Here is a 47,891-nt window from a genome sequence, read left to right as displayed (position 1 = left end):
TGTGGGGGGGGGGGGGGGGGGGCCCCCCCCCCCCCCCCCCCCGCGGGCCCCCCCGCGGGGGGGGGGGCCCCCCCCCCGGGGCCCCCCCCCCCCCCGCCGCTGTCGTGCTCGGAGTTGCTGCGTTCGGAGTTGCCGCGTCAGAGAATCAGGCGCAGGGTCCAGTCGGATGCGCCGTTGACGTCCAACTCGCGCATGCCGATGTTGATCGAGGGGTCGCTGGCGGTGTCCGGGCACCAGTCGAAGACCGACTCGGGCACATTCTCGGGGTACGGCCCCGACCATTGCGTGTTGTCCACGGCGAAGGCGTACCAGTACCAGTACCGGTTGACGGCGGCGAGATTCCCGCCGTAGGCGACCGCGGAGGCGCCGGGTGCGATGACCCACCAGCCGGTCCTGCGCCAGGGCCTCGGCTGACAGTTCTGGTCGAGCCGCTCGATCATGACGTTGATGGTCTGGGAATAGCCGTTCTCGAAACGCAGCATCTGCCCCGCCCCTCAGGTCCCGGATCCGGTCGGCTGCCGCCGGACAGCCGGGCCGGTGCCCGTCTGCTCCGCCGCCGTCGGTTCCTCGACGACGGCGATGGTGCCGGAGCGTTCTTCGCGGACGGATCCTTGAACGGAGCCGACCTCCTGGGGCGTGAAGACTGCGGAAGTCTGCGCCGCCGCAGCCGTCAGCTGCTGCAGATCGACGCCTGAGGTGGGAGCGACTGGAATGTCGGGAGATTCGTTGGCCATGGGGAAAGCCCCTTCCATGCCGATCGGGCGCCGCACGCGAGTGCGGTTGGCCTGATCTCAGATTAGCGAGGGAAAAGGCGTCGAGCTAGAGGGAAAAGGCGATCCGAAGAAGTAGCAAATTATGATGATAGATTACATCGCAACTGCTTTCCGGGAGTTCATCGTCCCCGATTCTCGGGGCACACGCCCTAGCGCGCCGGGTCAGCCGAAGAGCTGATACGAGGCGCGGTAGACCGGATCCGTGCGCGCGGCGATGTCCTGGCGCACCGCGTGCAGGCGTTGGTAGAGGCGGTGGTTGTCGGGGTCGGGCGCGAAGGCGGCGCCCGGGCGGACCATGGCGGCGACGGCGTCGTCGAAGCTCGGACGCAGGCCGAGGCCGACCGCCGCGCAGATCGCGGCGCCGAGTCCGGCGGCGTTGTTGACCGCGGAGCGCAGCGCCGGGATGCCGAAGACGTCGGCGAAGATCTGCATGATCAGGTCGGAGTTGGCGCCGCCCCCGGAGACGATGGTCTGCCGGTACCGGGTGCCGAGTTCGGCGGCCATCGTCGTGCCGTGGCCGTAGACGGTCAGGGCGAGCGCCTCGAGGATCGAGCGGTAGATGTGGAACCGGCCCTGGCGGCCGTCGAAGCCGAGGATCGAGCCCTTGCGGTAGGGCGCGTCCGTGGGGGCGAGCCAGTCCAGGACGGTCATCAGCCCGTCCGAGCCGGCCGGGACGGCGGCGGCGCCGCGGTTGAGGACGTCCTCGACGGTGAGCCCCTCGCGGGCGGCGGCCTGCGCGGCCTCCTCGCCGAGCAGGTCGCGGAACCAGCTGACGGTCCACATGCCGCGCCGCACGCCGAGGCTCTCGTAGAGGTACGCGTGGGGGCGGCTGGCGTAGTTGGTCCAGAAGCCGGTCGCGTCCTTGACGTTGCGCGCCCCGGTGGTCATCCCGGCCACGTAGGTGCCGAGCGAGACCAGCAGCGTGTCGGGCCTGCTCAGGCCGCAGCCGAGCGCCTCGACGGCCTTGTCGTTGGCGGTGGCGACCACCGGCAGGCCGACCGGAAGGCCGGTGTGCGCGGCGGCCTCGGCAGTGAGGTGGCCGAGGATCTCGCCGGGCTGCACGGTCTCGAACAGCAGCTCGCGCGGGATGCCGTACTCGGCGAACTCCGCTTCGTCCGTCGTCCATCGGCCGGTGTCGGAGTCGATGGGCCACATGCCGGCGTAGTTGGCGGCGGTGTCCGTGCACCGGCCCGTCATCCGGCGGGTGAGGTAGCCGGAGGAGGTGGTGACGTGGCGCACGCGCGGGTCGGTGTGCTCGTAGGGGCGCGAGACGCGCTCGTCCATCCAGCTCAGCACCGGACCCGCCAAGGTGCCGTCGGCGAGCAACAGGGCGCGGCAGAACCGGATCGTGCAGAGACCGACGCCGACGATCTCGGCCGGGTCGCCGGGGAAGGCGGCCATGGCGCGGCGGCTGGCCTCGCCGATGGAGTCCCAGAGGTCGTCCTGCGGGTGCTCGACGACGCCGGGGCGGGGGGTGTCGTAGGGGCGCAGCGCCTGCCGTCCTTCGCAGACCACGTTCCCGAGCTCGTCGAAGACGGTGACCTTCGAGCTCTGGGAGCCGTTGTCGATGCCGATCAGGTAGCGCGTCATGCCTGCTCCGAGGTGTGCTGTTCGCGGCCGGTCCGGATCGCCGGGGCCGATGGGGAGGCGGCGCACCGCGCGGGCGTGGTGCGCCGCCTCCGGAGGCGGAGGCCCTGCGGTCAGGAGCCGAGCGGGAAGATCGTGCCCTTGTTCATGATCCCGTTGGGGTCGAACGCGGACTTGAGCTTGGCCAGCAGGTGGTAGGCCGTGCCGTGCTCCTGCTCGGTCCACGCGGTGCGGTACTTGCCGATGCCGTGGTGGTGGACCATCGAGCCGCCGACCTTGAGGGCTTCTTCGACGATGATCGCGTTGAGCGGGAGGTGGTACTTCTCGATCTCCTCGCGGGGCTCGCAGTCGATCCGGTAGTCGTAGACGAAGTAGAGGTTCGTCCCGGTCTGGTAGCTGTGCGAGGAGTGGGCGCCGAGCATCGTCAGGTCCCCGGCGTGGGGGTACTCGGTGCGGATGCGGTGCATCACGTTGTCGTAGAGCTCGACGGTGCGCGACCAGTCGGCGGAGACCTCGGTGGTGTAGCCGAGGTGCCGGTCGGCCAGCATGGTCGCCTTCTCGGCCTCGATCTTGTCGGTGCCCCAGTTGAGGTGGTCGAACCAGGCGCGGATCAGGTCCGGGTCGACCCTCGCGTGCGGGTACTGGGCGATCACGCGCCCGATCTCGTCGCTGGTGGCGCGGACGATGCCCTTGGGGCCCTCGGCGACGAAGACCACCACGCACTTGCCCTGGTAGAAGTGGGCGAAGTGCTGGCGGGCGTCCTCGGGCGAGTAGAGCCGGACCACCGACGGCTTGAAGCCATTGGTGACGACCTCGCGGATCACCGCGAGGCCGGTGGCCATGTCGTCGACCAGGAAGCCGTGGAACTCGTTGTTCTCCGGCAGGAACTTGAAGATCTTGACGGTGACTTCGGTGATGTAGCACAGCGCGCCCTCGTTGCCGATGACGATGTGCCGGATGTCCGGTCCGGTGGAGCGGCGCGGGACGTTCTTGATCCGGCTGACCGTGCCGTCCGGGAAGACCGCCTCCAGGCCGACGACCATGTCCTCGATCGCGCCGTAGAGGGTGGAGAACTGGCCGATGGAACGGGTCGAGACCAGGCCGCCCAGCTGGGCCAGCGGCTTGGACTGCGGGGAGTGCCCGGTGGTGAAGCCCTGGGCGCGCAGCGTGTCCTCCAGCAGTTGGAGCGGCACCCCGCACTCGGCGGTCACCTGCATGTTCTCCGTGTCGATGGACAGGATGCGGTCGAGGCCGGAGCCGTCCAGGACGATGGTGTCCTCGACGATCGTCTCCAGGCCGCCCTCGGTGCCGGTGCGGCCGGTGCGCGCCACCACGTTGATGCGGTTCTCGTTGGCGAACGCCAGGACGGCGGCGACGTCCGCGGTGCTGGTCGCGTTGACGATCGCGGCCGGCACCGGCCCGTCGAAGATGCCGTGCACCGACTGGTACTTCTTGAACCGGTCGACGCTCGCCAGCCGCAACTGCTCTTCGTCGGTGACCACTTGAGCGGCGTCTACCAGCTCGGTGAGGCGCGCGACGATCTCCGCGCGGCTCAGCTTCGATACGGACTGGAGCATCTGGATCTACCTCGTTCTTGCGGGGGAACTCTGGGGGAAGGTCGGTGGGAACGGCAGGGTCGCTCAGCGGACCAGGTATCCGCCGTCGACGGCCAGCACATGGCCGTTCACGTAGTCGGAGGCGCGGCTTGCCAGGAAGACGGTCGCGCCCATCAGGTCGGCGACGTCCCCCCAGCGGCCGGCCGGGATGTGGTCCAGCACGCGCTGGTCGGCCTCGGGGTCGGCCCGGGTGGCCTCGGTGATCTTCGTGGCGAAGTAGCCCGGGGCGATCGCGTTGACCTGGATGTTGTGCTGGGCCAACTCGTCGCAGTACGCCTTGGTGAAGCCGACGATGCCGTGCTTGGTCGCGGCGTAGGCGGGTGACCACTGGCCGCCGAGGAAGGAGAACATCGACGCGATGTTGATGATCTTCCCGGAGCGCTGCGGGATCATCCGGGCGACGGCCTGGTGGGACAGCTCGAACGCGGCGGTGAGGTTGACCGCGACCATCGGGTCCCACTCGGCACGGCCGAACTCCTCGACCGTGGCGAGCTTGCAGATCCCGGCGGAGTTCACCAGGATGTCGAGCGATCCGAAGGCGTCCACGCAGCCCTGGACGATCTGCTCGGCGGCGCCGGGCGCGGTGATGTCGGCCTCGAGGAACGCCATCCGGCGCCCCTCGGCCTCGATCAGCCGGCGGGTCTCGCCGTCGTCCTCGACCAGCGCCGGCACGAAGACGTTCGCGCCGGCCTTGGCGAGCGCGAGCGAGAACGCCTGGCCGAGGCCGGTGTTGCCCCCGGTGACGATCGCGTTCCTGCCGTCCAGGGAGAAGAAGTCGCGGGAGAATTCGGTGATGTCCATGAGTGCTGCACCTTGGTTGGCTACGTGACGGTCCGTTGGTGGTGGATGAGTTGGGGGCGTGGGTCAGCCCGCGGGCCACTCCACGGCCAGGTACTGCGTCTCCAGGAACGCCTCGATCCCGGCCTGCGCGCCCTCGCGGCCCAGGCCCGACTGCTTGACGCCGCCGAACGGGGCGGCGGGGTCGGACAGCAGGCCCCGGTTCACGCCGACCATGCCGGACTCGATCCGCTCGGCCAGCCGCAGCGCGCGGCCGAGGTCACCTGAGAACACGTAGGCGGCCAGGCCGAAGGGGGTGTTGTTGGCGGCGGCCAGCACCTCCTCCTCGTCGCGGAACACCGCGATCGGGGCGACCGGCCCGAAGACCTCCTCGTGCATGATCCGGGCGTCCGGCGTGACACCGGTCAGCACGGTGGCCGGGTGGAAGTAGCCCGGCCCCTCCGGAGTCGGGCCCTGGGCCGCGATGGACGCACCACGCTCGACGGCGTCGGCCACCAGCGCGCCGATCCTGTCGATCGCGGCCTGGTTCACCATCGCGCCCAGCTCCACACCCTCCGCCAGGCCCGGACCGATCCGGACCGCCGCCATCGCCTCGCCGAACTTGCGGGTGAACTCCTCGGCCACGTCCTCGTGCACGTAGAAGCGGTTGGCCGCGATGCAGACCTCGCCGCCGCCGCGCATCTTGGCGTCCATCGCGCCGCGCACCGCCGCGTCGACGTCGGCGTCGGCCAGCACGATGAAGGGCGCGTTGCCGCCCAGCTCCATCGTGGTGTTCTTGACCGTCCTCGCGGCCTGCTCCAGCAGCAGCCTGCCGGTGCCGGTCGAGCCGGTGAAGGAGAACTTGCGCACCCGCTCGTCGTCCATCCAGACGCCGACCACCTCCGGCGCGCGGTCGGTGGGCACCACGTTGAGCGCGCCGGCCGGCAGCCCGGCCTCGGCCAGGATCTCGGCGATCGCGAGCGCGGTCAGCGGAGTCTCCGGGGCCGGCTTGAGCACGACCGTGCAGCCGGCGGCCAGCGCCGGCGCGACCTTGCGGGCGACCATGGCGGCGGGCAGGTTCCACGGGGTCACATGGGCGGTGACGCCGACCGGTTGCCGGCGGATCACGTGCCGGAAACCGCCGGCCGGGGAGTCGCCGAAGCCCGAGCCGATCCGCACGGCCTCCTCGGAGTACCAGCGGAAGAACTCGGCGGCGTAGCCGATCTCGCCCTTGGCGTCGCGCAGGGACTTGCCGTTCTCGGAGACCATCAGCCGCGCCAGCGGGTCGGACCGGCTCAGCATCAGGTCGTAGGCACGGCGCAGGATCTCCGCCCGCTGCCGGGGCGCCACCGTGCGCCAGCGGGGGAACGCCGCAGCGGCGGCGTCCACCGCTGCCGCGGCGTCGGCGGCTCCACCGGAGGAGACGTCACACAGCACCTTCGCGGTGGCCGGGTCGACGACCGGGTAGCTGCGGCCGTCGACCGCTGCCGTCCTCGCCCCGTCGATGTACAGATCGCGGACACCGGTGGGCGCTGTGACGACGTTGGTGGATTCCATGGCGGTGTTCCTCGTCTGGTTGCTTGGGCCGGGTGTTCGCTTGGGCCGGGTGTTCGCTTGGGCCCGGTGTTTGCTTGGGCCCGGTGTTTGCTTGGGCCCGGTGTTTGCTTGGGCCGAGCGGACGCGGCGGCGGTGCCGCGTCCGGGCTCGCGGCCGCGGCGCCGTCGCCGCGTCCCGGGCGGCCCAGTCGCCGCGTCCGCTCGGCCCAGGGGCTGGTCGGCGCGGTGCGGCGGGCTCGCGTGTCAGGCCGAATCTACGAGGGGCGCGACGAAGCGGACAAGGCAACATCCAAGATCGCAACAATGGTTGCTTCTCCGACAACCACCCATGCGACGACTGCCCGGTGAGGCGGGCCCGCCTCACCGGGTGTAGGTCGTCCGCCGGTCGTCCGGGAGCCAGCCCAACTGGGTCGAGAGCTCGGCGGCGGTCCGGGCGGTGGCCTGGCCCGCCTCGGTCAGCCGAGGGCCCAGCCGCTCGCTGGGCCCCGAGACGTTGACCGCGGCGATGACCCTGCCGCGGAAGTCCCGCACCGGCGCGGAGACTCCGACCAGCCCGGGCTCGAACTCCTCGTGCTCCTCGGCCCAACCGCGCCGGCGCACCACCTGGAGCTCCGCCCACAGTTGCGGCAGGGTGTGCACGGGCGAGGCGGGTCGCCCCGGGGAGAGGTCCGGCTCGGTACCGAAGCGCACGAACAGCTCGTCCGGGGTGGCGTCCACCAGCAGCGCGCGCCCCGAGGAGGTGCAGGCGGCCGGCACCCACTGCCCCTCCCAGTCGTGGGCGCGATAGGAGTGCCCCGAGAGCGAGAGCAGGGTGAGCACCTGCCGGTCGCGCAGCACGCACAGGTGCGCGGTCTCCTCCAGGTCCACCGCCAGGCCCTGCACCAGCGGTTGGGCCACCCTGAACAGGCGCTGCTCGTAGGTCCGCCCGGCCAGCGAGAACAGCCGCCAGCCCACCCGGTACTCCAAGGTGAGGGGGTCACGCTCCACGATGCCGTCCTCCGCCAGGGACCGCAGTGCCCGCGACACCTGGCCCTTGTCCCGGCCGACCAGCTGGGCGATCTTGACGACGCCCAGACCGCCGCCGTTCGCGCGGGCCTCGTCGGAGGCCAGCGCCTCCAGTAGTTCGACGTCACGGCGAAGACCGCGCCCATGCCCGGCGCTCGCCGGCCCGCGCGAATCGGGGGCGGCCGACGGCGGGGGCGAGGCTGCGGGCGAGGGTGACGGCGCGGCTGAGGGCGCGGACGGTCGGGGCGCGGGCGGTCGGGGCGCGGGCAGGCTCTCGAGGTCGCCGCCCTCGCTCGCGTCGCTGGGGGTGGGAGATGGCTGCACAGGCCAAGGGTAGGCGGCTCCGTCGGTCACCGTCCCTGGGCGACCGTGACGGTTCCGGTTGTCGCCAGCACAACCGTGGTTGCGATTGCCCGCGCAGCCTTGCCGGTCGATTCCGGGCGGACCTAGATTCCAGAGCACGTCCGAACCACGGTTGCGCGGCCGGCGCCGACCGGTCCTGCGGGGTGCCCTCGGCCGACACCGGCCGACGTGGGCCGACGTGGGCCGACCTCGGCTGAACTGGGCCGACCCTCGGCCGACTTCGGCTGCCCGTCCCGCGACCGGGTCGGGTACGCCCCGTGCGGGCCTGACCGCGCCACGCGGATGCCGTCTGTACCGCCCGTACTGCCCGTACCGCCCGTCTGTCTAGGAGCTCCGGCATGACCTTCGCCCGTACCGCCCTCATCGGCGAGTCCTTCGTCGGCCAGGGAAACAACGCGGCCCACACCAACATCGTGCTCGGCCGTCGCGGCGGTCCCGTCGAGGGCGCCTGGGCCACCGCGCTGGCCTCGCCCAGCGCCGGCTACGCGCCGTTCGTCACCGTGGTCCGCCCCTCCGTCCCGGTCAAGCCCTTCACCCTGTTCGTGAACAAGGCGGAGGCCGCCGGCGAACTGCACCAGCGCGCCACCTGGGGCTCCGCCCAGGCCGGGCTGGCCGCCGGCGTCAGCGACGCCGTCGCGCAGGGGCTGATCCCCGCGGCCGAGGTCGAGGAGCTGCTGATCATCGCGGCGATCTGGGTCAACCCGCAGGTCGACGACCTGGACGAGTCCTTCCGCAACCAGCGGACCGCCGCCTACCAGGCGGTCGCCGCCGCGGTGCGGTCGCTGCCGAGCGTCGACGAGGTGCTCGCGGCCGCCAAGTCGGGCCCCGCCAACCCGTTCTACACCCCGAGCGCCGAGCAGCTGGCGGCCTCGGCCCCTGACGGGGCAGGCCGCTGAGCCAGCCGTCACGCAGTACCACCCGTCACGCAGCACCAGCCATTCACACAGCAGCGAGGAAACACCATGCGGATCGGATTCATCGGACTCGGGAACATGGGCGGTCACATGGCCCGCAACCTCATCGAGGCCGGCTATCCGGTCGTCGTGCACGACTCCCGCGAGGAGAGCGCCGCCCAGCACGTCGGCCTCGGCGCCACCTGGGCGGCGAGCCCGGCCGCCTGCGCCGCCGAGGCCGATGTGCTGATCACCATGCTGCCCAACCCGCGCATCGTGGAGGACGTGCTGCTGCGCGGTGGCGCCGCCGCCGCGCTGCCCGACGGCGCGCTGTGGATCGACATGTCGACCTCCACGCCGGCCGCAGCCCGGCGGGTCATCGAGGAGGTTCTCGCCCCTCGCGGTCTGCGGATGCTCGACGCCCCCGTCAGCGGGATGGCCAAGGGCGCCCGCACCGGCACCCTGCAGATATTCGTCGGCGGCGAGGAGGCGGACTTCGCCCGCGCGCTGCCGCTCTTCGAGGTGCTGGGCGACCCGCCGAAGGTCATGCTCGTGGGCGGCCAAGGAGCTGGCTACACCGTTAAGTTGATGATCAATCAGCTGTGGTTCTCCCACCTGGTCGCCACCTCCGAGGTGCTGGCCATGGGCGTCAAGGCCGGCGTCGACCTCGGCGTGCTGCGCTCCGCCTTGCTGGCCAGCCCCGCCGCGTCCAACTTCCTCGAGAACGACATGATGGGCATCGTCGAGTCGGGCGACTACGACGAGTCGTTCGCGATGGTGCTGGCCTGCAAGGACCTGGGCCTGGCCGTCGACCTGGGCCGTGACATCGGCGTCTCCACCGAGCTGTCCGCGCTGGTCGAGCAGATCTACCGGCGCGCCAAGGCCCGCTACGGCGACCTGTCCGGGGAGATGATCCCGGTCAAGCTCTATGAGGAACTCGCCGGCCAGGACTTCCGGCTGGCCAAGGAGACCGAGGTCTCTTGACCTCCCCCAGCCGCGTGGCGAGGATGCCACCCGGATTCCCGACCGGCGAGAGCCCGGACGCTGTTGGCTTCTCGCTCCGCCCCGCTGGTCAGCCAGTCGGGCGGAGTGTCGCGGCGGCCGCTGTCCTTCGCTGTCCACGCAGCGGCCGGCGCGGAGGTCTGATCGGCGGCCAGGTGGGCGGTGATCCCCTCGTGCACCTGCCGCATGTCGGCGAGCAGCGGATCGAGCACGGTGGCGCCGGCTGTCTGCCACCTCGCCGGATGTTTGATGCCATGGTCGACGCAGGCGAGCGAATCGTCTGAGGAGAGGAGATCACGTGCCGATCGAGGCCGAACTGAAGGCCGTCGTCCGCGACCCCGAAGCGGTGATGGATCAGCTGGAACGCGACTGGGGGCACGGGCGCGCGCAGGTCTACCGGGACACCTACTACGACGCGCCGGACGGCTCGTTGATGCGAGCAGACCGGGAGTTGCGGATTCGCACGGTGCACAGCGACAGTGACACGCACACTGTCCTCACCTACAAGGGCGCCCGGGTGGATGACGCGTCCGGATCAAAGCCTGAGCACGAGACTCGTGTCGACGACGAGGCCGCCGCCCACGCGATCGTCCGCGGCCTGGGGTTCGTATCACGCATCGCGTTCGAGAAGCGTTGCAGGAACTACACGAGCACGCGGCACGGCCGCGAGCTGCTGGCGACCCTGGTGCGGGTGCCCGAAATCGACGGGACCTTCTTGGAGTTGGAGACCATGGCAGGGGATGAGCGTGATCTGGTGCCAGCGCTCACCGTCGTGCGCGCGGCGCTCCAGGACCTGGGGATTGGTGACGACGACCTCACGACCGAGTTGTACACCGACGCGGTGGCAGCGGCCCGGTAGACACAGGAGCGTGACGGTCACGGGGTGAGCAGTACGCGGCGCCGGAGGAGTTCGAAGCCAGCATCACAGCACCACGGTCATCGTCGCTCCCCTGTTCGTCGTCGCCAACTGATCATGCCGCACCCGCCACGGCGCACCGGAACCAGGGCACCTCGCTGGTCAGGGCGTCAGGGCGGCCCGGCATACTGACGCGGTGCCGATAGCTGAAGACCCTGACCCGCGCCCCTCCGAGGAGCCGGAGCCGACAGTCGCGGACCCGTTCGACGGGCTCGTCCTGGACGAGGACTTCGTTCGCGGCGCCGACGTCAAGGAACCGGCGGCACGCACCCGGATACTCGCGGCGCGCTGGCGGCTGGAGCCGCCGGTGGATCCGGGCGGCCGCCGCTGGTCACTCGATGCCCCCGGCCCGACCCGCCCGCGTACGAAGCGGGCCGGGTTCGCGTCAAAGCTCGGTTCAGGGGTGCTGATCGCGGTCGCCGTCGCCGCCACGGTCGTGGCCATCGGCATCGGGCCGGGCAGCGGCCTGCTCTCCCTCGGCGACTCCCCGCAGGACGTCCTGCCCTCGCACGCGCCGGGCTCACCGCGTCCGTTGACGGATGTCGCGCTGAGCGGCGGCGGGACCTCCGATGGCAGCAAGTGCGGCATGCGGGGATTCCACCACTTCGCCCAGACGGCTACCTCCGCGCCCGTCGGCCCCGCCGCCATCGCCTTCGCCGACGGGCGGTCCGACACCCCGCCGGCGGGACCGCAACTCGCCCTCGGCTCCTACGGGTTCTCCCAGGACTCGCCCGGGGATCCCGGGCACTTCACCATCGATCTCCTGCTCGGACCAGGCGCGAGTCGGTCGCTGGAGCTGTCCCCGCCGTTGGGTCCGCAGGGCGTGGCCGTGGAGATCGAGGGCCCCGAGGGGCTGGTCGGCGGCGCGTACGACCTGCCGGTCAAGCTCGGCGACGGCACGGCGCACACCCCGCAGGGCAAGATCAACATCGGGTCGCCGGACGGCGCAACCGCCGAGGTGACGCTCCCCGCCCAGGCGCTCTGCCCGGGCATCGACGCTCTCGCCGTCCAGCAGCGCCTCAGCCCGCCGATCGACTCGACGAACACCATCACCGGCCCGGCGCCCTACACGCTCACCGTCTCCCTCGCCGACCCGGCGGTCGGGGCGCTCCGACGCGCGACGCGGTCACCATTCCAGGGCGACGTACTGAGCGCCACCAACCAGCTCCCCCAGTAGCGGAGTTGGACGGACCGGACTTCCTTCCACGGCGCCTGCGATCTATCGGAGCTGCTCGGCTGACAGCCGCTTGGCGGCAGCCCGGGTCTTGCAGTTTGTGCTCTTGGTCGGCGAGGTGTCCTGTGTGCGTCGGCAGGGGATTCATGTCGGTCGACACCGGCGGACGACCTGGCTAGGGTCGCGGGCGTGACGACCAAGTTGAATGATGCCGCCCGCAGGCTTCTTGACGATGTGAATCCCGCGGTGCTGGCCACCGTGAACCCCGACGGCAGCCCGCAGACCTCGGTGGTCTGGGTCGGCCGGGACGGCGACGACCTGCTGCTCTCGTCGGCAGCCGGCCGCCGCAAGGTCACCAACGTGGAGCGTGACGCGCGGGTCAGCCTGACGGTCTACGACCGGGCCGACCCGCTGCGATACCTGGAGGTGCGCGGTACCGCGACGGTGGCCGAGGACCTGAGCCGGAAGCTGGCCGTCGCACTGGCCGAGCAGTACGAGGGCCCCGGCGCGGGCGAGGAGTACCTGGAACTGCCGCCGGAGGTGGTGCGGGTGGTCGTCAGGATCACCCCGCAGCGGCTGGTCGGCACCTTCGCCGACTGACTGATCGGTTCAAGGCGAGAGAGCCCGCAGTCTTGTGCCTGGCGATGGACCGGTCCGTCCCCGCCTGAGCGGTGCCGGCCGGGCCTGGCCCGGCGCCTCTCGGGCGTTCACCGCCCCAGGAGTTCGGCGAAGCGGTCCAGCGCACGATCGGTGCGGTGGCGGTCGCCGGTGGCCGTGAGATCGAACAGCAGGCCCCGGATGACGGCCATGACCAACGTGGGCGTGACGGTGTCGTCAGGACCGGTGGAGACGTCCCGGAACGTGGCACCGAGAGTGTCGAACCAGTCGGTGATCGCCTGGCCTTGGTCGGGGTAGTTCTCGGGGTGGACCAGGCCGTCCGCGTGCACCTCGAAGAACAGCCGGACGAACGGTGCACGTTCGTCCGCGCTGATCCACGCCCAGATGCCGCGCAGCCGCTCCTGCACGGAGCCCGTCGCCGCCGGAAGGTGCTCGGCCAGGCGTGTCGCACCTCGGCGGCGGGCCTCGGCGAGGACCGCGGCGACCAACTCCTGTTTGCTGCCGAAGTCGTAGAGCAGCATCCGTGGGCTGGTGTCGAGGGCTGTGGCCAGCGGACGCAGGCTCAGCCCGGCCAGCCCGTGGGTCAGCACGTAGTCGGTCGCCCGTGCCAGCGTGCGCTCGCGCCGGGCGGGATCTGCGGGTCGCCCCACGGTGGATCTCCTCTCAGCGGCTCGGAATTGAAACAGCGTCAGCGAGTATATGGTACGACTGTTTCAATAACGAGGGGAGACCACTGTGCACACCTTCGACCGAGCACTCGTGCTGGGCCCCGGAAGTCACGTCGGCACGGCCTGGACGGCCGGGCTGGCTTACGGGTTGCGCCGCGACGGCGTGGATCTGGGCGAGGCCGACCTGATCGTCGGCACGTCGGCCGGCGCGATCGTCGGCGCGTTGCTCGCCACCGGCCAGGACCCGGGGCGGCTCGCGGCCTCGCATCGCCAGCCCGCTCACCGGCTCAAGGCGGACCCCGCACGGATGGGTGCGGTGTTCGCCGTGCTGGGCGACCGCAGTCTGGATCCCGGCGAGGCCAGGCGCCGTGTCGGCCGGCTCGCGCTCGACGGCACCGACCCCCAGGCCGATGAGGCGCTGATCGCGGGGCGCGCCGCCTTGATCGGTGCGGACGCGTGGCCGGAGCGGCGACTGCTGATCACCGCCGTGGACGCGACCACCGGTGAGCCCGCGGTGTGGGACCGCGCCAGTGGCGTGCCGTTGGTGCACGCGGTGGCGGCGAGCAGCGCCTTCCCCGGGGCCGCGCCGCCCGTCGCCATCGACGGCCGGCGGTACATGGACGGTGCGCTGCGGTCGGGCACCAACGCCGACCTCGCGGCCGGCGCCCGCACGCTGGTCGTGGTCGAGCCGATGGCGCACCTGTTTCCCCGCGAGGCACTCGACCAGCAGCTGGCGGCCGTGGGGGCGGACACCGTGGTGACCATCGGCCCCGATCCGGCCTCGGTCCGCGCTTTCGGCTCGGACCCGGGCGACCTGGCGGCTTGGGAACCGGCCTACCGGGCGGGGCTCCGCCAGGCCGGCGATCTCGGCGGGCAGCTCCGCTCCATGTGGAGGGCGGAGGCCGACGCGGGCTGACTGCCGATCAGGTCGGTGATGCGTGGGCGGTGGTGAGTCGCCACGTGGGCCGACCCCTCCGACGGGACAGCGGCGAACTGGCCCCAAGGCGCTGCAGGCTGGGCCGGTGCGAGCCGGAGCCTGTTGCCGTAGGACCTGTTTGACATGCCGTCATGGTCTGACTGTCGGAGACGGGCTGGAGTCCGCCGCCTCCGGTTGGAAGACTGTTCGGATGGACAATCCAACGAGCCTGCCGCAGAACACGACGCATGATTGGGCGATCGCTGTGGACGGCGACCATCTCGCACGCATCCGCCGGGATCCGGCTAGCTTCGCCCCTGGCGGCTTGCGGCACCTGGTTCTTGAGGTCATCGCCTACGCGGCCGACGAGGCGGAGGCCAACAACGGCGGCCGGTGCGTGGTCACCTTCCACCGCGATGGCTCAGTGTCCGTGTCCGACGGCGGCCGCGGCACCGCCACCCGTGTCGATGACCGTGGCCGCGTGGTGAGGAAGCCGGTCATGGCGACGAAGGACCTGCGGTTCTTCGACTCTCCTGACGCGCAGCTACTTCCCGACGGGCATCCACGCCGCGGCATCTCCGTCGTCGCAGCATTGAGTGAATGGCTCGTCCATACCAACCGCCGCCGCGACGGCGCCTGGACGCAACGATACGAACACGGCGTGCCGGTCACCAGCCTGGTGCCCATCCCCGGCAGCGACGCGACCGGGACGACGGTTCACTTCCGTCCGGACGGGACTGTCCGGGCCGACGGTGCGCCCGCAGTCATCGATCCGGTGCAGCTGACTGCTTCGTGGCGAGAACTTTCGGTCGAGGTCTGTCACGAAGCCGATTGAGCATCCCGCGCGCAAACGACGCCCGCCGTCGCGACAAGGCTTGTCGCGACGGCGGGCGTCCCGGTCCGTGCCGACCCGGTTCGGTGCGTGCGTCAGCTGTGCGAGCGCGCGGTGCGGGCGGCCTGGGCGAGGTCCAGGTGGGTGGTCTCCGGGGCCAGGAAGTGCGAGATCAGGCCGCCGAGGGCCAGGACGCCGGCGCCCGTCCACATCACGAACTGGACGCCGAAGTGGTTGAGGCCGATCGGCAGCAGGAAGGTGCCGATGGCGGCGCCGACGCGGCTCATGGCGGCGGCGAAGCCCACGCCGGTGGTCCGGATGGAGGTCGGGAAGACCTCCAGTGGGTAAACCGCCGTCAGCGCACTGGACATGGCGTTCAGGAAGATGAAGAAGAGGAAGCCGATGACGACGACCGGGGTGGAGCTCGGCCACAGCGCGACCACGGCCAGGCTCGCGGCGGTGATCCAGAACGGCGGGATCAGCAGCTTGCGGCGGCCGATCCGGTCGACGACCGCGGTCCCGAGGGCGACGCCCAGCACGGCGGTGACCGAGTAGACCAGCAGCGCCATGGTGGCGTCGCTGCCCAGACCGAGGGCGTCGAAGACCTTCGACCAGAACGTGCCGATCGCGAAGTAGGGCAGCACCAGGAAGGCCCAGAAGGCGCTGGAGAAGACGGTGCTGCGGATGTGCTCGCGACTGAACAGGGCGCGGAAGCTGTCCTTGGTCTCGCCGTCGGCGACCTCGGCCTCGACGTCGATCTCCATGCCGTACCTGGCGATCAGCTCCTCGGCCTCCGCGCGGCGGCCCTTGCTGAGCAGCCAGCGCGCCGACTCCGGGACGCCGCCGCGCAGCGCCAGACAGGCCACGGCGATGATCGCGCTGCTGCCGAGCGTCCAGCGCCAGCCGCCGTTCACGTCGGCCAGGGCCGCGCCGACGATGGTGGCGACCATGTAGCCGACGTACCAGCTGACTTCCAGACTGGCCAGCAGGCGGCCGCGGTTGCGGCTGGGGGCGTACTCGGAGAGCAGCGGGGCGCCGATCGCGTACTCGCCGCCGATGGCGATGCCCATGATCAGCCGGATCACGAACAGTTGCACGCCGTCCACGACGAAGAACTGGGCGATCGATCCGATGAGGAAGACCACCATGTCGATGAGGAAGATCGGGCGCCGCCCGAGCTTGTCGGCCAGCCAGCCGAAGACCGGGCCGCCGACGAAGATGCCGATCAGCGGGGAGGCGCCGATCAGGCCCTGCCACAGCGTGGAGACGTGCAGGGCGGTGGTCAGCGCGGCGAGGGCCATGCCGATGCCGCCGATGATGTAGCCGTCGAGGCCCTCACCGATCTGGGTGGCGAGCTTCAGCTTGAGCAGTAGCCGCTTGCGGTCGCGATCGGCAACGGAGAGCTGGGGCGGGGTCGTTCGTTCGCCGACGGGCGTCGTTGCCATGTCAGTTCCTTGTCATCAGATGTTCAGTGGCCCGCGGTAGCTCTGGGCGGACGGTGGCGCGAGGCGCGGGCTGGCCATCCGGGGCAGGCATGAACCTACGGTCGGGCGTTGCGGAGAACAAGGAAGGTCTGCAGATCGCAACCATGGTTGTGCCAGCGACAACCCGCCTGCGCGGCACGCTGTAGCGGACGCGGACGCGGACAAGAACGGCGCCCCTCAAGAACGGCGCCCCTCAAGAACAGGGGCGCCTGAAGAACGGGGGCGTCAGCGCATGCCGCCGGAAGCGAGGATGACGTCCCCGGTGATCCAGCGCGCGTCGTCGGAGGCCAGGAAGGCCACCAGCGGGCCGTAGTCGTCGGGGGTGCCCGTGCGGCCCAGGGGAGTGGCGGCGATCGCCTGCGCTTCTTGATCCGACCCGGCGTATCCCATGGCCCTGCTGCCCTCGGTGTCCGACGGGCCGGGCATGATCGCGTTGACACGGATGCCGCGCGGGCCCAGTTCCTTGGCCGCAACGATGGTGAAGGCGTTGACGGCGCTCTTGGACGCGACGTAGAGCGAGGCGTACGGAGGGTGGGTGACCGTGCCGGCCGTCGAGACGTTGATGATCGACGCGGCCGCGATGTCGTCCTGCGCGGCCAAGGCCTGGGTGGTGAGGATGGTGCCCAGGAGGTTCGTGGTCATCTCACGCTGGAACTCGTCCTCGGTGATGTCCGACAGCGGTGCGAAGTTGACGACGGCCGCATTGTTCACCAGCACGTCGACCGGGCCGTACGCCTCGCGCGCCCGGTCGAACAGACGGCGCACGTCGTCGCTGCTGGCCACGTCCGCCTGGACCGCCATCGCCCGGCCGCCGTTGGCGGTGATGCCCGTGACGACTCGCTCGGCGCCCTGCGCATCCGTCCGGTAGTTCACCACGACGGCTGTGCCGGTCTCGGCCAGGGCCTGGGCGATCCCCGCGCCCAGGCCCTTCGATGCACCTGTGACGATCGCCGTACGTGCGTTGTTGCTGCTCACAGTGACTCCTTGGAACGTTGGTGCGTGCAGAAGTCACCGTAGGAAAGCTGATTACTATTGGGAAGTACATACTTTTTTGTAAGCTGCTGGCATGTTGGAAACAGAGCAGGTCGCGACGGCCGCCAGGCTCCTGGCCCATGACACCTTCGACAACAAGTGCCCGCTCAGGCCGATCATCGATCAGACGACGAGCCGCTGGGCGACGCTGATCGTGTCGGCCCTCATCGCCGGCCCGCACCGCTTCGCGCAGCTGCACGCGCGAGTCGGTGGCATCAGCCAGAAGATGCTGTCGCAGAACCTCAAAGCGCTGGCCCGGGCCGGACTTGTCGCCCGCCAGGTCGCGCCCACCAACCCGCCCCAGGTCACCTACAGCCTGACGGAACTCGGCACCAGCCTGGCCGGACCGCTGACCGATCTCATCCGCTGGTTCGGCCGGCACGGAGACGAGCTCCTCGCCGCTCAGGAGCACTACGACAGCCATCTTGCCTGACCTGACCCTGGCCAACGCGACAGCGGAAGAGGCCATCGACGCCATGATCCGCGAACCGGCCGAGGCCGAGTCGCACAATCGGCTTGCCTTCGCCGCCGTCTGGCGCGTGCTGGCCGGGACCACCGTCCCGAAGCGAACACGAGCTGACCGAACGTCAGGAAGAAGCAGGCATGAGCAACACCACACCCACCAGCGGCTCGCCGAGCACGGCACGGTCGTGCTCGGCGGCCGCGACCCGGACAAGCTCCGCGCGGTTGAGGCGGAGATCGCCGCACGGCCCGGCGGCCGCACGGTCTCCGTCGTGGCGGACCTGTCGGACCCCGCGGACCTATCGGACACCGTATGCAGGCGTTGCCGGTCAGCCGATCGGTGCCCAGCGCGACAGTTCCCGATACCCCCTGGGAGCGGTCAGATGGTCCAGTCGATCGGGTAGTTGACGATGGGGATGAAGGTGACGCCGGCCTTCTCGGTTATCGCCCGGGCATCCACGGTCATCTCCTTGAGCCGGCTCATCTGCTCCGCGTGCTCCTCGGACTCCCAGACGCTGACGTTGACCAGGGAACCGTCGGGCGAGGTCGCCCAGTGGTAGCTGATCAGGCCGGGCAGTGCCTTGATGGCCGGAATCAGGAAGCCGCTGATCGCCGCGGTCGCCGCCTGAACTTCCGGGAACCGGGCGGGATCGAAGTTGCCGCGTGAGACGCGGACGACTGCGGTCGAGGGGATCGAGTCGGCGGTCATGGAAGTCCCTGGGGTTGTTTACCTTCTGATGGACCGTCAGAATATGATGCCCGCCAGGAGGGTACGGAGTGAGATCTGTCACAGCGCGTCCTGTAGGGCGGCCGAGAAACCCGGAGCTGGACCGGGCGATCCTGGCAGCGGCCGAGCAGCAACGCTCCGAAGACCGAGCCCTCGAAGCGACGGCCGCCTACGTTCGGACTGAGGTGTTCTTCGCGAGCGGGATACTCCCGGTCGGCTTGCGGGCGCTGCAGGGAGCCGTAGACGCGGCTCCGGCTGCCACCGAACCACTGCAGGCGGCCATCGGGGCTCTCCACATGCGTGCTGCGGTCGTCGCGGGCCGGATGCGCGATGCCAGTGTCGCGCACATGCACCTCGCCGAGGCTGCGGGCCTTACCGCCAGCCTTCGTGAGACCCCCTACGAGGGAGCTGCGATCGGCCCGGACTCTCGGCGCATCCATCAGCTCTCCAGCTGATCCATCACCGCTTCGGGGTCGCGGACGACGGCTTTCAGTTCGGCCTCGATCGGCACGTGATCTCCTCCCGGCAGACGATTCACTCGCCTGCCTCGACCATGGCATCAGATGATCGCATCACGAACCGCGGCCAGTGCCGCGTTCCATGGATACGCGCGCGGGTTGCCCTGGCCAGGCGTGTTCGGCACGAACCCGTCGTCGCCCAGCAGGACGCGCACGCCTGCGGACCGGAGCACGGCGATGCTCTGTTCGAACTGCGGATGCGCGAGGAGCGCAGAGTTCACGCACGGCATGGTCACCAGCGGGATCCTCTTCCCGATGGCCTCGGCTGCGAAGCCGACGACGAACGAGGAGGTGAGGCCAAGCGCCCACGAGTTCAGGGTGTTGAAGGTGGCCGGTGCCAGCAGCGCGGCCGTAGCCGGAGGCCAGACATCGGGCTCGCCCGGGCGTCGGTGGCGGCTGCGTACAGGGTGGCCGGTGAGGCGCTCCAGCCCGGCGAGGTCACCAGCCAGCCAGTCGGCCGCTGTTGGCGTCAACCCCAGGCACACACTCCACCCATCGGCCTGGGCCTGCTCGACAACTGGTGCGAGGTCGAGCACGGGCGGTGCTGCGGACCCCAACAGATAGAGCACTCGATCAGTCGGCATGCTGTTGACAGTACGAGATTTGGATCACGGCGACCACGTTCAGGGGTATCGTCAGAGCGCTCGGTAGTCAGACCAGGGGATCCGCCATGGCCAATCCAGATCCTGACAGCGTCGGCGCCCGTATCGCCGCGTTCCGCAAAGTTCGCCACTTCACCCAGCGAGGCCTCGCCGACAGAGCGAACATCAGCTACAGCCTCATGTTCAAGATCGAGCAGGGCGACAAGCCGGCGAGCCCTCCAGTTCTCGCCACGCTTGCACGGGCGCTGTCGGTGTCGGTCGCTGATCTCACCGGTCAGCCATACTTGGACGCGCTCTGCCAAGACCAGCTGGACGGGTTGATCCAGCCGATTCGCGAGGCCCTGGACCTGTTTGACCTCGGTGCCGACGCTGACCTGCCGATTCGCTCGATCCAGCAGCTGACGGCGGATGCGGATCGTATGTGCGGCCTGATCCGTGGTGGCGACCTGCGGACTGTCGCTGCAGAGCTCGCTGGCCTGATCGCCGAAATTACGAGCGCCGCCTATACGGCCCCAGACGATCGCCTGTGGCAGGCCCTAGCCAGCACCTACCGCTCCGCGTATGACATCGCCCATAAGCTCGGATTCCATGACCTCTCGGCCCTCGCCCTGGACCGCATGGCTTGGGCATCCGAACGGGCATCCGATGCTGTCAGTGCCAGCACTCGCCAATACTTGCGCTCCCTGGCCTACCTGCGGGCCGGCCAGTACCGCACTGGGATGCGCATCGCGGAGGCCGGCAGACAGCTCGCCACTCAGGCCGCCGACGGGCTTGAGAGGGAAGCCGTGACCGGGCAACTGCACCTCGGATCAGCGGTCCTGGCCGCCCGCGCTGGGCAACGGGACGAGGCAGAGCAGCAATTGGCCGCCGCAGACCGCATTGCCAACAAGGTAGGCGAGATCCACCGTGTCAGGTGGCTGACCTTCGGGCCCACCAATGTGTCCGTCCACCGGACCAGCGCCTTGATCGACCAATGCCTCTACCTAGAGGCTCTCCAGGTCGCCTCTACCATCACCGTCCCAACCGACTGGCCTGCCAGCAGGACTGCTCGACATCATGCGGAGATCGCCCGGGCACTGCTGTGGACCAACAAGCACGACGCGGCATTCCAGAACCTTCTACGGGCGCGCGAGCTCGCTCCCCAGCAGTCACGGCACAGCCCGACGGTACGGGAGACGATGTTCGCCATCGTGCGTGCCCGCCGGACCGTGCCCGACAGCATCACCGGATTCGCTGCCTGGCTAGGGATCTGACCCACTATCACCAAGTCGTGATAGTTGGCTTCCTTGCAGCCCGGCACGCTTCTACTGGCAGACCACCAGTCAGGAGCAGCAGTGCACGTGATGGAGCGCGCCACCGCGCGATGGATTCCTCCGGAGGGCACGGTTGAGGCCGTTGCGGCCGGCCAGTTCTGGGACGCGGTCGCCGTCCCTCAGTACATCGGCCTTGCAGCCTTGGAAATCCTCGACCAGCCTTCAAGACCGCGCCTCGGCCCGGTTATCTGGGACAGCTCCGGCCGGCCCCGGATGTACTTCCTCATCCCACTTTCCTCGCCGCTGTCATGGACCCATGAGCGCCTGCTGGCGGCTGGTTCGTTCGTCACGGTGCCGGGCCGAACGGCGCTGGGGCTGCCCGGGCCATTCTGGATCGTCCCGCCCGATCCGGACGATCCGGGCGCTCTGGTGGATGCGTGCCTGCTACGGCGTGCCCGGGACCTGATGCGCACCGCTGCTGTGGCGGAGTCACCGACCACCTGGCCGCCGAGCTCGGCCTGCCGCTCCGCTGGTCGTACGCCGGTTGACCCGGGTGGCCTGACCGCCGATCAGACTTCCGCGTCCGTCCTCAGCACGACTCGCTGTGCGGTGCGGCTCTCGCGACCGCCCTGGACGGGCAACATCGTTACGCTACACCTGGGATGACTGTACGTCAGCCACGCGCCCAAAGGGCAGACTTCGCTGTTCGCAGAGGACACGCCGGCTGCCCCGCGCGGGCAGTCCCACGTCACCGGGCCACGTATCGGCAGGCCTTCGGTGTAAGGGTGAGGGCGAAGGGGCAGTGGTGATTGCGCGGATGAACCGACCGCCCGCCGAAGGGGGCCGGGCGACTCCCCAGGAGCGCCCGGGACGTGCGGACCAGCTGCCCGCTGCTCGCCGATCGCTGCCCGTTTGCCCGGAGGGGGGAGGGATGCCCTGGACGCCGATTCGGATCAGCCCTTGGTATCGATCAGTTCTCCGCTGACGTTGAGCAGTTCGTGGCATCCGGACGCCTGCTTCCCCGAGGCAGGCGTGCCCGGCTGCTGGCAGGTCACGCTCGCCGTCACCGTCTGGTCCTCGGAGACCTCGATGGGAGTCACCCAGTGGTAGTCCTGGTTGCGGAAGGTTTCCAAGGCGATGGTCGTGATCGTCTGATCGCCGAACTTGATGGTGATCAGACCCTGGTCGCCCTGGAAGTTGGCGACAACGATGTCGGTGATGCCGAAGACCTTGCCCTTCGGCACCTGGTAGCTGCCCACCGCGGCGGCGCCGCCGGCGGTCTGCACGTCGATCGTGGCGGAGCTCTGCTGGCCGGCTCCACCTCCGGCTGCCGCCGGGCCGCCGCCGGTGCCGCCGCTCGGCTGTCCGGATCCCGGCTTGCCGCCCGTGTTCCCGCCGGCCGAGCCCGTCGGGGCTGTGCCGGCGGGAGGACTCGGCCAGGCCGAGGCCTTCTGATCGACGGCCTGCTGGGCGGCCTGCTTCGCGGAGCTCTGCACCGTGGGCCGCACCAGGGCGAACCAGGCCAGCAGCAGCGCGATCAGCGCCGCGAGCAGCACGAGCAGCCACCTGGGGAAGATCGAGAGCTGGACGAACTCACCGTTCAGCGACTGCTGCAGGTCGGCCGACGAGAGGCCGCCCTGCTCGTCGGCAGTGGCAGTGGCAGTGGCAGTGGCAGTGGCCTCGCCCGCCGGGGCGGCCGCGGCCCGGCCGACGGCGATCTCGAAGGCCCGGGTGACCGGCTTGCCGAACCAGATCAACCTGCGGGTGCGGACCCGGACTCCGGCCTCAGCCGACTCGCCGGGTTCGAGTCGCACGCGGTCCGGGGTGACCCGGAAGCGCAGCTCCTCGCCGGCCTGGCCGGGGGTGAACGTCACCGTGGTGACCGCGTTCCCCAGGTTCCGCACCGAGGCGCGGTAGCGCGCGCGGAGCCAGCCGCGGCGGCGGCGGGGTGCGAGCGCGGCGCGCAGTTCGTGGAAGGGCGTGACGGTCACCGTGGTCTCGGGAACCGTCACGAGCTCGGGGCGCTCGGCGGGCAACACCCGGATGCCGAGCGGGAATTCGCCGGCCCGCACGTCGGGGGAGCGGGGCGGCGCGAGGCGCACCGTCACCGTCTCGGAGGTGCCCGGGTAGAGGGAGACGCGGGCCGGCTCGACCGTCGTCCACGGGGCGCAGGCTCCGACCACTTCCAGCGCGTACGCCTCCACGATGTCGGTCTCGTTGCGTACCGTCAGAGTCGTCGTCACCACGCCTCCGGGCGACACCGTCAGCGCGGGCAGGCCGAGTTCGGCGGATGTGGTCATACCGCGACGGTAGGACCGCCGGACACCCCGCGCAGAGGGACGCGCGGGCAAGCCGTGGGCACGCGCCTTGCCCGCGAGAGCAGACCCGGTGCTGCCCGGCGACGCCGTCGCCACGCGCTCAGGCACGCTTCAGGCCCGACCCCGTGACGTGGCGGTCCAGTCGTCCGCACCACAAGTCCACCGGCGGCGCACAGGTAGAACGGAACAGTTGATGACGTCGATCGAGACAACCCATGAGGCGGCCGTGGCGACGCGGATCGGCCATGCCCGAATCCCCGCGGTCGCCGCGGCCGCCGAGGTGCGCGTCAAGCCGAGCCGGGTGCCGGTGGCGCTGTACGCGGAGGACATCATCCTGCAGACCGGTGTCGTGCATCAGCTGCGGCAGCGCCCTGAGGTGGAGCTGCTCAGCGACGGCGAGGCCGGGCGGGCCCAGGTCTCCCTGATGGTGGTCGACACGCTGAACGAGGCGGTGACCGAACGCCTGCGCCGGCTGCGCCTCAGCACGTCGAGCCGGACCGGGCTGGTGGTGGGCCACTTCGAGGCGGGCGGGCTGCAGACCATCATCGAGTGCGGCGTCACCGCCGTCCTGCGCAGGTCGGAGGCCGACCAGGACCGGCTGGTGCATCTGATCACCGCGCTGGCCAACGGTGAGGGCGTGATGCCCGGCGACCTGCTCGGCACGCTGCTCGACCGGGTCGGGAGCCTCCAGCGCAGCATGCTCGACCCGAGGGGCCTGTCCCTGTCGACCCTGACGACCCGCGAGGCGGAGATGCTCCGGCTGGTCGCCGACGGTCTCGACACGGCCGAGATCGCCGCGCAGACCGCCTACTCCGAACGCACGGTCAAGAACGTGCTGCACGAGATCATCACCCGGCTGGGACTGCGCAACCGCGCCCACGCGGTGGGGTACGCCATGCGCCACGGCCTGATCTGAGCCCGCAGCGCAGCCGTATCCGAGCCGGTGGCGCAGCGGCGGATTGCCCTCAGGGACACCGCCCGTTACCCCCGGCTCGGGTATCCGGGGCCTGTCCCCGCCCACCCGGGCCGGGGAGACTGCCGGGAGCAACGCCCTTCTCGGTCTGTGAGGTTGAGCGTGATCGGCGCCCCCGGTACTCCCGCCCCCGGTACTCCGGCCCCCGGTACTCCGGCCCCCGGTACTCCGGCCCCCGGTACTCCCCGCTCCATCCGGCGCTCGGCACGAGCAGCCGTCGCGGTCCTGCTGTCCGTGGCGGCGGCCGTGCTGACGCTGGGCACTGCGAACCCCGGCGGGCCGGGCAACGGCCGGGCCCCGGTGGCCGCCGGGGCCGCGCCGGCCGCCGGGCGGACCGTCTTCGCCGGCACGGACCACCGCAGCCTGGCGCGCGTGACGGGTGCGACGTCGAGCACACCACTGTTCGGGCTCGGTCCCGTCCACTTCGACGTGGACCCCTCGGCCCGCGGCAGCCTGCTGGTCTTCACCAGCCTGCGGGACAGCCCACTGCCCCAGGTGTACCTGCGCGACGCGTCCGGCGGGGTGCACGAGCTCACCACCGGCATGGACACCGCCGACCCGACGCTGACCCCGGACGGCAAGGCCGTCGTGTTCGACGCGCTGGAGCCCGGCGGAAGCGGCGGGAATCCCCAGCGGGACCTGTGGGTGGTCAACGCCGACGGCACCGGGCTGCGCAGGCTGACCGACACCTCGTCCAATGAGACGCATCCGACGGTCTCGCCCGACGGCCAGTGGGTCGCCTACGACTGCGACGCCGACCCGGCGCACATCCAGGTCTTCGTCATGCCGCTGGCCGGTGGTGCGGCGAGGCAGATCACCGACGTGACCACCGGCAGCGCCATCGACCCGGCGTGGAATCCGGTGAACAGCGACGCGCTCCGCAACCAGATCGTCTACACCTGGGACCAGGGCGGCCAGACCGGTCCCCAGCTGCACCTCACCTCGCCCACCGGCGGCGACCGGGCGTTCTTTCCCGGCACCGGCTCCACCTGGCAGAGCGGATCGGCTGCCTGGCTGCCCGACGGCAGCGGGGTGCTCTTCGTGAGCCCCAACCTGTCCGACGGCACGCTGACGGCGATCCAGCACGTGTACCGCGCCCCGACCTGTTCCTGCACCCCGCCCCAACCGCTCTACAGCGACGACCGGTTGATCGAGACGCCGACCTGGCTGGGCACCCAGACCGGCGGCGGGCCCGTGGTGGGACAGACGACCGCGGCCACCGCCCACGTGGCCGATGTGGAGGACGTCCTTCCCGACGGGACGGACCCGCGCGACCTGGGCATCAGCGTGCTCAGCGAGGACCCGGCCGCCGACACCAACACCAACCCCGACCCTGCGGCCGACCCGCTGTTCAATCCCCATGCCGGGTACGACCCGTGGTTCGAGCGGCAGAGCTACACGCCGGACGGTCGGCAGATCGTGGTGACCCGCTTCGAGGATTCGCCGGCCGGCCGCATCGAACGCATCTGGCTGGCGGGCGCCGACGGTTCGAATCCGCAGCCGATGAACCTCGCCGGGCGCGGGCCGAACGACTGGGACACCGACCCGGCCTTCTCACCGGACGGCAAACTGATCGCCTTCACCCGGACCTCTCCCGGCGGTGTCGGAGCGGCGTCCGGGCCGGGGCGGATCGTGATCGCGCAGGTGTCGACGGGAGCGATCGTCGGCACCGTCGAACCGCCGGCCGACCAGCCGCAGGCGTCCGAGGCCGAGCCCTCGTGGTCCCCGGACGGCAAGCTGATCGCCTTCACCAGGACCGAGGTGATCAACGGCAACGCCGGCAACAAGCACATCTGGACCGTGCCCGCCGCCGCGCTCGACCAGCAGACCGACCTGAGCCTGACGGCGTGTCCGGGCGCCTGCGACGTCATCGACGACAGCCCCGTGGTCTCGCCGGACGGCCAGCACATCGCGTTCAACCGCAAGGGCGGTGACGGCGGGTTCAACCAGCAGGACGGCATCGTGGTCACCTCGTCGACCGGCACCGGCTGCACGGTGATCCTGCCCGCCGGGCTCAGCCAGGACCCGGGCGCCTGCGGCCGCCCGCTGCCGGACACCTCCGAGACCGGCCCGTTCCAGCCCCGCGACGCGGCCTGGACGGCGGACGGCTCGCACCTGGTGGTCACCTCCCGCCGGGCGCTGGCGCCGAACTCGCCGGAGGGACTGTCGGTCTACGACTTCGCCACCGGCAAGCTCACCCCCGTCGACTGGCGGCTGCCGGGGCGGCAGAAGGAGCCGAGCGTCCAGCAGTCGGTGGACCTGAAGTTGAGCGCGCCGGCCACCACGCCCCCGGTGTCTCCCGGTGGCGGCACGACCGTGGCGATCACCGTGACCGACAAGGGACCCGCTCCCTCGCCGGGCACCGTCCTGACGGCGACGGCGCCGACCGGCGCCCGGCTCGGCGGGCTGACCGCCTCGGTCGGGCAGTGCGATGCCGGGGCCCTGCGCTGCGACCTGGGCACCCTGACGCCGGGTCAGAGCGTCCAGGTGACCGCCACGGTCATCGGCACGCAGGTCGGCGATCAACCGTTCGGCTGGTCGGTCGCCGGGACGGTCGTCAACCCGAACCCCGGCGACGAGGCGGCGCAGACCGTCGTCCCCGTCGTGGCCGCACCGCCGCCCACGTCGCCGCCGCCCACATCGCCACCGCCCTCCTCCCCGCCACCGCAGCCCTCGCCGTCCCCGCAGCCCGCGCCACCCCTGCCGCACGCCGGCCCGGGAGTGTCGATCGGCGCCCAGCCGAACCCGGGATACGTCGGCGGCCACGTGACCCTGACCTACACGGTGCGCAACAGCGGCCAGGCGCCCGCGACCGGGCTGCGCCTGTCGCTCGGCCTGCCCGCGGGTGTCCCCAACGAGCCGCTGCCTGCCGGCTGTTCGGGCGGTGCCTGCGTGCTGGGCGACCTGTCCCCGGGCGGCAGCGAAGTCGTGCAGGTGGTGCTGTCACCCGTCGCGGCCCTGCAGACCACGATCACCGCGGTCCTGACCACCACCGGCACGGACGCCCACCCGGGCGACCACGTGGCGCGGACCCCGCTGCGCATCCTGCAGCCCCGCATCGTCGCGGTGCCGCCGATCGGCAGGCCCGGGTTCGTGACCTCGGTGCGCGGCGTGGACTTCCCACCGGGCGCGCCGGTGACGTTCACCTGGCAACCCGGCATCACCGCCGCAGCGGCGCCCACCCACCCAGCCGCCGACGGCACCTTCGCGGGCCAACTGCTCATCCTGCCCAAGGACGAGACGGGTCCACGGACCATCACCGCGAGCGGTCCCGGGTTCTCGCCGGTGACCTGCCCCTTCCTCGTGGTGGCCGGCAGCATCGGCCCGCCGGGGGAGGTGGAGCGGCGGTGATCCACGAGGTCGACGAGGCACTGCGGCTGCTGCTCGCCGAGAGCGGCCTGGAGGAGGGCGGGGTCGAGCTGGTCTTCGACTCGCCCAGCCGGGACTGGGCCGCGCGGCGCAACGCTCCGACGGTCAGTGTCTTCCTCTACGCGATCCGCGAGCAGGTGGCCCGCCGGCAGTCCGGTGCCGCCGCCGAGTACGACGCGGACGGCCTGGTCGCGGCTTGGCGCACCGCGCCCCGCTGGTTCGAGCTGGCCTACCTGGTGACGGCGTGGACCAACCGACCGCAGGACGAGCACCGGTTGCTCTCGGAGGTGCTGCGCTGCCTGACCGCCGCGCCCGAGCTGCCCGCCCGGCTGCTCACCGGCACCCTTGCCCAACTCGGGCTCGGCGTCCGGCTCGAGACCTCCGGGCGCGGCGAGGGCCTGCCGTCGGTGTCCGACGTCTGGTCAGGCCTGGGCGGGGAGTTGAGGCCTTCGATCGACCTCAGGGTGCTCGCCCCGCTGGCCGGCGAGCGCAGCCCGGCGGGGCCCGCGGTCACCGAGGGGCTCGCACTGCGCGCCACCGACACGAGCGGGGCGAGCGGCGGGCCCGGTGAGGACCACGCAGACGGCCAGTCAGAGGGCGACGCAGCCGGCGACAGCCGTCGGTTGCGCTTTCGCGGCGGCGGGACGGATCCCGGCCCGGAGGGCTTCGCGGCGCCCCGGGACCGTCCGCTGCCGCCCGGTCGCCGGCGGCGCGGCGGTCCGCAGCGGTGACCCCGCACGTCGGGGTGGTCGAGAGCGCGCCGGCGCTCGACCTCGATCACCTGTGGGACCGGCTGCGCCGCGTCGAGCAGCGGGTGCGGGCCGCCGTCCGCGAGCGCAGGGCCGACGATCCGGACCCGGACGACCCGTACCGCGGCCAGTACCTCACCCCGGAGGCGGTGGAGCGGATCCTGGCGGCCCCTGCCGCGACGGGCTACGCCGGCGCAGGTCTCGGGGACCCGCCGGAACCGCCGCCCGGGTCGCGGACCGAGCGGCTCGCCGGCGCCTTCGGCCTGCTCCCGGTGGACCTCGAACTCCTGCTGGTGTCGATCGCCCCCGACCTCGACAGCCGGTTCGAACGGCTCTACGGCTACCTCAACGACGACCTGACGCTGCGCCGGCCGACCATCGGGCTGGCGCTCGAACTGTGCGGCCTGCCGGGGGCGGGCGCCGGCCGCTTCCGGTTCTCCGCGCAGGCTCCGCTGATCGCCGGCGGACTCCTGGAGATCACCGAGCCGGAGCGCCCGCTGCTCTCCCGGGGCCTGCGGGTGCCCGACCGGGTGACGGCCCACCTGCTCGGCGACGACGAACTCGACAGCGCGTTGCGCGGGTTGGTCCGGGTCAGCCGGGCCGGCGCCGGCCTGCCCGAAGAGCCGGCCCGCCGCATCGGCGCCGCCGCGTCGAACGGCGGCGGACTGGTGCACCTGCTGGACCAGGGCGGCAACGCCGGCCGGCTGGCGGTCGACGCCCTCGCGGGCACCGGTTGCCGCCCGCTGGTCCTCGACGTCGCCGCGCTCGCCACCCGCCCCCCGGAGGCCACCGTGCGCGCGCTGGCCCGGGAGGCGCGGCTGAGCGGCAGCGGCGTGGTGCTGGGCCCGCTGGACCGGATCGAACCCGAACGCCCCGAGCGCGCACGGCTGTTGCGCGAGCTGTGCGTGGAGCTCGCCGGCGTTCCGCTGATCACGTACGGCAGCCACGCGTGGGATCCGGCCTGGGCACCGGAGAGCCCGGTCGTGATCGCGGTCCCGCCGCCGGACCCGGGGCAGCGCGCCGAGCAGTGGGCGCGCGCGTTGAGCGGCTCGCGAGAAGGGACCGGCGAGGGCGCGCACGCCGCGCTGAGCGGCGAGCTGGTTGAGGCCCTCGCGCCGTACCAGCTGGACGCGGACCAGGTGGCCAGAGCCGCCGATGTGGCGGCCAGGACGGCGGCGGCCGAGCGCCGTTCGGTGAGCGCGGACGACCTGCGGGCCGCGGTGCGGGCGCAGAACGGGGCCGGACTCGCGCGCCTGGCCCGGCGGATCGAGCCGGCGGTCGGGTGGGACGACCTGGTGCTGCCCGAACCCACCGCGCGCCAGCTGCGCGAACTCGCCCTGCGCGCGAAGCACCGCGACCGGGTGCTCGGCCAGTGGCGGATGCGGCCGGGCGGCGGTCGGGGGCGCGGGGTGATCGCCCTGTTCGCCGGGGCGTCGGGCACCGGCAAGACGATGTCGGCCGAGGTGGTCGCCGCCGACCTCGGCATGGAGCTGTACGTCGTGGACCTCTCCACCGTCGTGGACAAGTACATCGGTGAGACGGAGAAGAACCTCGAGCGCGTCTTCACCGAGGCGTCGCAGGTGAACGGCGTCCTGCTGTTCGACGAGGCCGACGCGATCTTCGGGAAGCGGTCGCAGGTCAAGGACGCCCACGACCGCCACGCGAACGTGGAGTCGGCCTACCTGCTGCAGCGCATGGAGTCCTTCGACGGGATCGCGGTGCTGACGACGAATCTGCGCGCCAACCTGGACGAGGCGTTCACCCGGCGACTGGACGTCATCGCGGAGTTCCCCGTGCCGGACGAGGAACGGCGACGCGCCCTGTGGGAGCGCTGCCTGGGCCCCCGGATCCCGCGCGCGGACGACCTCGACCTGGAGTTCTGCGCGCGGCGCTTCGAGCTCGCCGGCGGCTCCATCCGCGCGTGCGCGGTGACCGCGGCCTACCTGGCCGCCGAGACCGGGCGGCCGCTGAGCATGGCACAGGTGGTCTCCGCGGTGGTGCGGGAGTACCGCAAACTCGGCCGCCTGGTGCTGGAGAGCGAGTTCGGGCCGTGGCTGGGAGGCAACTGACCGGAGGGCACCGCCGCCGGACGCCGGGTACGCGCCGTACTGCCCGCCGGGGCAGCGTTCTTGCCCCTGGTCCGGGACCACGGGACATGTCGGCGGCGGCGGCTCGGCCGCAGACTCGGTGGCGGATGATCGGGCGACCGAAGGAGCGAGTATGCCGTCGTACCTCACCCCGGGCGTGTACGTGGAGGAGGTCCAGTCCGGTGCCCGGCCGATCGAGGGAGTCGGCACGGCCGTCGCCGCGCTGGTCGGCTTCGCCGAGACCGGTCCCTTCCACGAGCCCACCCTGGTGACCAGCTGGGACCAGTACGTGCAGACGTTCGGCGGCTTCACCGAAGGCACGTACCTGCCCCATGCCGTGTACGGCTTCTTCGCCAACGGCGGCGGCTCCGCCTACGTCGTCCGGGTCGGCGGGGCGGCGGTCGGCGGCGGGCCGGCCCCCGTCGGCAGGGCACCCGAGCCCACCGCGGTCGCGGGATTCCTCTTCTCGGCGCTGCCCGGTGCGGGCGGCGACGTGTCCGTCGAGATCGCCGACGCCGAGGGCGAGAACGTCCCGGAGGACCGGTTCCGGCTGCTGGTCCGCAAGGGCACCGAGGTGGCCGAGACGTACGACGTGTCGACCCGCCGGAACAACAAGGGCTATCTGGTCACCCAGCTGCGCGAGTCGAAGCTCGTCGCGGTCACCGAGCAGCCCGGCACCGCGCCGAGCCGCCCGGAGCGCCAGACCGTCGCCCTCGCCGAGACGCCCGCGGCCGCGCCGGCGCCGGTGCCCCCCGGCACCCGGCTCGACCCGGCCGAGTACGTGGGCGATGCCGCGGCCCGCACCGGATTCGCGGGGTTGGAGGCGATCGACGAGATCACCATGGTCGCGGCGCCCGACCTGATGAGCGCCTTCCAGCGCGGCGACCTCGACGCGGAAGGGGTGCGGACCGTCCAACTGGCGGTGATGTCGCACTGCGAGCAGATGGGCGACCGGATCGCCGTCCTGGACACCCCGCCGAGCATGAACGCCCAACGGGTGCGCGGCTGGCGGATGGACGAGGCGGGTTTCGACTCCCGCTACGCCACCCTCTACTACCCGTGGATCAAGGTGTTCGACCCGGCGAGCGGCCGGAACGTGCTGGTCCCGCCGAGCGGGCACGTCGCCGGGGTGTGGGCGCGCAGCGATGCCGAGCGCGGCGTGCACAAGGCGCCGGCCAACGAGGTCATCCGCGGCGCGGTGGACCTGGAGATCCGGATCAGCAAGGGCGAGCAGGACCTGCTGAACCCGATCGGCGTCAACTGCGTGCGTACGTTCCCCGGGCGCGGCATCCGGATCTGGGGCGCCCGGACCCTCTCCTCGGACCCCGCCTGGCGCTACCTCAACGTGCGCCGGCTCTTCAACTACCTGGAGGAGTCCATCCTGTTGGGCACCCAGTGGGTGGTGTTCGAGCCCAACGACGACCGGCTCTGGTCCAGCATCCGCCGCAACATCACCGCGTTCCTGACCGAGGAGTGGCGGCGCGGTGCGCTCTTCGGCCAGACCGCCGACCAGGCCTTCTACGTCAAGTGCGACGGCGACAACAACCCGCAGGAGTCCATCGACCTCGGGCAGGTGGTGTGCGAGATCGGGGTCGCTCCGGTGAAGCCCGCGGAGTTCGTGGTGTTCCGGCTGGCCCAGTTCTCCGACAGCACGAGCCTCGTCAACGAGTGACCGGCGGCTGACCCGCGACTGACCAGCCAGTGACCAGCCAGTGACCAGCCAGTGACCAGCAGAGTCGGCACACACACGGGAAGGTGACAGGAAGTCATGGCACAAGGCGATCCGCTCGTCACACATACGTTCGGCGTCCAACTCGGCGGCTACAACGTCGAGTACCTCCAGGAGGTCAGCAACCTCGTCGTCGAACAGGACGTGATCGAGTACCGGCAGGTGAGCCAGCAGGGCAAGCTGATCGTCCGCAAGCAGCCGGGAGCGCGGCGGCCGGGCGAGGTGACCATCAAGCGCGGTCTCGACTCGAGTTCGGCCTTCACGAAGTGGATCAAGGAGACCCTCAACAAGGGTGCGATCAACAGCGCGCGGCAGAACCTCACCATCGAGGTCAAGAACACCGAGACCCGCACCGCGCGCCGCATCCAGCTGACGAACGCCTGGGTCAGCCGCTGGGAGGGCCCGACCTTCAGCGCGGGCGACTCGGGGCCCGCGACCGAGACGGTGACCATCGTGTTCGAAGAGATCACGGTCGAATGAGGCGTCGGATCGGCCTTGACGAAGTCCTGGCGCAGGTACCGGGTGCGGAGCAGTCGACCGCCGCACCCGGCCAGCAGCGGGAGCCGCACACGGAGTTCGAGTTCGAGCTGCCGCGGGGGTACGTGGACGACGACGGCACGGTGCACCGGTACGGCGCCATGCGCCTGGCCACCGCGCGGGACGAGCTGATGCCCCAGATCGACCTGCGGGTCAAGGAGAACCCGGCCTACCTGAGCGTGGTGCTGCTCAGCCACGTGATCACCAGGCTCGGCACCGTGACCGACGTGCACGCCGGTGTGGTCGAGCAGATGTACGCGACCGACGTGGCGTTCCTCCAGGACTTCTACGAGCGGATCAACAGCGAAGGCCACACCCGCGCGGCGGTCACCTGCCCGCACTGCGACGGCACGTTCGAGGTGGACCTCGCCGGTGGGCGCCTGGGGGAATCGTGACGTACGCGCCTGCTCGGCTGTACGAGGAGATCGCGTACGTCGCCTACCACTTCCACTGGCAGCGTGAGTCGATCCTCGACCTGACCCACCGCGAACGCCGGGAGTGGGTACGGGAGATCGCGCGGATCAACACGCGCGTCAACGAGGGCGGGTGAGCGGCATGGGCTTCTGGGACCGGCTCACCCGCCGGGGGACCGACGGCGCGGCGGGCGAGGTTCGCGACACGCCGGGCGAGGTGCGGGCTCCGCAGGCCGAGGAGCGGGCACCGGAGCGTCGCGGCGCGGGGTGGGACGGGGGCTGGCGTGCGGTCGCGCCGTTGACGCCGACCATCGCGCGGGCGGTGACCGGGGTCAGCGACGGCCTGCGGTTCCGGTCCCGGCTCGCGGCCTGGCAGGACCCGTGCCGGTGCGGCGCCATCGGGCATGCGCTGCTCCCGTCGGCTCCGGCAGGGATCCTGCGGGTGGTGGGACGGCCGCTGGGCCCGGCGACGGTGGCCGGTGCGTCCGGGCCCGCGCTGCCGTACGTGGTGCCGCTGCCGGACGTCGCGCCGGCGTACGTTGCGCCGGCGGCGGACGCGGCGCTGGAGCAGGCCGCGCAGGTCGCCCAGCCCGCGCGGCTCGGCGGGACGCGGAGCGGGGCGGGGCGGCAGGTGCGGCGGTCCGGAGCCGTCCAGCGACGGCTGCCCGTCAGGTCGGTGACGCCGGTGACGCCGGTGGTTCCCGGGGACCGCCTCGCCGGAGCGCGTGCTGGCAGGGCTCCTGACGGCGGGGGTGCGCCGGCGGCGGGACGGGAGGATCGGCCGCGCGCGGTTGCTTCGCGCCCGGTTCTCCCGCGTTCGGTCGGCGAGCCGCTGACCGTGGCGCCGCGGCCCCGGTCGCTGCCCGTGCGGACGGTGGCCGTGGTCCCGCCCGCCGGTGCGGCACGCGTGGCGGGGGCGACGTCGACGCCCGGGCGAGTTGCCGGGGCGCAACCCGGGCCGGGCGAGGCGCCGCCCGCCGGCACCCGCTCGCCCGTGACTCCCGGTACTCCCGTGACTCCCGCGATTCCCGAGTCGCCCACGCCGACCGCCTCGGCCCGACCGACCGACCCGACCGTGCAGCGAAGTGCCGTAGCAGGCCGGCCACTTCTCGGCGCGCCGCTGACGTCGCTGCCCGCGAGCGCCTCGCCACGGCCCGCCGCCGACGGTCGCAGCGGCACCGAGGGCAGGTCGGGTCCGGTGTCCGCGCCGATGCCGATCGTCCCCTCCTCCGCCCGGCCGGTCGGCCCTGCCGACCCGGTGACGGGCGCGCCCGGCGGGCCGGGACCGTCGGCCGTCCCCCAAGTGGGCGGTCAGGTACGGTCGCGCCCCGCCAACGCACAGCCCGAGCCCGACCGGGGTGGCGGGTCCACCGTCGTTCCGCCGACGGCAGCGCCCGCCGCACGCACGCGCGGGGGACTGGGCGCACCCCTCGATGCGCTGCCGCCGACCGCAGGGTCGCCGACCGGCACTGCCGCGTCTTCCGGCAGGCGCGCCCCGGTGCGGCGCGGCACGGGGGACGGGAGTGGATCCGCGCGCGGGAACGGCGCGCCGACCACCGGTCCCAGGCCACCGCAGCCGGCCGCTGCCCCGGAACAGACCCGGCACCCCCGCAGCGCCGGCGCCGCCCCGAGCGTGCAGACGGCCGTTGCGCCGGGCGAGTACGGGCCGACGGTACCGGTGCGCCCGCCGATCGGAGGTGGCCCGGGGGGAGGTGGCCCGGCGCGTGCGGCCGAGCCCGGCCACCGCACTCGGGGACTGCTCGGCGAGCGCCGGATGGGGCTCGCTCTCGCCGCCACACCCGTGGCGGCGGCGCCCGCGGCCGGTACCGGCCCCGCACCGGCGTCCGCCGCGTCCGCCGCGCCCGTCGTCAAGGCCGCCTGGCGGCAGGACCCGCCCGACCCTCCCGCGCGCACCGACACCCGGCCGGGCGCGGAGCCGGCGGCGCCTGGGACTTGGCGGCGCCGTGTCACCGCCGCCCTACGGCTCCAACGGCGCGAAGCTGCCCGCCGACCCGACGCCCGGCACCCGGCGCCACCGGCGGAACTCGGCGCCGACGGTGGTGAGGTGAGGGCCCGGCAGTCCCGGGCCGCGCCCGCTGCCGCGCCCGCCTCGCCTCCGTCGACACCGGTCAGCCCGTCGGGCGCGGCGGCCCGGCGCTCGCAGTCTCCGGAGCGCGGCGCTGTCCCTTCGGGAACTCGTGCGGGAGCTCGTGCGGGGCGTCCGAGCGTGCAGCGCTCGGTGTCCGGCGGTTCGCGCCGGACCGAGGCGGATGCGCGGCCGGTGCCGCCGACCGGCTCTCGCCCCACCGAGCCGACTGCCCGGCCACCGCTGCCCGGACCCGCCCCCGGGCCCGCAGCGGTCCCTGCGCAGCGCGTGCGACGCGGGCGCCGGACCGCGCCGTCCGTCGCCACCCCGACAACTGCCATGCCCCTCAGCGCTACCGCGCCCGCGCGCGCCGCACGGGGTGGACCGGGACCGAGCGTGCCCCGGGTACGCCTCGCACCACCGCAAGGAGCGGCGGCAGTCCAGCGGCTGCCCGTCGGCGCCCGGTCCGCGCGGCCGTCCCCGGGGCAGCCGGCGAGCGACGGTACCTGGACGGCGCCCACCACGGCGGCTCCCCTCTCTCCGGCGCCGCTCTCGTGGTCGCGGCCGTCTGCCGCCACGGCGCGGGTACTGCAGCGGGTGGCCGAGGAAGAGGGGCTCTCCGGGGTGCCGTTGACCGCAGTGCCCGCGCAAGCGAGCACCGCCACGACTGCGAGCACCGCCACGACCAGCACCGCCACAACCGCGAGCACCGCCACAACCGCGAGCACCACAACGACGAGCACCGGCACCCAGACCGAGGCCCCCGCCGCCCCCGACCTCGACGAACTGGCCCGCAGCCTGGTCGAACCCGTCGGGCGGCTGCTGCGCACCGAACTGCGCAGGGGAAGGGAGCGCGCCGGACGGCCGTACGACGGCCGCCGCTGAGTGAGCGACGCAGCGGCAGTACAGGTACAGGCAGCGGTGGACCGGCGACGGAGGCAGCGATGACCGACAACACTTTCGCGACGAGCGTCTTCTTCAGGCTCACGATCGGCGGCAACGACCTGGGGCAGTTCTCGACCTGCTCGGGACTCGGCGCCCAGGTCGAGATCCAGCAGTACGCGGAGGGCGGGAACAACGGCTTCGCCTGGCAACTCCCGGGCCGCATCACCTGGTCGAACATCACGTTGACCCGCGCGGTCACCGCGGACACCACCAAGATCGCGCGCTGGCTGGACGAGATCATCCGCCGGGTGGAGCCCAAGAACGGTGAAATCGTCGTGCTGCGGCCTGACTTGAGCACCATCGTCAGCTGGCAGGTGCTCGGCATCGTGCCGGTGCGGTGGCAGGGCCCGTCGTTCGACCCCTCGAACTCCCAAGTCGCCCTGGAGACGCTGGAAATCGCCCACATGGGCCTGCGCCCGTCATGACCCACCGCCGCGCACGACCCGCCACCATGGCACACCCCACCCGACAGAGCCTCCAGGAAGGAGGTGAGGAATGTCCACGGCTGTCCCCAAGAGTGTCACCCGCGCCCAACTGACCATCATGGAGCCACCTTCGACGGTCGGCGCCGAGCCGGGCGGGGAGCTTGCCAAGCTGCCGCTCCAGTTCAACCCGGCAAGTCTCGTGCTGCGCAAGACCACGGAGTGGCGCCGCACCCCGTCCCGGATGGCCGGCCAGTCCGCGCTGCCCGAGTTCGTCGGCAGCGGACCGCGCTCGCTCAGCCTCGACGTGTTCCTCGACGCGACGGCGACCCATGACAACTCGGTGGAGCGGGCGGTGAAGCAGCTGATGACGGCGTGCGTCCCCACGCCCAGCAGCCTGGCGCGCAAGACCCCGGCGAGCCCGTGGATCCGGCTGGACTGGGGCTCCTCCACGACGACGTCGTTCAACGGGGTGCTGACCGCTCTCCAGGTCACCTACACGCTCTTCGACGTGGACGGCAAGCCGCTGCGGGCCACCTGCTCGCTCGCCATCCAGGAGGCCAGTGTCGATCCGCCGGGCCAGAACCCGACCTCAGGATCGCTGGAGGCGCGCAGCACCCACCGGGTGATCGCCGGTGACAGCCTGCCCATGCTCGCCTGGCGCGAGTACGGCGACGCGACGGTCTGGCGCACCATCGCCGAGGCCAACGGCATCGACGACCCCATGGCGTTGGCTCCCGGAACCGAGTTGATCGTGCCGAGAATTGACGAACAGTCAGAAAGGGGGCGGCCATGACGACTCCCGAGTCCCGAGGCGGCCGGGCGTTCGCCGCGGACCCCGTCGTCGAGGCGCCGGGCCCGCTGCCGCCGGTCTGGGTCTCGGAGTTGGTCTCCTGCGACGTCGAGCAGAGCGTCGGCCTGCCCGACACCGCCGTGCTGATGTACCGCGACCCGAACCACACCTTCCTCGCCGCCACCGGGATCACCATCGGCACCCGGTTGCGGGTCTCCGCCGTCACCGTGCAGGGGCACGCGCAGGTGCGGCTGTTCATCGGCGAGGTGGTCGCGCTGGAGCTGGAGGTGGACACCACGGGCTCGTTCACCGTGGTCCGGGCCTCGGCGGTGACCCATCGGCTGATGCGCGGGCGCCGGGTGAAGGCGTTCCACAACATGACGACCTCGGACATCGTCCGCAAGGTCGCCGCGGGCGCGAGGCTGCAGATCGGTCGCGTCGACCCGTTCCCCGTCGTGCACCAGCAGCTCTCGCAGGCCAACGTCTCGGACTGGGAGTTCCTCCAGTACCTGGCGCGGGAGAGCGGCGCGCTGGTGCGCCTGGACCAGGACGCGATGCTGGAGTTCGTCAAGCCCGAGCCGGCAGCCTCGGCCCCGGCCCCCAGCACCCCCGCGCCGCAGAACCCGATGGTGCTGGAGTACGGGCGCAACCTGCTGGAGCTGCGCGGTGTCCTGACGGGCGCCGCCGGGGCGGACACGGTCGAGGTGCGCGGCTGGAACGTCACCACCAGGACGGCGCTGGTCGCCACCGAACCGTCGGTGGCCAGTCAGACCGTGCGACCGGGGCTGAGTCCCTCGGCGGTGGCCGATGCCTTCAACCGCGGCACCCGGCTGACCGTCGCCGACACCCCGTACCGCACCCAGGCGGAGACCACCGCCGCCGCCCAGTCGATCGCCGCCGAGATCGCCGCCGGACTGGGCGAGTTGGAGGCGGTCGTGGAGGGCGACCCGCGGCTGCGAGCGGGCACACCCATCGCCCTGGGCAACGTCGGTGCCGCCTTCTCCGGCCGCTACACCGCCACCGCGGTGCGCCACCTCCTGGAGCCGTACCGCGGCTACCGGACCACGGTGGTGGTGAGTGCGGCGGCGGACCGCTCGCTGGCCGGGCTCGTCACCGGCGGCAACGCGCCGCCGCGCGGGCCGCGGATGCCGGGGCTGGCCGTCGCCGTGGTCACCGATGTGCGGGAACCGGAGAACGGGAAGCGCGGCTGGGTGCGGCTGAAGTTCCCGTGGCTGGACGACACTTATGTCTCCGACTGGGTGCGCACGGTGCAGTGGGGCGGGCAGGGCGGCGGCGGCGTGTTCAGCCCCGAGGTCAATGACGAGGTACTGGTGGGCTTCGAGCAGGGCTGCCTGGACAGCCCCTACGTGCTGGGCGGCCTCTACAACGGTGTCGACCAACCCTCGCCGCACGATGTGCCACTGATCGACGCGGCCGCCGGCAAGGTCAACCGCCGTTCGCTGGTCTCCCGTTCGGGGAACCGGCTGGAGCTGCTGGACGTGCCGGGCGGCCCGTCCGGCGTCCGGCTGGCCAGCGGCAACCGGAAGTTGGAGGTTCGGCTGGACGAGCGGGAGGGCGGTGAGATCGTGCTGACCGTCTTCGACGCCGACGGTGCGGCGGCGAGTTCGGTACGCCTCACCTCGTCCGGCATCACCATCGACGCCGGTACGGGAGAGGTGAAGTTGCAAGGGGGATCGGTGACCGTCCACGGCGAGACGGCGGTGACCGTCGAGAGCCCGGCGGCGGTCACCGTGGACGGCGGGGCGACGGCGGTGCTCAAGGCCGACCTCGTCCGGATCAACTGAACGACCGGAGTTCGAACCACCCGATTGGAGACCGCAGATGCCCCCCGCAGCCCGGACCGGCGATGCCACCGACCACGGCGGCGTGATCACCACCCCGCCGCCAGGCGCCGTCGCGGTGGAGACCGTGCTGATCGGTGGCCGGCCGGCCGCGGTCGCCGGCAGCCTGCACGCCTGCGTCCCCCACGTGGAACTCGGGCCCGCCAACCTCGTGCTGCCCAACCTCGGGGCGGCCGCCGGGGGAGAGGTCCTGATCGGCGGGTTGCCCGCGGCGCGGATGGGGGACGACACGGCCTGCGGCGCCACCATCTCGACCGGTGCGTTCAACGTGCTGATCGGAGGCTCTGTATGAGCGGCGGATTCATCGGCCGGGGCTGGGCCTTCCCGCTGCGGGTGAACGCCACCGGCGGCATCGGCATGGTCGACCGGGACCGGGAGATCGCGGAGGCCATCCGGCTCGTCCTCGGCACCGCGCCCGGAGAGCGGCCGATGCGCCCGGAGTTCGGCTGCGGCATCCACGAGTACGTCTTCGCGCCGGGCGACAACACCACCGCCGGCCGCATCGAGCGCGAGGTGCGCACCGCGCTGGAACGCTGGGAGCCCCGCATCGAGGTCGACGACGTGGTGATCGCCTTCGACACCGTGGACGCGGGCACCCTCTACATCGACGTGCACTACACGGTGCGGTCCACCAACGACCGCCGCAACCTCGTCTTCCCCTTCTACACGATCCCGGACTCCCCGGACGCCCCGCCGGCCTCGGACGGGGGCGCGAGCTGATGGCGCTGCCCTCCCCGAACCTGGACGACCGCCGGTTCCAGCAACTCGTCGACGAGGCGAAGCGGTACGTGCAGCAGCGCGCACCGGAGTGGACCGACCACAACGTGTCCGATCCGGGAGTCACCCTCATCGAGACCTTCGCGTACCTGGTGGACCAGCTGCTCTACCGGCTGAACCGGGTGCCGGAGAAGAACTACTCCGCCTTCCTCGACCTGCTGGGCATCCGGCTCTTCCCGCCGGCCGCGGCGCGGGCGGCGGTCGACTTCTGGCTGTCGGCTCCCCAGCCCGAGACCGTCGTCCTGCGGGCGGGCACCGAGGTCTCCACGCTGCGGACCGAGACCGAGGAGGCGGTGGTGTTCTCCACCGTCGAGGACCTCCCCGTCGTCCCCAGCTCGCTCGAACTCCTGGTCACGGTCTCCGTCTCGGGGGAGCAGACCGACCGCACGGCACGACTGGCCGACGGCGTGGACGTGCCGTGCTTCCAACCGCGGCCCGCGGTCGGGGACGCCATGCTGTTCGCGCTGCCGGCCGTCGTCCCGCGCTGCATCCTGGTCGTCCGGCTGGACAGCCGGGTGGAGGGCGTCGGCGTCGACCCGCGGCAGCCGCCCCTGGTGTGGGAGGTGTGGGACGGGGCGCGGTGGATCGCCTGCGAGACCGGCTCCGACACCACCGGTGGCCTCAACCGGCCGGGCGAGGTGGTGGTGTTCGTCCCCGCCGGGCACGTCGCCTCGGTGGTCGCCGGACGGCGGGCGGGCTGGCTGCGCTGTCGGACGACCGAGCCGGAACCGGGCCAGCCGTTCTACGCCGAGTCCCCCACGATCCGCCGGGCCGAGGTGTTCACGGTCGGCGCCAGCGCCACCGTCGTCCACGCGCAGACCGTGACCGACGCGCCGCTGGGCACCTCGGAAGGGATCGCGGGCCAACGCTTCCGCCTCGCGCGGCCGCCCGTCCTGCTCGACGGCGAGCCCCCCGTGGTCGAGGCCTCGGCGGGCGAGGGCTGGGAGCGGTGGACGGCCGTCGAGCACTTCGGGGACTCGGCACCGACCGACCGGCACGTGGTGATCGACGCGACCACGGGCGAGTTCGCCTTCCCGCCCGCGGTCCGGGAACCCGACGGGAGCCTGCGCGCCTTCGGCGCCGTGCCGCCCAAGGGCGCGCAACTGCGCGTGGCGCGGTACCGCACCGGCGGCGGGAGCGCGGGAAACGTCGCCCGCGGCACGATCTCGGTGCTGCGCAGCTCGGTCCCGTACCTGGCCAGGGTCGACAACCGCGAGGCGGCCAGGGGCGGGGTCGACGGCGAGACGGTGGAGAACGCCAAACTGCGCGCCCCCCAGCTGCTGCGCTTGCAGGAACGTGCCGTCACGGCCGAGGACTTCGAGCTGATCGCCCGGCAGGCCGCCCCCGCCGCCGCCCGGGTCGCGTGCGTGCCGGCCGTCGCCGGGGAAGCGGGCGCGGTGCGGGTGCTGGTGGTACCGGACGCGGTGGCGGACGAGGGCGACCGCCTGCGGTTCGAGCAACTGATCCCGGGTGAGCGGATGTTGGCCGCCATCGCGGCGGCCCTCGACGAACGGCGGCTGATCGGCACCCGGCTGGTCGTGCAGCCCCCCGACTACCAGGGCGTGACGGTGGTGGCCCGGCTCACCACCCGGTCCCCGGACGCCGAGCGGGTGCGGGAGGCGGCGCTGGCGGCGCTGTTCGGCTACCTCAACCCGCTGCGCGGCGGTCCCGACGGATCGGGCTGGCCGTTCGGCCGGGCGGTGCAGTACGGGGAGATGTTCGCCGTGCTCCAGCGGGTGGACGGCGTGGCGGCCGTCGAGGAGTTGCGCCTGTTCCCGGCGGACCCCGTCACCGGACGCCGGGGCGCGCCCGCCGAACGGGTCGACGTCGCACCGGACGCCCTCGTCTTCTCCCACCAGCACCAGGTCGCGGTCTCCCCGGGTGGTACGTCATGAGCAGGGCGGCTGTTCCGGGCCTGCCCAGCCCCCATCCGATCGGCGAGCTGCTGCCGGCGCTCTACGCCGACGACGACTTCGCCCAGCGGTTCACCGCCGGTCTGGACACCGTCCTCGCCCCGGTGTTCGCCACCCTCGACAACCTGCCCGCCTACTTCGAACCACGCCTGGCGCCGCCGGACTTCCTCGCCTGGCTGGCGTCCTGGGTCGCCGTGGAGTGGGACCCGGCCTGGCCCGAGGAGGTGCGCCGCAGCGTGGTCGAGCGCGCCCTGGAGCTGCACCGGCGGCGCGGAACCCGGCGGGGACTCGAGGACCGGCTGCGGCTGATCCTGGGGGTCGGTTCGCAGATCGTCGACGGCGGCGGCGTGGCCTGGTCCACGGCCGCGGACGCCGCCCTGCCGCCCGCGCCCTCCGGGGAGCTGCTGGTCCTGGTCTGGGCCGAGCGCACCGCACCGGTGGACATGGACCAGGTGCTGGCCGTCGTCAGGGCGTCCTGCCCGGTCCACCTCACCTGCCGGGTGCAGATCCTGCCCGGCCCACCCGGGAGAGCGGAGAGCTGACGGATGCGTGCATGCCCCGAGTGCGGAACGGTCAACGAGGACGGGGACGACTTCTGCGGCAACTGCGGTGCGTACCTCGGCTGGCAGGCGACGTCCACCGCAGGGGCGACCGCCGCCACCGAGGAGCGGGCCGCGCCTGCGGCTCCGCCGAGCGGCGCGCCGGCGGAGCCGCAGAACCCCGTGCCGGCCGCCGAGCCGCCGAGTCCGCCTGCCACCGAGGCGGCGCCCCCGCGCCCGCGTCGTGCACAACCCGAGCCCGAGGCCGGCCGAGAGGTGGAGGCCGATCGAACGTCTGCGCCCGACCCGGTGGCCGTGCAGCCTGCCAAGCCCATCGCGCAACGCCCCGTCGTACGGCAGTCCGTGGCCGACGACGCCCAGGACGGCCCCCCGTGCCCCCGGTGCGGCACGCCCAACCGGCCCGACCGGCGGTTCTGCCGGCGCTGCGCGGCACCGCTGACCGTCGTCGAACCCGTGGCGGCCCTGCCGTGGTGGCGCACCCGCTGGCCGTTCCGGCGCCGGGTGCGCATCGGTGGCACCGGCAACGCCATGCGCCGGATCATCGCGCTGCTCGTGGTGGTGGCACTGGTGGTCGCGGGGATCATCTGCTACCCGGCGCTCCGCAACGCCTACGAGGACGTGCTGGACAAGCTCCGCAGCGCCTCGGCGATCAGTCCCACGGCGGTCGCGGCGAGCGCCGCGGACCCCGGCCATCCCGCCTCCGCCGCCGACGACGGCCTCACGAACACCTACTGGGCAGCGCCGAAGCTCGGTGACTCGATCACCTTCACCTTCCGCGCCCCCTTCCGCCTGGTGGACCTGATCATCCACACCGGTGACTCCACCGATCCGCAGCAGTTCCAGCAGGAGGCCCGCGCCACGACCCTGGATCTGCAGATCACGGCGTCGGACGGAAAGGTGCACGAGCAGACCGTGTCCCTGAACGACAAGCCGGGCCCGCAGACGGTGCTGACCGGAGTCAGCGACGTGGTGCGAGTGACCCTCACCGTCCGCGCCGCGGCCGGCACGGGAGCCGGACGCGACATCGCCTTGGCCGAGGTGGAGTTCTTCAAGCGCGGTTGAGCGCCGGCACTCCGGCACCTCGAGCCGTGACGCGCTGACCCATGCGCTGCGCCGGCCTGACCGGTCAACTCGGTGCCGCACGCCTTGCGCGGGGCACCGCCATGCAGCGCGGACCACGGTATCCGGATGACCGGCCATATTTGGCCGGTCCATGGCATGGCCCGGTGACCAGGCCGAACACCAGGATGGGCAGCAGCAGCCACAACCGGCAGCAGGCAGCGCGGCGATGCCGACGCGGCAGCTGACGGAGCAACAGGCTGCGTTACCGAGACCGGAGATCGACCGGCCGACACGGTCGCCCGCTCCGCTCGGCCCACCCGTTCCGCCCAAGGGAGTCGACAAGCATGGCCGACATGTCCAACCCGAGCCCGAACGCCTTCGTCCGTCGCTGCAAGGCCGTCCTCGGCGCCGCCGCGCTGGCGCTCGCCGCCACGGCGGCCGCCGTGCCGACCGCCGCCCACGCCGCCGCGCCGCACCACTACTACATCGAGATCGGCGGCACCGGCTCGGCGGCGGACTCGCCCACCTGCACCACGAGCTACGGCTTCGCGAACCAGCATCTGAACGGCGGCATTCCGGTTCCGGTCTGTTACCCGGCCAGCGGCGGCCCGTTCATCGGGGGGCACAACGAGGTGCCGGCCCTGTTCGCGCCGAGCTTCGGCGACAGCGTGAACCAGGGCTACCAGAACACCATCACCACGCTGGAGAACACCTACCACGCCGACCCCACGGCGCGCTTCACGATCGTCGGCTACTCCCAGGGCGCCTGGGTCGGCGACCTGACGCTCCAGAAGATCGCGAACAACGGCACCGACGTCCCGCGCTCGCAGGTCGACGGGCTGCTCTACTCCGACCCGATGCAGCCCGGCACCGGCCTCTGGCACCTGCTCCCCGCGGGCGTTCCGCTGCCGCTGGTCGCGGTGTCCCCCGGCACCGGGCCGGTCGACTTCCCCGGCGTCCCGGTCCAGCGCTTCTGCATCCACACCGACGGCGTCTGCGACGCGACGTCGCTGGACTCGTTCAACGGCTTCCTCCAGCAGCACCCGCAGTACTGGAAGGACGGCAACATCATGACGCAGACCATCGGCAAGGACGGCGCCAACGGGATCGTCTGGTACCCGGCGACCGCCTGACCGAGACGGCCTGACCGAGACCGCCTGACCGAGACCGCCTGACCAGGGGGGAGCGGGGCCGTCCGGCCACCGCCGGGCGGCCCCGCCCACGGCACCAGCCGTCCAGTTCCACACCTCAACTCAACGCACTCGAACGTCGAACGTCGAACGTCGAACGTCGAACGTCGAACGTCGAACGTCGAATGCCGAACGTCGAATGGAGACAACCATGTCCGATTCACCGCTGCCGGGCCGCGAGTTCACCCGACGATCGCTGCTCAGGACCGGCACGGGGGTGGCCCTGGGCACCACCATCGCCGCGGGCTCCGGCCTGCTCCGTGCCACGCCGGCCGCCGCGACCAACGGCATCGGCCAGACCGGCGCGCCGCTCTGCCAGTTGCCCGGCGACTCGGCGAGCCAACACGGGCTGGGCAGTGGCGACCTGGGCATCCCGTACTACCGGGAGCACGACCGGAGCTGGGGCTACGTCTTCGGCGACTCGTTCAACGCCGGGAACACCTACCTCGGCTCCCCGGTGATGCTGAACCAGGCGAGCTTCGACAGCTCCGGCGCGGCACCGATCTCGTTCAGCTACGCCATGCCCAACGGCACCGCCGCGCAGTTGTTCAACTACGCGCACGGCGTCGACAACGGCTACGGCGTGGAGAGCACCCGGATCCCGAACGACTGCATCGAGTTCGGCGGCCGCACCTACCTCCAGTACACCTCGGTGGTGCACGGCATCGGCGGCGATCCGCTGCCGGCCGGCGACGACGGCTCGCTGATGTCGGGCGTGGCCTGGTCCGACGACTTCGGTGTGACCTGGACCGACTACCCGTGGCACTGGGACGGCCAGTACCGGGGAGTGAACCAGTCGATGTACGGGATGTGGTCCTTCGCCGGCATCGACCCCGACGGCTGGCTCTACATCTTCTCCAAGCGCTGGAACGGCAGCCACAAGAACACCGCGGACCAGGGCGCGATCCAGCTGTTCCGGATCAACCCGGACGAGTTCCGCGCCGGCAACTTCGGTGCCCAGCAGAACTGGATCTACGACGGCAGCAACTGGCGCTGGGCCACCGACGGGACCCCGCCGTCACTGCTGTTCGCGCCCGGAAACAACATCGGCGAGTTCTCCGTCAAGCGGATCAACGGCACGTACTGCATGAGCTACCTCGACGTGACGGACGGTTCGATCTGCACCCGCACCGCGCCCCGGCCCGATGCCGCCTGGTCCGCGCCGACCCCGCAGATCGTCGCCAACAACACCTGGCCGCCGAACCACTGGGGCCGCCCGCAGGTCGACAGCCCGTACGGCGGATACATCCACCCCGGCAGCGCGAGCGCCACCTCGCTGACCCTGATCGTCTCGCAGTGGACCCCGCAAGGCGCCTACCGGGTGCTCCAGTTCGACGGCATCAACCCGTAGGGAGGGGAGTCCTCGTGAAACCAAGGATCCTCACCAGCGCGCTGGTCGGCGTTCTGATGTTCCTGTCCGCCGGCCTCGCGGCGGCGAGTCCGGCAAGCGCGGCGGCGACCGCGGGCGCCGACAGGACGATCCACTACCAGGGCGCGACGTTCAGGGTTCCGGCGTCCTGGCCGGTGGTCGACCTGGACCGGGCGCCGAACACCTGCGTGCGGTTCGACCGGCACGCCGTCTACCTGGGCCGCTCCGGGGCCCGGCAGGACTGCCCGGCCCACCTGATGGGACGAACGGAGGCGATCCTGGTCCAGCCGGCCGGCCACGGCGCCGCCCCGGCGGCCCAGGAGAACACCTCGGCCCGCGAAATCACCGTCAGCACGGCGGAGTTGACCGTCACCGCGAGCTACGGCACCGACCGGGCGACGGTGCAGGCGGTCCTGGACAGCGCCGGGCTGCCGAGGGTTCGTCGGACGCAGCCGAGGAGCGCCACCCCGGCCGCCCCCGCGGTGGCCGCCGCGGTCAGTGCGAGCACGACCTCCTACACCGGCAAGGGCTTCGACCTGTGCCAGGCGCCGGACTCGTCCACCATGGGCACCTGGAAGGCCTCCTCGCCCTACGGCGCGATCGGCATCTACCTCGGCGGCGTCAACCGCACCTGCGACCAGCCGAACCTGACCTCCGGCTGGGTCGCCCAACAAGCCTCGATCGGCTGGCACTTCATCCCGCTGTACGTCGGCTACCAGGCCCCGGGCGCCTGTCAGAACACCTGCACCGCGATCCCGTCGCCGTCCCAGGGCACCGCCGACGCCGACGACGCGATCGCGCAGCTCTCGGCACTCGGCTTCCCGGCCGGCTCCCCGGTCTACATGGACATCGAGCCGTACTCCCCGGCCTCGTACTCGAGCCTGGTGATGGGCTACCTGTCCGCCTGGACCACGCAGTTGCACGCCCGGGGCTACCTGTCGGGCGTCTACGGCAACGGCAGCGGCGTGATCTCCGACCTCGTCGCCAACTACGGTTCCGCCACCATGCCGGACCTCATCGACTTCGCCATCTGGCCGGGCAGTGGCAGTACCAGCACCTCGGACCCGACGATCCCGGACAACGAGTGGGCGAACCACCAGCGGATCCACCAGTACGCCGGTGACATCACCGAGACCTACGGCGGCATCTCGCTCGGCATCGACTCCGACTACCTCGATGTCCAGCAGGCAGGCCCGGGCAGCGGCTGGGACGACTTCGGCGACGGCCGCCAGAACCCCGCGATCGGTCGGGAGGCCAACGGCGCGATGATCGCCTTTGCCGTCTCACCCGACCAGCAGGGGCTGTACTACCGCGAGCAGTCGGCCCCGAACGGCGGCTGGGGCACCTGGCAGCAACTCGGCGGTGCGGTCGGCGGCTTGCCGGTCGTCGGCAGGGACCCCGACGGACGCTTGGAACTGTTCGTCCTCGGCCCCGGCAAGAGCAGCATCCAGCACATCTGGCAGACGGCGCCGGGCGGTGGCTGGAGCAGTTGGGACCCCAACTTCGGCGGTCCGGCCGCCGGCCTGACGGTTGGTCAGAATGCCGATGGCCGACTGGAGGTGTTCGCTCTCGCCCCTGGTGGCGCGAACATCTCGCACATCTGGCAGAACGCGCCGAATGGTGGTTGGAGTAGTTGGGACGCCACCTTCGGTGGCCCGGCCGGCGGCACGCCCGTGGTGGGCCATGAGGCGGACGGCCGGATGGCTGTCTTCGTCCTGGGGCCCAACGGAAACTCGATCGCGGTCCGTGAGCAGGTCGCGCCGTCGGCCGGCTGGGGCGCCTGGAACGGCTCCTTCGGCGGTCCGGCTGGTGGTCTGACGGTCAGTCAGAACACGGATGGCCGACTGGAGGTGTTCGCTCTTGCCCCCGGTGGCGCGAACATCTCGCACATCTGGCAGAACGCGCCGAATGGTGGTTGGAGTAGTTGGGACGCCACCTTCGGTGGCCCGGCCGGCGGCACGCC

Annotated in this window: 44 protein-coding genes; 31 read left to right on the top strand and 13 right to left on the bottom strand. The window is 71.9% G+C overall.

The window, feature by feature from the left end; all coding sequences use genetic code 11:
- Positions 1–137 precede the first annotated feature (137 nt).
- From ABH937_RS35050 to ABH937_RS35020, 7 genes are all read right to left on the bottom strand, one after another.
- The gene (locus ABH937_RS35050) at positions 138–482 is read right to left on the bottom strand and encodes a DUF1036 domain-containing protein (RefSeq protein WP_370220596.1); all 345 of its coding nucleotides are present in this window, start codon (positions 480–482) and stop codon (positions 138–140) included.
- A 12-nt stretch (positions 483–494) separates the two neighbouring features.
- Entirely contained in the window at positions 495–770 is a 276-nt protein-coding gene (locus tag ABH937_RS35045) for a hypothetical protein (protein ID WP_280693431.1), read from the bottom strand.
- 165 nt (positions 771–935) lie between these two features.
- Positions 936–2,363 carry an FGGY-family carbohydrate kinase gene (locus ABH937_RS35040; RefSeq protein ID WP_370220595.1) on the bottom strand — a complete coding sequence of 476 codons (1,428 nt, stop codon included), beginning with the start codon at positions 2,361–2,363 and terminating at the stop codon, positions 936–938.
- A gap of 110 nt (positions 2,364–2,473) precedes the next feature.
- Positions 2,474–3,937, bottom strand: a complete 1,464-nt coding sequence (locus tag ABH937_RS35035; protein ID WP_370220594.1) for an FAD-binding oxidoreductase — start codon at positions 3,935–3,937, stop codon at positions 2,474–2,476.
- 63 nt (positions 3,938–4,000) lie between these two features.
- Entirely contained in the window at positions 4,001–4,777 is a 777-nt protein-coding gene (locus ABH937_RS35030) for an SDR family NAD(P)-dependent oxidoreductase (protein ID WP_370220593.1), read from the bottom strand.
- 63 nt (positions 4,778–4,840) lie between these two features.
- On the bottom strand, positions 4,841–6,310 hold the full coding sequence (locus ABH937_RS35025) for an NAD-dependent succinate-semialdehyde dehydrogenase (protein WP_370220592.1): 1,470 nt from the start codon (positions 6,308–6,310) through the stop codon (positions 4,841–4,843).
- A 359-nt stretch (positions 6,311–6,669) separates the two neighbouring features.
- Entirely contained in the window at positions 6,670–7,638 is a 969-nt protein-coding gene (locus ABH937_RS35020; RefSeq protein ID WP_370220591.1) for an IclR family transcriptional regulator, read from the bottom strand.
- Between the two features lie 377 nt (positions 7,639–8,015).
- On the opposite strand from ABH937_RS35020, the gene fae reads away from it, so the two are divergent.
- The 5 genes from fae to ABH937_RS34995 all read left to right on the top strand — a co-directional run bounded on the left by fae (position 8,016) and on the right by ABH937_RS34995 (position 12,262).
- Entirely contained in the window at positions 8,016–8,573 is a 558-nt protein-coding gene (fae, locus tag ABH937_RS35015; RefSeq protein ID WP_370220590.1) for a formaldehyde-activating enzyme, read from the top strand.
- Between the two features lie 66 nt (positions 8,574–8,639).
- Positions 8,640–9,554: an NAD(P)-dependent oxidoreductase gene (locus tag ABH937_RS35010; protein ID WP_370220589.1), complete on the top strand. Its 915-nt coding sequence runs from the start codon at positions 8,640–8,642 to the stop codon at positions 9,552–9,554.
- Between the two features lie 316 nt (positions 9,555–9,870).
- The gene (cyaB, locus tag ABH937_RS35005) at positions 9,871–10,431 is read left to right on the top strand and encodes a class IV adenylate cyclase (RefSeq protein ID WP_280693439.1); all 561 of its coding nucleotides are present in this window, start codon (positions 9,871–9,873) and stop codon (positions 10,429–10,431) included.
- Positions 10,432–10,624: 193 nt separating this feature from the next.
- Positions 10,625–11,665: a hypothetical protein gene (locus ABH937_RS35000; protein ID WP_370220588.1), complete on the top strand. Its 1,041-nt coding sequence runs from the start codon at positions 10,625–10,627 to the stop codon at positions 11,663–11,665.
- A gap of 186 nt (positions 11,666–11,851) precedes the next feature.
- On the top strand, positions 11,852–12,262 hold the full coding sequence (locus ABH937_RS34995) for a PPOX class F420-dependent oxidoreductase (RefSeq protein ID WP_370220587.1): 411 nt from the start codon (positions 11,852–11,854) through the stop codon (positions 12,260–12,262).
- Positions 12,263–12,369: 107 nt separating this feature from the next.
- On the opposite strand, the gene ABH937_RS34990 is transcribed toward ABH937_RS34995, so the two are convergent.
- Positions 12,370–12,930, bottom strand: coding sequence for a TetR/AcrR family transcriptional regulator (locus ABH937_RS34990; protein WP_370220586.1), 561 nt, complete (start codon positions 12,928–12,930; stop codon positions 12,370–12,372).
- A gap of 85 nt (positions 12,931–13,015) precedes the next feature.
- Here ABH937_RS34990 and ABH937_RS34985 point away from each other — a divergent pair, with 85 nt between their 5' ends.
- Together ABH937_RS34985 and ABH937_RS34980 are read left to right on the top strand one after the other, a co-directional pair.
- Complete coding sequence (locus ABH937_RS34985) at positions 13,016–13,864, top strand: patatin-like phospholipase family protein (RefSeq protein WP_370220585.1); 849 nt, start codon at positions 13,016–13,018, stop codon at positions 13,862–13,864.
- A 211-nt stretch (positions 13,865–14,075) separates the two neighbouring features.
- Positions 14,076–14,699 carry an ATP-binding protein gene (locus tag ABH937_RS34980; protein WP_370220584.1) on the top strand — a complete coding sequence of 208 codons (624 nt, stop codon included), beginning with the start codon at positions 14,076–14,078 and terminating at the stop codon, positions 14,697–14,699.
- A 92-nt stretch (positions 14,700–14,791) separates the two neighbouring features.
- Here ABH937_RS34980 and ABH937_RS34975 read toward each other — a convergent pair whose 3' ends face one another.
- Positions 14,792–16,141, bottom strand: a complete 1,350-nt coding sequence (locus ABH937_RS34975; protein ID WP_280693443.1) for an MFS transporter — start codon at positions 16,139–16,141, stop codon at positions 14,792–14,794.
- 264 nt (positions 16,142–16,405) lie between these two features.
- The gene (locus ABH937_RS34970; protein ID WP_280693444.1) at positions 16,406–17,155 is read right to left on the bottom strand and encodes an SDR family oxidoreductase; all 750 of its coding nucleotides are present in this window, start codon (positions 17,153–17,155) and stop codon (positions 16,406–16,408) included.
- 91 nt (positions 17,156–17,246) lie between these two features.
- Here ABH937_RS34970 and ABH937_RS34965 point away from each other — a divergent pair, with 91 nt between their 5' ends.
- Together ABH937_RS34965 and ABH937_RS34960 are read left to right on the top strand one after the other, a co-directional pair.
- Positions 17,247–17,645, top strand: a complete 399-nt coding sequence (locus ABH937_RS34965) for a helix-turn-helix domain-containing protein (RefSeq protein WP_280693445.1) — start codon at positions 17,247–17,249, stop codon at positions 17,643–17,645.
- On the top strand, positions 17,638–18,078 hold the full coding sequence (locus tag ABH937_RS34960; RefSeq protein WP_280693446.1) for a hypothetical protein: 441 nt from the start codon (positions 17,638–17,640) through the stop codon (positions 18,076–18,078). The genes ABH937_RS34965 and ABH937_RS34960 overlap by 8 nt, the downstream gene beginning before the upstream one ends.
- Here ABH937_RS34960 and ABH937_RS34955 read toward each other — a convergent pair.
- Both ABH937_RS34955 and ABH937_RS34950 read right to left on the bottom strand, forming a co-directional pair.
- Positions 18,054–18,383 carry an antibiotic biosynthesis monooxygenase gene (locus ABH937_RS34955; protein ID WP_280693447.1) on the bottom strand — a complete coding sequence of 110 codons (330 nt, stop codon included), beginning with the start codon at positions 18,381–18,383 and terminating at the stop codon, positions 18,054–18,056. The two genes, ABH937_RS34960 and ABH937_RS34955, sit on opposite strands and share 25 nt — an antisense overlap.
- Positions 18,384–18,960: 577 nt before the next feature.
- Complete coding sequence (locus tag ABH937_RS34950) at positions 18,961–19,503, bottom strand: flavoprotein (protein ID WP_370220582.1); 543 nt, start codon at positions 19,501–19,503, stop codon at positions 18,961–18,963.
- 86 nt (positions 19,504–19,589) lie between these two features.
- On the opposite strand from ABH937_RS34950, the gene ABH937_RS34945 reads away from it, so the two are divergent.
- Positions 19,590–20,774, top strand: a complete 1,185-nt coding sequence (locus tag ABH937_RS34945; protein ID WP_370220581.1) for a helix-turn-helix domain-containing protein — start codon at positions 19,590–19,592, stop codon at positions 20,772–20,774.
- 81 nt (positions 20,775–20,855) lie between these two features.
- Complete coding sequence (locus ABH937_RS34940) at positions 20,856–21,440, top strand: hypothetical protein (protein WP_370220580.1); 585 nt, start codon at positions 20,856–20,858, stop codon at positions 21,438–21,440.
- 287 nt (positions 21,441–21,727) lie between these two features.
- Here ABH937_RS34940 and ABH937_RS34935 read toward each other — a convergent pair whose 3' ends face one another.
- Positions 21,728–23,074: a hydrolytic protein gene (locus tag ABH937_RS34935; protein WP_370220579.1), complete on the bottom strand. Its 1,347-nt coding sequence runs from the start codon at positions 23,072–23,074 to the stop codon at positions 21,728–21,730.
- Between the two features lie 211 nt (positions 23,075–23,285).
- Between ABH937_RS34935 and ABH937_RS34930 the strand changes: the two genes are divergently transcribed.
- The 20 genes from ABH937_RS34930 to ABH937_RS34835 all read left to right on the top strand — a co-directional run.
- On the top strand, positions 23,286–24,008 hold the full coding sequence (locus ABH937_RS34930) for a LuxR C-terminal-related transcriptional regulator (RefSeq protein ID WP_370220578.1): 723 nt from the start codon (positions 23,286–23,288) through the stop codon (positions 24,006–24,008).
- 285 nt (positions 24,009–24,293) lie between these two features.
- Complete coding sequence (locus tag ABH937_RS34925; RefSeq protein WP_370220597.1) at positions 24,294–27,416, top strand: hypothetical protein; 3,123 nt, start codon at positions 24,294–24,296, stop codon at positions 27,414–27,416.
- Entirely contained in the window at positions 27,413–28,165 is a 753-nt protein-coding gene (locus ABH937_RS34920; RefSeq protein WP_280693456.1) for a DUF4255 domain-containing protein, read from the top strand. Before ABH937_RS34925 ends, ABH937_RS34920 begins: the two co-directional genes overlap by 4 nt.
- A complete protein-coding gene (locus tag ABH937_RS34915) occupies positions 28,162–30,252 on the top strand; it encodes an ATP-binding protein (RefSeq protein WP_280693457.1) in 2,091 nt (696 codons plus the stop codon). The genes ABH937_RS34920 and ABH937_RS34915 overlap by 4 nt, the downstream gene beginning before the upstream one ends.
- A gap of 151 nt (positions 30,253–30,403) precedes the next feature.
- Positions 30,404–31,942 carry a phage tail sheath family protein gene (locus ABH937_RS34910; RefSeq protein ID WP_280693458.1) on the top strand — a complete coding sequence of 513 codons (1,539 nt, stop codon included), beginning with the start codon at positions 30,404–30,406 and terminating at the stop codon, positions 31,940–31,942.
- 96 nt (positions 31,943–32,038) lie between these two features.
- Positions 32,039–32,479, top strand: coding sequence for a phage tail protein (locus tag ABH937_RS34905; RefSeq protein WP_280693459.1), 441 nt, complete (start codon positions 32,039–32,041; stop codon positions 32,477–32,479).
- On the top strand, positions 32,476–32,931 hold the full coding sequence (locus ABH937_RS34900; protein ID WP_280693460.1) for a hypothetical protein: 456 nt from the start codon (positions 32,476–32,478) through the stop codon (positions 32,929–32,931). Before ABH937_RS34905 ends, ABH937_RS34900 begins: the two co-directional genes overlap by 4 nt.
- Positions 32,928–33,086: a DUF6760 family protein gene (locus tag ABH937_RS34895; protein ID WP_280693461.1), complete on the top strand. Its 159-nt coding sequence runs from the start codon at positions 32,928–32,930 to the stop codon at positions 33,084–33,086. The genes ABH937_RS34900 and ABH937_RS34895 overlap by 4 nt, the downstream gene beginning before the upstream one ends.
- 2,546 nt (positions 33,087–35,632) lie before the next feature.
- Entirely contained in the window at positions 35,633–35,920 is a 288-nt protein-coding gene (locus tag ABH937_RS34890) for a hypothetical protein (RefSeq protein WP_280693462.1), read from the top strand.
- 59 nt (positions 35,921–35,979) lie between these two features.
- Positions 35,980–36,405, top strand: coding sequence for a phage tail protein (locus ABH937_RS34885; RefSeq protein ID WP_280693463.1), 426 nt, complete (start codon positions 35,980–35,982; stop codon positions 36,403–36,405).
- 70 nt (positions 36,406–36,475) lie between these two features.
- Positions 36,476–37,198, top strand: a complete 723-nt coding sequence (locus ABH937_RS34880) for a LysM peptidoglycan-binding domain-containing protein (RefSeq protein WP_280693464.1) — start codon at positions 36,476–36,478, stop codon at positions 37,196–37,198.
- Positions 37,195–39,000: a VgrG-related protein gene (locus ABH937_RS34875; RefSeq protein WP_280693465.1), complete on the top strand. Its 1,806-nt coding sequence runs from the start codon at positions 37,195–37,197 to the stop codon at positions 38,998–39,000. Before ABH937_RS34880 ends, ABH937_RS34875 begins: the two co-directional genes overlap by 4 nt.
- Before the next feature lie 37 nt (positions 39,001–39,037).
- Positions 39,038–39,349, top strand: a complete 312-nt coding sequence (locus ABH937_RS34870) for a PAAR domain-containing protein (protein ID WP_280693466.1) — start codon at positions 39,038–39,040, stop codon at positions 39,347–39,349.
- Positions 39,346–39,777 (top strand): GPW/gp25 family protein, encoded by a 432-nt coding sequence (locus ABH937_RS34865; protein WP_280693467.1) that lies wholly within the window; start codon positions 39,346–39,348, stop codon positions 39,775–39,777. The genes ABH937_RS34870 and ABH937_RS34865 overlap by 4 nt, the downstream gene beginning before the upstream one ends.
- Positions 39,777–41,729, top strand: a complete 1,953-nt coding sequence (locus ABH937_RS34860) for a putative baseplate assembly protein (protein WP_280693468.1) — start codon at positions 39,777–39,779, stop codon at positions 41,727–41,729. The genes ABH937_RS34865 and ABH937_RS34860 overlap by 1 nt, the downstream gene beginning before the upstream one ends.
- Complete coding sequence (locus ABH937_RS34855) at positions 41,726–42,289, top strand: phage tail protein I (RefSeq protein WP_280693469.1); 564 nt, start codon at positions 41,726–41,728, stop codon at positions 42,287–42,289. Before ABH937_RS34860 ends, ABH937_RS34855 begins: the two co-directional genes overlap by 4 nt.
- 3 nt (positions 42,290–42,292) lie before the next feature.
- On the top strand, positions 42,293–43,369 hold the full coding sequence (locus ABH937_RS34850) for a zinc-ribbon domain-containing protein (protein ID WP_280693470.1): 1,077 nt from the start codon (positions 42,293–42,295) through the stop codon (positions 43,367–43,369).
- Between the two features lie 344 nt (positions 43,370–43,713).
- Positions 43,714–44,502, top strand: coding sequence for a PE-PPE domain-containing protein (locus ABH937_RS34845; protein ID WP_370220577.1), 789 nt, complete (start codon positions 43,714–43,716; stop codon positions 44,500–44,502).
- Between the two features lie 208 nt (positions 44,503–44,710).
- On the top strand, positions 44,711–45,910 hold the full coding sequence (locus ABH937_RS34840) for a DUF4185 domain-containing protein (protein WP_370220576.1): 1,200 nt from the start codon (positions 44,711–44,713) through the stop codon (positions 45,908–45,910).
- Positions 45,911–45,924: 14 nt separating this feature from the next.
- A partial coding sequence (locus tag ABH937_RS34835) for a glycoside hydrolase domain-containing protein (protein WP_370220575.1) occupies positions 45,925–47,891 on the top strand: 1,967 nt, incomplete at its 3' end.

Origin of the sequence: Kitasatospora sp. GAS1066B, assembly GCF_041262605.1 — a bacterium.
Classification (GTDB): Bacteria; Actinomycetota; Actinomycetes; order Streptomycetales; family Streptomycetaceae; genus Kitasatospora.
This window is presented reverse-complemented; position numbering and strand designations above follow the sequence as displayed.

Excerpts from the sequence above, each read along its gene's own strand:
- ABH937_RS34965 (WP_280693445.1), top strand. The coding sequence starts at position 17,247 with ATGTTGGAAACAGAGCAGGTCGCGACGGCCGCCAGGCTCCTGGCCCAT.
- ABH937_RS35030 (WP_370220593.1), bottom strand. The coding sequence starts at position 4,777 with ATGGACATCACCGAATTCTCCCGCGACTTCTTCTCCCTGGACGGCAGG.
- ABH937_RS34955 (WP_280693447.1), bottom strand. The coding sequence starts at position 18,383 with ATGACCGCCGACTCGATCCCCTCGACCGCAGTCGTCCGCGTCTCACGC.
- ABH937_RS35025 (WP_370220592.1), bottom strand. The coding sequence starts at position 6,310 with ATGGAATCCACCAACGTCGTCACAGCGCCCACCGGTGTCCGCGATCTG.
- ABH937_RS34840 (WP_370220576.1), top strand. The coding sequence starts at position 44,711 with ATGTCCGATTCACCGCTGCCGGGCCGCGAGTTCACCCGACGATCGCTG.
- ABH937_RS34945 (WP_370220581.1), top strand. The coding sequence starts at position 19,590 with ATGGCCAATCCAGATCCTGACAGCGTCGGCGCCCGTATCGCCGCGTTC.
- ABH937_RS34980 (WP_370220584.1), top strand. The coding sequence starts at position 14,076 with ATGGACAATCCAACGAGCCTGCCGCAGAACACGACGCATGATTGGGCG.
- ABH937_RS34865 (WP_280693467.1), top strand. The coding sequence starts at position 39,346 with ATGAGCGGCGGATTCATCGGCCGGGGCTGGGCCTTCCCGCTGCGGGTG.
- ABH937_RS35040 (WP_370220595.1), bottom strand. The coding sequence starts at position 2,363 with ATGACGCGCTACCTGATCGGCATCGACAACGGCTCCCAGAGCTCGAAG.
- ABH937_RS34930 (WP_370220578.1), top strand. The coding sequence starts at position 23,286 with ATGACGTCGATCGAGACAACCCATGAGGCGGCCGTGGCGACGCGGATC.
- ABH937_RS34910 (WP_280693458.1), top strand. The coding sequence starts at position 30,404 with ATGCCGTCGTACCTCACCCCGGGCGTGTACGTGGAGGAGGTCCAGTCC.
- ABH937_RS34860 (WP_280693468.1), top strand. The coding sequence starts at position 39,777 with ATGGCGCTGCCCTCCCCGAACCTGGACGACCGCCGGTTCCAGCAACTC.
- ABH937_RS34885 (WP_280693463.1), top strand. The coding sequence starts at position 35,980 with ATGACCGACAACACTTTCGCGACGAGCGTCTTCTTCAGGCTCACGATC.
- ABH937_RS34850 (WP_280693470.1), top strand. The coding sequence starts at position 42,293 with ATGCGTGCATGCCCCGAGTGCGGAACGGTCAACGAGGACGGGGACGAC.
- ABH937_RS34900 (WP_280693460.1), top strand. The coding sequence starts at position 32,476 with ATGAGGCGTCGGATCGGCCTTGACGAAGTCCTGGCGCAGGTACCGGGT.
- ABH937_RS34870 (WP_280693466.1), top strand. The coding sequence starts at position 39,038 with ATGCCCCCCGCAGCCCGGACCGGCGATGCCACCGACCACGGCGGCGTG.
- ABH937_RS34975 (WP_280693443.1), bottom strand. The coding sequence starts at position 16,141 with ATGGCAACGACGCCCGTCGGCGAACGAACGACCCCGCCCCAGCTCTCC.
- ABH937_RS35035 (WP_370220594.1), bottom strand. The coding sequence starts at position 3,937 with ATGCTCCAGTCCGTATCGAAGCTGAGCCGCGCGGAGATCGTCGCGCGC.
- ABH937_RS34845 (WP_370220577.1), top strand. The coding sequence starts at position 43,714 with ATGGCCGACATGTCCAACCCGAGCCCGAACGCCTTCGTCCGTCGCTGC.
- fae (WP_370220590.1), top strand. The coding sequence starts at position 8,016 with ATGACCTTCGCCCGTACCGCCCTCATCGGCGAGTCCTTCGTCGGCCAG.
- ABH937_RS35050 (WP_370220596.1), bottom strand. The coding sequence starts at position 482 with ATGCTGCGTTTCGAGAACGGCTATTCCCAGACCATCAACGTCATGATC.
- ABH937_RS34905 (WP_280693459.1), top strand. The coding sequence starts at position 32,039 with ATGGCACAAGGCGATCCGCTCGTCACACATACGTTCGGCGTCCAACTC.
- ABH937_RS34880 (WP_280693464.1), top strand. The coding sequence starts at position 36,476 with ATGTCCACGGCTGTCCCCAAGAGTGTCACCCGCGCCCAACTGACCATC.
- ABH937_RS34875 (WP_280693465.1), top strand. The coding sequence starts at position 37,195 with ATGACGACTCCCGAGTCCCGAGGCGGCCGGGCGTTCGCCGCGGACCCC.
- ABH937_RS34935 (WP_370220579.1), bottom strand. The coding sequence starts at position 23,074 with ATGACCACATCCGCCGAACTCGGCCTGCCCGCGCTGACGGTGTCGCCC.
- ABH937_RS35010 (WP_370220589.1), top strand. The coding sequence starts at position 8,640 with ATGCGGATCGGATTCATCGGACTCGGGAACATGGGCGGTCACATGGCC.
- ABH937_RS34855 (WP_280693469.1), top strand. The coding sequence starts at position 41,726 with ATGAGCAGGGCGGCTGTTCCGGGCCTGCCCAGCCCCCATCCGATCGGC.
- ABH937_RS34950 (WP_370220582.1), bottom strand. The coding sequence starts at position 19,503 with ATGCCGACTGATCGAGTGCTCTATCTGTTGGGGTCCGCAGCACCGCCC.